The sequence below is a fragment of the Herbaspirillum frisingense genome (genome assembly GCF_047325095.1).
Classification (GTDB): domain Bacteria; phylum Pseudomonadota; class Gammaproteobacteria; order Burkholderiales; family Burkholderiaceae_D; genus Herbaspirillum; species Herbaspirillum frisingense.
Window position 1 is genome coordinate 510,676 of sequence record NZ_CP168558.1, and the last position, 56,497, is coordinate 567,172.

The 56,497-nt window shown below is 60.4% G+C and carries 52 protein-coding genes and 1 pseudogene (1 of these 53 cut by a window edge); 29 read left to right on the forward strand and 24 right to left on the reverse strand.

Annotated features, from left to right (window positions below; genetic code table 11):
• Both ACEOAC_RS02350 and ACEOAC_RS02355 read left to right on the forward strand, forming a co-directional pair.
• Positions 1-350: the 3' portion of an MFS transporter gene (locus ACEOAC_RS02350; RefSeq protein WP_413443227.1), read on the forward strand. 1,000 nt of this gene lie to the left of the window's left edge; only the last 350 of its 1,350 coding nucleotides appear in the window; the start codon falls outside the window, past its left edge; it ends in the stop codon at positions 348-350.
• A 20-nt stretch (positions 351-370) separates the two neighbouring features.
• Entirely contained in the window at positions 371-1,354 is a 984-nt protein-coding gene (locus ACEOAC_RS02355) for a M14 family metallopeptidase (protein WP_413443226.1), read from the forward strand.
• A 247-nt stretch (positions 1,355-1,601) separates the two neighbouring features.
• Here ACEOAC_RS02355 and ACEOAC_RS02360 read toward each other — a convergent pair whose 3' ends face one another.
• From ACEOAC_RS02360 to ACEOAC_RS02370, 3 genes are all read right to left on the reverse strand, one after another.
• Positions 1,602-2,081: a DUF1348 family protein gene (locus ACEOAC_RS02360; protein ID WP_006461249.1), complete on the reverse strand. Its 480-nt coding sequence runs from the start codon at positions 2,079-2,081 to the stop codon at positions 1,602-1,604.
• A gap of 9 nt (positions 2,082-2,090) precedes the next feature.
• Entirely contained in the window at positions 2,091-2,702 is a 612-nt protein-coding gene (locus ACEOAC_RS02365) for a TetR/AcrR family transcriptional regulator (protein WP_413443225.1), read from the reverse strand.
• A 211-nt stretch (positions 2,703-2,913) separates the two neighbouring features.
• Positions 2,914-3,807: a LysR family transcriptional regulator gene (locus ACEOAC_RS02370; RefSeq protein WP_413443236.1), complete on the reverse strand. Its 894-nt coding sequence runs from the start codon at positions 3,805-3,807 to the stop codon at positions 2,914-2,916.
• Positions 3,808-3,914: 107 nt separating this feature from the next.
• On the opposite strand from ACEOAC_RS02370, the gene ACEOAC_RS02375 reads away from it, so the two are divergent.
• From ACEOAC_RS02375 to ACEOAC_RS02410, 8 genes are all read left to right on the forward strand, one after another.
• The gene (locus ACEOAC_RS02375; protein WP_413443224.1) at positions 3,915-4,847 is read left to right on the forward strand and encodes an NAD-dependent epimerase/dehydratase family protein; all 933 of its coding nucleotides are present in this window, start codon (positions 3,915-3,917) and stop codon (positions 4,845-4,847) included.
• A 450-nt stretch (positions 4,848-5,297) separates the two neighbouring features.
• On the forward strand, positions 5,298-6,071 hold the full coding sequence (locus ACEOAC_RS02380; RefSeq protein ID WP_413443223.1) for an enoyl-CoA hydratase/isomerase family protein: 774 nt from the start codon (positions 5,298-5,300) through the stop codon (positions 6,069-6,071).
• A gap of 72 nt (positions 6,072-6,143) precedes the next feature.
• Positions 6,144-7,202, forward strand: coding sequence for an ABC transporter substrate-binding protein (locus tag ACEOAC_RS02385; RefSeq protein WP_006461254.1), 1,059 nt, complete (start codon positions 6,144-6,146; stop codon positions 7,200-7,202).
• Positions 7,203-7,354: 152 nt separating this feature from the next.
• Complete coding sequence (locus tag ACEOAC_RS02390) at positions 7,355-8,407, forward strand: ABC transporter ATP-binding protein (RefSeq protein WP_413443222.1); 1,053 nt, start codon at positions 7,355-7,357, stop codon at positions 8,405-8,407.
• Positions 8,408-8,419: 12 nt separating this feature from the next.
• Positions 8,420-10,135 carry an ABC transporter permease subunit gene (locus tag ACEOAC_RS02395; RefSeq protein WP_413443221.1) on the forward strand — a complete coding sequence of 572 codons (1,716 nt, stop codon included), beginning with the start codon at positions 8,420-8,422 and terminating at the stop codon, positions 10,133-10,135.
• A gap of 27 nt (positions 10,136-10,162) precedes the next feature.
• Positions 10,163-11,713, forward strand: coding sequence for an AMP-binding protein (locus ACEOAC_RS02400; RefSeq protein ID WP_413443220.1), 1,551 nt, complete (start codon positions 10,163-10,165; stop codon positions 11,711-11,713).
• Positions 11,714-11,783: 70 nt separating this feature from the next.
• On the forward strand, positions 11,784-12,587 hold the full coding sequence (locus ACEOAC_RS02405; RefSeq protein WP_413443219.1) for an IclR family transcriptional regulator: 804 nt from the start codon (positions 11,784-11,786) through the stop codon (positions 12,585-12,587).
• Between the two features lie 108 nt (positions 12,588-12,695).
• Positions 12,696-13,187 carry a DinB family protein gene (locus ACEOAC_RS02410; RefSeq protein ID WP_413443218.1) on the forward strand — a complete coding sequence of 164 codons (492 nt, stop codon included), beginning with the start codon at positions 12,696-12,698 and terminating at the stop codon, positions 13,185-13,187.
• Between the two features lie 58 nt (positions 13,188-13,245).
• Here the strand turns inward: ACEOAC_RS02410 and ACEOAC_RS02415 are convergent, their stop codons facing one another.
• The 3 genes from ACEOAC_RS02415 to ACEOAC_RS02425 all read right to left on the reverse strand — a co-directional run bounded on the left by ACEOAC_RS02415 (position 13,246) and on the right by ACEOAC_RS02425 (position 16,653).
• Positions 13,246-14,217, reverse strand: coding sequence for a PDR/VanB family oxidoreductase (locus tag ACEOAC_RS02415; protein WP_413443217.1), 972 nt, complete (start codon positions 14,215-14,217; stop codon positions 13,246-13,248).
• Between the two features lie 26 nt (positions 14,218-14,243).
• Positions 14,244-15,398, reverse strand: coding sequence for an aromatic ring-hydroxylating dioxygenase subunit alpha (locus ACEOAC_RS02420; RefSeq protein WP_006461261.1), 1,155 nt, complete (start codon positions 15,396-15,398; stop codon positions 14,244-14,246).
• A 133-nt stretch (positions 15,399-15,531) separates the two neighbouring features.
• Positions 15,532-16,653, reverse strand: a complete 1,122-nt coding sequence (locus tag ACEOAC_RS02425) for an FAD-dependent monooxygenase (RefSeq protein ID WP_413443216.1) — start codon at positions 16,651-16,653, stop codon at positions 15,532-15,534.
• Between the two features lie 272 nt (positions 16,654-16,925).
• Between ACEOAC_RS02425 and ACEOAC_RS02430 the strand changes: the two genes are divergently transcribed.
• The 4 genes from ACEOAC_RS02430 to ACEOAC_RS02445 are packed head-to-tail and all read left to right on the forward strand — an operon-like array spanning position 16,926 to position 19,989.
• Positions 16,926-18,089: an alpha/beta hydrolase family protein gene (locus ACEOAC_RS02430; RefSeq protein ID WP_413628670.1), complete on the forward strand. Its 1,164-nt coding sequence runs from the start codon at positions 16,926-16,928 to the stop codon at positions 18,087-18,089.
• A complete protein-coding gene (locus ACEOAC_RS02435) occupies positions 18,086-18,391 on the forward strand; it encodes a subunit of meta cleavage enzyme (RefSeq protein WP_006461264.1) in 306 nt (101 codons plus the stop codon). Before ACEOAC_RS02430 ends, ACEOAC_RS02435 begins: the two co-directional genes overlap by 4 nt.
• Positions 18,384-19,211 (forward strand): 2,3-dihydroxyphenylpropionate 1,2-dioxygenase, encoded by an 828-nt coding sequence (locus ACEOAC_RS02440; protein ID WP_006461265.1) that lies wholly within the window; start codon positions 18,384-18,386, stop codon positions 19,209-19,211. Before ACEOAC_RS02435 ends, ACEOAC_RS02440 begins: the two co-directional genes overlap by 8 nt.
• Position 19,212: 1 nt before the next feature.
• Positions 19,213-19,989, forward strand: coding sequence for an alpha/beta fold hydrolase (locus ACEOAC_RS02445; RefSeq protein ID WP_413443214.1), 777 nt, complete (start codon positions 19,213-19,215; stop codon positions 19,987-19,989).
• Positions 19,990-20,104: 115 nt separating this feature from the next.
• On the opposite strand, the gene ACEOAC_RS02450 is transcribed toward ACEOAC_RS02445, so the two are convergent.
• Positions 20,105-21,115 (reverse strand): helix-turn-helix domain-containing protein, encoded by a 1,011-nt coding sequence (locus tag ACEOAC_RS02450; protein ID WP_006461267.1) that lies wholly within the window; start codon positions 21,113-21,115, stop codon positions 20,105-20,107.
• Positions 21,116-21,438: 323 nt separating this feature from the next.
• Between ACEOAC_RS02450 and ACEOAC_RS02455 the strand changes: the two genes are divergently transcribed.
• Genes ACEOAC_RS02455 through ACEOAC_RS02465 form a run of 3 tightly spaced genes read left to right on the forward strand, consistent with a single transcriptional unit; the run spans position 21,439 to position 24,442 of the window.
• Entirely contained in the window at positions 21,439-22,551 is a 1,113-nt protein-coding gene (locus ACEOAC_RS02455) for a porin (protein WP_413443213.1), read from the forward strand.
• 41 nt (positions 22,552-22,592) lie between these two features.
• Positions 22,593-23,864, forward strand: coding sequence for an MFS transporter (locus ACEOAC_RS02460; protein ID WP_413443212.1), 1,272 nt, complete (start codon positions 22,593-22,595; stop codon positions 23,862-23,864).
• Positions 23,865-23,875: 11 nt separating this feature from the next.
• Positions 23,876-24,442, forward strand: coding sequence for a carboxymuconolactone decarboxylase family protein (locus ACEOAC_RS02465; protein WP_413443211.1), 567 nt, complete (start codon positions 23,876-23,878; stop codon positions 24,440-24,442).
• A 199-nt stretch (positions 24,443-24,641) separates the two neighbouring features.
• Here the strand turns inward: ACEOAC_RS02465 and ACEOAC_RS02470 are convergent.
• A pseudogene (locus tag ACEOAC_RS02470) lies at positions 24,642-25,571 on the reverse strand (HipA domain-containing protein); the annotation flags it as partial.
• A 116-nt stretch (positions 25,572-25,687) separates the two neighbouring features.
• Between ACEOAC_RS02470 and ACEOAC_RS02475 the strand changes: the two are divergent.
• Positions 25,688-26,092, forward strand: coding sequence for a helix-turn-helix domain-containing protein (locus ACEOAC_RS02475; RefSeq protein WP_413628901.1), 405 nt, complete (start codon positions 25,688-25,690; stop codon positions 26,090-26,092).
• 136 nt (positions 26,093-26,228) lie between these two features.
• Here the strand turns inward: ACEOAC_RS02475 and glmS are convergent, their stop codons facing one another.
• Complete coding sequence (glmS, locus tag ACEOAC_RS02480) at positions 26,229-28,046, reverse strand: glutamine--fructose-6-phosphate transaminase (isomerizing) (RefSeq protein WP_006461280.1); 1,818 nt, start codon at positions 28,044-28,046, stop codon at positions 26,229-26,231.
• A gap of 206 nt (positions 28,047-28,252) precedes the next feature.
• Between glmS and ACEOAC_RS02485 the strand changes: the two genes are divergently transcribed.
• Positions 28,253-28,723: an Lrp/AsnC family transcriptional regulator gene (locus tag ACEOAC_RS02485; protein ID WP_102662742.1), complete on the forward strand. Its 471-nt coding sequence runs from the start codon at positions 28,253-28,255 to the stop codon at positions 28,721-28,723.
• A gap of 95 nt (positions 28,724-28,818) precedes the next feature.
• On the opposite strand, the gene glmU is transcribed toward ACEOAC_RS02485, so the two are convergent.
• A complete protein-coding gene (glmU, locus tag ACEOAC_RS02490) occupies positions 28,819-30,177 on the reverse strand; it encodes a bifunctional UDP-N-acetylglucosamine diphosphorylase/glucosamine-1-phosphate N-acetyltransferase GlmU (RefSeq protein WP_413443209.1) in 1,359 nt (452 codons plus the stop codon).
• 46 nt (positions 30,178-30,223) lie between these two features.
• On the reverse strand, positions 30,224-31,627 hold the full coding sequence (locus tag ACEOAC_RS02495) for a hypothetical protein (protein ID WP_413443208.1): 1,404 nt from the start codon (positions 31,625-31,627) through the stop codon (positions 30,224-30,226).
• Between the two features lie 290 nt (positions 31,628-31,917).
• Between ACEOAC_RS02495 and rfbF the strand changes: the two genes are divergently transcribed.
• The 3 genes from rfbF to ACEOAC_RS02510 are packed head-to-tail and all read left to right on the forward strand — an operon-like array spanning position 31,918 to position 34,985.
• Positions 31,918-32,688 (forward strand): glucose-1-phosphate cytidylyltransferase, encoded by a 771-nt coding sequence (gene rfbF, locus ACEOAC_RS02500; RefSeq protein WP_413443207.1) that lies wholly within the window; start codon positions 31,918-31,920, stop codon positions 32,686-32,688.
• Between the two features lie 29 nt (positions 32,689-32,717).
• Positions 32,718-34,034, forward strand: coding sequence for a lipopolysaccharide biosynthesis protein RfbH (gene rfbH, locus ACEOAC_RS02505; RefSeq protein WP_413443235.1), 1,317 nt, complete (start codon positions 32,718-32,720; stop codon positions 34,032-34,034).
• A 15-nt stretch (positions 34,035-34,049) separates the two neighbouring features.
• Positions 34,050-34,985, forward strand: coding sequence for a methyltransferase domain-containing protein (locus tag ACEOAC_RS02510; RefSeq protein WP_413443206.1), 936 nt, complete (start codon positions 34,050-34,052; stop codon positions 34,983-34,985).
• Positions 34,986-35,009: 24 nt separating this feature from the next.
• Here ACEOAC_RS02510 and ACEOAC_RS02515 read toward each other — a convergent pair whose 3' ends face one another.
• The 9 genes from ACEOAC_RS02515 to ttcA all read right to left on the reverse strand — a co-directional run bounded on the left by ACEOAC_RS02515 (position 35,010) and on the right by ttcA (position 45,180).
• On the reverse strand, positions 35,010-35,546 hold the full coding sequence (locus ACEOAC_RS02515; RefSeq protein ID WP_413443205.1) for a GNAT family N-acetyltransferase: 537 nt from the start codon (positions 35,544-35,546) through the stop codon (positions 35,010-35,012).
• A gap of 5 nt (positions 35,547-35,551) precedes the next feature.
• Positions 35,552-36,628, reverse strand: coding sequence for an N-acetylneuraminate synthase family protein (locus tag ACEOAC_RS02520; RefSeq protein WP_413443204.1), 1,077 nt, complete (start codon positions 36,626-36,628; stop codon positions 35,552-35,554).
• Positions 36,625-37,518 (reverse strand): SDR family oxidoreductase, encoded by an 894-nt coding sequence (locus ACEOAC_RS02525; RefSeq protein WP_413443203.1) that lies wholly within the window; start codon positions 37,516-37,518, stop codon positions 36,625-36,627. Before ACEOAC_RS02525 ends, ACEOAC_RS02520 begins: the two co-directional genes overlap by 4 nt.
• A gap of 26 nt (positions 37,519-37,544) precedes the next feature.
• Positions 37,545-38,555 (reverse strand): UDP-N-acetylglucosamine 4,6-dehydratase (inverting), encoded by a 1,011-nt coding sequence (gene pseB / locus ACEOAC_RS02530; protein ID WP_413443202.1) that lies wholly within the window; start codon positions 38,553-38,555, stop codon positions 37,545-37,547.
• A 13-nt stretch (positions 38,556-38,568) separates the two neighbouring features.
• Complete coding sequence (locus tag ACEOAC_RS02535; protein WP_413443201.1) at positions 38,569-40,347, reverse strand: thiamine pyrophosphate-binding protein; 1,779 nt, start codon at positions 40,345-40,347, stop codon at positions 38,569-38,571.
• Positions 40,348-40,384: 37 nt separating this feature from the next.
• On the reverse strand, positions 40,385-41,452 hold the full coding sequence (locus ACEOAC_RS02540; protein ID WP_413443200.1) for an NAD-dependent epimerase/dehydratase family protein: 1,068 nt from the start codon (positions 41,450-41,452) through the stop codon (positions 40,385-40,387).
• A 188-nt stretch (positions 41,453-41,640) separates the two neighbouring features.
• Positions 41,641-42,651, reverse strand: coding sequence for a UDP-glucose 4-epimerase GalE (galE, locus tag ACEOAC_RS02545; RefSeq protein ID WP_413443199.1), 1,011 nt, complete (start codon positions 42,649-42,651; stop codon positions 41,641-41,643).
• Between the two features lie 34 nt (positions 42,652-42,685).
• Positions 42,686-43,762 carry a CDP-glucose 4,6-dehydratase gene (gene rfbG, locus ACEOAC_RS02550; protein ID WP_174616835.1) on the reverse strand — a complete coding sequence of 359 codons (1,077 nt, stop codon included), beginning with the start codon at positions 43,760-43,762 and terminating at the stop codon, positions 42,686-42,688.
• Between the two features lie 452 nt (positions 43,763-44,214).
• On the reverse strand, positions 44,215-45,180 hold the full coding sequence (ttcA, locus tag ACEOAC_RS02555; protein ID WP_413443198.1) for a tRNA 2-thiocytidine(32) synthetase TtcA: 966 nt from the start codon (positions 45,178-45,180) through the stop codon (positions 44,215-44,217).
• A 338-nt stretch (positions 45,181-45,518) separates the two neighbouring features.
• Here ttcA and ACEOAC_RS02560 point away from each other — a divergent pair, with 338 nt between their 5' ends.
• Both ACEOAC_RS02560 and ACEOAC_RS02565 read left to right on the forward strand, forming a co-directional pair.
• On the forward strand, positions 45,519-46,709 hold the full coding sequence (locus tag ACEOAC_RS02560; RefSeq protein WP_413443197.1) for an amino acid aminotransferase: 1,191 nt from the start codon (positions 45,519-45,521) through the stop codon (positions 46,707-46,709).
• A complete protein-coding gene (locus tag ACEOAC_RS02565; protein WP_413443196.1) occupies positions 46,702-47,334 on the forward strand; it encodes a YitT family protein in 633 nt (210 codons plus the stop codon). Before ACEOAC_RS02560 ends, ACEOAC_RS02565 begins: the two co-directional genes overlap by 8 nt.
• Before the next feature lie 69 nt (positions 47,335-47,403).
• Here ACEOAC_RS02565 and ACEOAC_RS02570 read toward each other — a convergent pair whose 3' ends face one another.
• Positions 47,404-47,799: a dihydroneopterin aldolase gene (locus ACEOAC_RS02570; protein WP_413443195.1), complete on the reverse strand. Its 396-nt coding sequence runs from the start codon at positions 47,797-47,799 to the stop codon at positions 47,404-47,406.
• 17 nt (positions 47,800-47,816) lie between these two features.
• Complete coding sequence (locus tag ACEOAC_RS02575) at positions 47,817-48,584, reverse strand: SDR family oxidoreductase (protein ID WP_006461310.1); 768 nt, start codon at positions 48,582-48,584, stop codon at positions 47,817-47,819.
• A 44-nt stretch (positions 48,585-48,628) separates the two neighbouring features.
• On the opposite strand from ACEOAC_RS02575, the gene ACEOAC_RS02580 reads away from it, so the two are divergent.
• The 5 genes from ACEOAC_RS02580 (at position 48,629) to ACEOAC_RS02600 (ending at position 53,664) form a co-directional block, all read left to right on the forward strand.
• Positions 48,629-49,789, forward strand: a complete 1,161-nt coding sequence (locus ACEOAC_RS02580) for a class I SAM-dependent methyltransferase (RefSeq protein ID WP_413443194.1) — start codon at positions 48,629-48,631, stop codon at positions 49,787-49,789.
• Positions 49,790-49,799: 10 nt separating this feature from the next.
• Positions 49,800-49,994 carry a DUF2905 domain-containing protein gene (locus tag ACEOAC_RS02585; protein ID WP_006461312.1) on the forward strand — a complete coding sequence of 65 codons (195 nt, stop codon included), beginning with the start codon at positions 49,800-49,802 and terminating at the stop codon, positions 49,992-49,994.
• A 21-nt stretch (positions 49,995-50,015) separates the two neighbouring features.
• Positions 50,016-50,672: a response regulator gene (locus ACEOAC_RS02590; RefSeq protein WP_241813686.1), complete on the forward strand. Its 657-nt coding sequence runs from the start codon at positions 50,016-50,018 to the stop codon at positions 50,670-50,672.
• On the forward strand, positions 50,669-52,012 hold the full coding sequence (locus ACEOAC_RS02595; RefSeq protein WP_077236260.1) for an ATP-binding protein: 1,344 nt from the start codon (positions 50,669-50,671) through the stop codon (positions 52,010-52,012). Before ACEOAC_RS02590 ends, ACEOAC_RS02595 begins: the two co-directional genes overlap by 4 nt.
• 167 nt (positions 52,013-52,179) lie before the next feature.
• A complete protein-coding gene (locus tag ACEOAC_RS02600; protein ID WP_006461315.1) occupies positions 52,180-53,664 on the forward strand; it encodes a DegQ family serine endoprotease in 1,485 nt (494 codons plus the stop codon).
• 162 nt (positions 53,665-53,826) lie between these two features.
• On the opposite strand, the gene kefC is transcribed toward ACEOAC_RS02600, so the two are convergent.
• Together kefC and ACEOAC_RS02610 are read right to left on the reverse strand one after the other, a co-directional pair.
• Positions 53,827-55,656: a glutathione-regulated potassium-efflux system protein KefC gene (kefC, locus tag ACEOAC_RS02605; protein ID WP_413445475.1), complete on the reverse strand. Its 1,830-nt coding sequence runs from the start codon at positions 55,654-55,656 to the stop codon at positions 53,827-53,829.
• A gap of 54 nt (positions 55,657-55,710) precedes the next feature.
• Positions 55,711-56,232 (reverse strand): NAD(P)H-dependent oxidoreductase, encoded by a 522-nt coding sequence (locus ACEOAC_RS02610; protein ID WP_102662763.1) that lies wholly within the window; start codon positions 56,230-56,232, stop codon positions 55,711-55,713.
• Between the last annotated feature and the right edge of the window lie 265 nt (positions 56,233-56,497).

The window sequence follows — 56,497 nt, forward strand, 5'->3', positions numbered from 1 at the left end:
CGGCGATCGGGCTGAGTTCCTATCCCCTGTTCATGTTGCTCAACACCTGGCCGACCATTTCCACCCTGATTGCGGTACAGGGCATCGTCGGCGTGTTGATCGCGGCCTGCCTGGGTCCGATCCCGGCCCTGCTGTCGGATATCTTCCCGACCCAGACCCGTGGCACGGGTCTTGCGTTGAGCTACAACTTTTCCGTGACCCTGTTCGGCGGCTTCTCCCCGCTCATCGTGACCTGGATGATCGCGGCCAGCGCCAACAACATGGCACCGAGCTTCTACGTCATGGCGACCGCACTGATCAGCCTGACGGCCGTCATCGTGCTGGGCCGCCGAACGGGACGCGCCCGATAAATCAAGCTGGAGCCTGTTGAATGAAAACCCTGGAACAAGTACGCGCCGCACTGAAGCAATATCCCGTCGAAGTGGCCTTTCCCGACATCGCCAAGTGGCAGCACGGCAACACCGGTGTCGACTACGTGCACAGTATCGACAGCGGCGTGGCCGGCCCGCACGTGATGATCCTGGCGCTGATGCATGGCAATGAGGTCAGCGGTGCGATCACCGTCGACCGCTTGCTGCAAGCCGGCCTGAAGCCGGTAAAGGGACGTATCACATTGGGCTTTGCCAACGTCGATGCCTATCGCCGCTTCGACGCCCGCGACCCGGATGCGACGCGCTATGTCGATGAAGACATGAACCGGGTCTGGTCGCCAGCGCGCCTGGATGGCGCCGACGACAGCGCGGAGCTGCGTCGTGCACGCCAGCTGCGCCCCGTCATCGACACGGTCGACTACATGCTCGACCTGCATTCCATGCACGAAGAGGCGGTACCGCTGATTGTGAGTGGTCCCCTGGACAAGGGCATCCGCTTCGCCGCGGAGGTCGGAGCGCCGGAACATGTGATCGTCGACGTCGGGCACCCCAATGGTGTGCGCATGCGCGACTACGGCGGCTTCGGCGATCCTGCCAGCGCGAAGAATGCGCTGTTGATCGAGACCGGCCAGCACTTCTCTGCGCGCAGCCGGGATGTGGCGATGGACTCGGCCTGCCGCTTCCTGATCGCGACCGGCGTGATGGAGAAGGCCGCTTTGATGGCCTTCATGTCAGCCGGCGAAACGGTAGCGCAGCGTGTCATCAAGGTGACCGAGCCGGTGGTGGCCACGTCCTATGACCTGGAATTTGCCGAAGACTATCGCGGCATGGAGATCATCGCCCAAGCCGGGACCGTCATCGCCCGCGAAGGTGAGCGGGAATTCGTCACGCCCTATGACAATTGCGTCATCGTCATGCCGTCCCTGCGCCAGCTCGGACCCGGGGTCACCGTGGCGCGGCTGGGGCAGGTGGTCACGAGTTGACCGACATTCCACTTTGCTTGCAATTTGACAATTGCCGTTCGATATTCTTCTCGAACAAGACTGCTCTCGTCCGCTGGCCAGTCCTGTCGACTCCCATCGGGCCCTGGCACCGGGCTGATGTTCCTCTCAGGTCTTCTGCTCATCGCATTCCGGATGACCGTGTTCATCCGCATCAAGGAAAACAAAGGTGTCGTCGCGCCGGACTTGCGTACGGCCGGGCCGAAGTAGGCGCGACGGCGAGACCAGCTCAGAGTCCCAGTTCGGACAGACCGGGATGATCGTCGGGGCGACGTCCGAGCGGCCAGCGGAACAGCCTTTCGCTTTCAGTGATGGGGCGGTCGTTGATGCAGGCGTAACGGTTCTGCATCAGTCCGTCTTCGTTGAATTCCCAGTTCTCGTTGCCGTAGGAGCGGAACCAGTTGCCGGAATCGTCGCGCCATTCATAGGCATAGCGCACGCCGATGCGGTTTCCGTTGAATGCCCACAGTTCCTTGATCAGGCGATATTCCAACTCTTTGGCCCACTTGCGCTCGAGGAAGGCACGTGCTTCGTCCCGGCCGTTGGCGAACTCGGCACGATTACGCCAGCGCGTATCCAGGCTGTAGGCAAGAGAGACTTTTGCTGCATCGCGGGTGTTCCACCCATCTTCGGCCAGGCGCACCTTCTGGATGGCGGACTCGTGGGTGAACGGCGGAAGGGGCGGACGAACTTCAGTATTGGATGACATGATATGACCTCAATGGTGACGTGAATGTTTAGGTGAAACGGACCCCGCCTGCTGCTGCAGGCTTGATAAAAGCAGAGCGGCCGCTCTACCAGCGCTATCGGCGGCGCCTGTATCGCCAGTGACCATGGCCACTGCAGTTGCGCCGTCGATAAGAATCAGAAAATAGTTCGCGATTTCGTCCGGATTGTTCAGGCCTGACGCATTGGTCAGCTCACGCAGATAGGAGAGCAAGCGTTGTTTGTGCAGCGCCGCTACCGCACCAATCTCGGGATTGACCCCGCCAAGCTCACCGGCGGCATTGATAAATGCGCAGCCGTGGAAATCCTCGGTTTCAAACCATTGGCGCAGCGCAGGAAAGATCGACGCAAGTCGCTCAAGCGGAGCACTGGTTTGCGAAGTCGCATCGATAAACCACGCCATCCACCGTTGGTCTCTCGCCAGCAGCGCGGCCGCGACCAAGGCTTCCTTGTTTGAGTAGAGCTGGTAGATACTGCGCCGCGCTACACCGGACGCCTTCACGATGGCATCCATCCCGGTGGCGTGAATGCCCCCTGAATAGATGAGTTTCTCGGTCGCGGCCAGTAGCCGGGCGGTGAGAGGGGAGTCGTCAGTAGTATCCATATGAACCAGGTGAGAATGATCGTTCTATGTATAGTAGAACGATCATTCCCAGTGGTCAACAACTTTCGTTGCGATGGGGAGAAAGAAACAACGGGCGTTGTGGTTGTTGATCAATTGCGAATGCGCAATGGATCGCTGTCCGGGCAGAGGGGAGGAATACCCGGCGCCCGAGAAAAACCGGCAGAAGCTGCCTGAACGCCCGACGCAGAGGTCAATTACGTATATAGGCGCCCAGACCCTTTACCAGGGCGGCAAATGTCACAGCGCAGCGCGGACTTGCTCGCAGGTCCTCATGCATGGCGACCCATGTTTCCATCTTGAGCGAGAATTGCCTGGGCAGCAGACGCACCAGTGCGTCGTCCCTCGCCGCCAATGCCACCTGGCAGATACCGATGCCGAAGCCGGCGCGGATGGCGGCCAGTTGTGCGAGGTCGCTATCGGTGCGGAACGCCAGGATGGCACGCGAAAGCCAGGGGAGCTCTTTCAATACCTTGCGCACATAGGCGCTTTCCTGGTCGAAGCCGATGAGCGCATGCTCGGCCAGCGCGTCGAGCGAGCGCGGTGTGCCGTGGGCCGCAAGATAGCGCTGGTGGGCATGTAGCCCCACTTCGATGCTGCCCAGCCGCCTGGCGATCAGCGCATCCTGCGACGGCTTGAACATGCGCACGGCGATATCGGCCTCTCGGTTCAGCAGGTCATCGGGCTTGTTCGACATGACCAGTTCGACGCGCAACTCCGGATGCTGACGTCTGAGTTCGGTCAGGATGGGCGGCAGCACTTCCACGCTGATGACTTCGCTGGCGGTCAGCCTGACGGTTCCGCGCACTTCCTTGCCCTGGCTGCTGGCGACCCGGCGCAATGCAGCGGAGGTGGCGGCAATCCCGGCTGCATAGGGTTTCAGTTCCAGTGCTGCGTCAGTGGGCGAAAAGCCGTCGAAGGAGCGAACGAAGAGTTTCAATCCCAGCGTCGATTCCAGCTGGTCGATATGGCGGCCCACGGTCGGCTGCGTCAGACCCATCTCGCGTCCGGCCGCTGACAGCGAGCCCGTCTCCAAGACCTTGAGGAAGGTTCGGTACCACTCCCAATTCGGTTCGATGTCGGCCATGGTATTCATTTATGTATAGATGCTAGGCTAATTTATGCAATTTTCACTGATGCGTCAATTTTGCATACTGGAGCTTCTTCCATCACACGCTACCCAAGGAGAAGTCCATGTCCAAGATTGCCCTGTTCGGTGCTGCCGGCGCCGTCGGTCGCAGCATCGCTGCCGCCATCAGCGCGCAAGGCCAGCATTACCGCGTTGTCGGCCGTAGCGAAGCGAGTTTGCGCAAGACCTTCGGGTCAGATCCGCTTGCCGAAATCGTCACCTGGTACCCCGATTCACCGGCATCGGTGGAATCGGCCGCGCATGGCGTCGATACGCTGATCTACCTGGTCGGCGTCAACTACACGCAGTTCGAGCTGCATCCAGAACTGATGCGCAAGACCCTGGCCGGCGCCATCCGCGCCGGTGTCAAGCGCATTCTCCTGATCGGCACGGTGTACCCGTATGGTGTTCCGCAGACCACACCGGTGCGTGAAGATCATCCACGCCAGCCGCATACCTTCAAGGGGCGCATGCGCAAGGCGCAGGAAGATCTGCTGATGCAGGCGCACGCCGAAGGGCGCATCCAGGCGGCGGTACTGCGCCTGCCGGACTTCTACGGTCCTGGCGTCGAAGCCAGCCTCTTGCACGGTGCGATCAAGGCAGCGGCGCAAGGCGGCAGGGCGGACATGATCGGCCCGCTGGATCGGCCGCACGAGTTTGTGTTCGTGCCGGACGTCGGTCCGGTCGTGGCCAGGCTGGTCAACACGCCTGCGGCCTTCGGCAGGATCTGGCACCTGGCGGGGGCGGGCGTGACGACGCAAAAAGCGCTGGTGGCGGAAATGGAGCGCCAGACCGGGCGTAAATTGAAGATCCGGGTGGCGGGCAAGACCCTGCTGCGGCTCATCGGAATGTTCAATCCCTTGATGCGCGAACTGGTGGAGATGCACTATCTGCAGACGCAGCCGCTGATCATGGACGATTCGGCGCTGCAGCAGTTGATCGGGCCGATAGAAAAGACTTCCTATGCGGAGGGTATCCGGCTGGCGCTGAAGGGCTAGCGCCGGTTCACATCCAATCACTCGTCGATTGAATGTAAACAGGCCCTGGATTTCTTGCGGTATCAACGCCGTAGCGCTCGGCGGTCCTACCGCTTCAGGCAGCCATCTGGTACGCCCAGTAGATCCACCGGGAAACGCCCGCGTCGCCGGACCGGGTGTCCATCCTCACTGAAACACGCTCTTCCCCTCCACCCTTTGCGCAGCACACTACACACACAGCACTGACCACCAGGCCGACTCCCGGCCGCGTTCCCACCATCCTCTTCCCTCAGGCCAGCCCTTCGCCTTCGCCCATTCATTGTGCGTAGCGCCAAATTTCAGGGATTCGGCTCGCTCCCAAAGATAGCTAATGGTGCATTTAGCGTCTATTGCATCGCATATAGACAGGCACATTTGTTGCTATATCATTTTATGGCACATTAAAACATTAGTTATTACATAGGAATAGTTATGGAAAAATACATCAAGACTTCACGGGACGGCAATGTCGCCATCATCACGCTGAACCGGCCCGAGAAACTCAATGCATGGCACACCGCCATGCGCAACGAGATCATCGCCGCACTTGCTGCTTTCAATACCGATACGGCGATCGGCGCCATCGTCATGACCGGTGCTGGTGACCGGGCCTTCTGCGCGGGTCAGGATCTGGAAGAAGCCCATGGTTTCGACCAGGCGCGCGCCGATGAATGGATGACCGAGTGGGAAAACTACTACCGCACCATCCGTACCCTGCAAAAGCCATTGCTCATCGCGCTCAACGGAACGGCAGCCGGCTCGGCCTTCCAGGTGGCGCTGTTGGCCGATATCCGTGTCGGCCACGCCGGCTCACGGATGGGGCAACCCGAGATCAATTCGGGTATCCCCAGCGTCACCGGTCCCTGGATCATGAAACAGATGCTGGGCATTTCCCGCACGATCGAACTGACGCTGACCGGTCGCATGATGGAAGCGGCTGAAGCGCATGCCCTGGGCCTGATTCACCACCTGGTGGAGCCACCAGAGGTGCTGCCCAAGGCGCTGGAAATTGCACGCGAACTGGCCGCCAAACCGTCGGTGGCAATGCGCCTGAACAAGCAGCGCTTCTGCGAAGTGTCCGAAGAAGGTTTCGTCAAGACCATCGCTGCAGGACGTCGTATCCAGATGGAAGCCTACGCCACTGGAGAGCCGGCACGCATGATGGAGGAGTTCTTCAAGAAGCGAGGCCACAGCATCACGAAGTAAGGCGCTACATCGTCGGTAACAGCAGCAGGGAATGCAGGTTTTGGATCAACTACTCTATTCAGGGAGCATGGTATGAAACAGCCCGTCAACAACAAGCGTCGTGGAGTGCTCAAGGCAGCAGGCGGCACGGCATTGGCAGTCGCAGCACCGATGGTCATCGCACAGAACAAGACACTGGTGGTGTCCGATCCGGGCGGCCCTTACACGACCGCGTATCGCAAGGCGTTCTACGATCCGTTCGAGAAGGAAACCGGTGTCAAGATCGTCAACGTGGCGCGCGAGTCCCAACCAGTGGCCCAGTTCACCGCGATGGTGAAGGCCAGAAACTTTGTCTGGGACGTCACAACGCTCACGCTGCAACAAGATATTCCCATCCTTGAAGAAGGTGGGCTGCTGGAGCCGCTGGGCCTGGTGCCAACTGACTTCAAGAACATGCTGGCCGGTACTGTCACCCCCAATTTCCTGGGGGTGGATGTCTACGCCACCATCCTGGCCTACCGCACCGACAAGTACGCCAACAATGGCCCCAAGACCTGGGCCGATTTCTGGAACGTCGAGAAATTCCCCGGCCGCCGCTCGTTGCGCCGCAATGCCATCGATACCCTGGAACAAGCCCTGATGGCTGACGGCGTCAGCCCCGACAAACTCTATCCGCTGGATCTGGATCGCGCCTTCAAGAGCCTGGACCGTATCAAGAAACACGTCGCGGTATGGTGGACCAGCGGTGCGCAATCGATGCAGCTGATCCAATCCGGCGAGGTCGACATGATCTCGATCTGGAATGCGCGCGCTCAAACGGCCATCGAAGGCGGCGCACCGGTGGCCATCAACTGGAACCAGGGTCTGTATTCGGTAGAAGGTTGGGGGGTGCCGAAGGGTACGCCGAAGGCGGCCATCGCCAGGGACTTCGTCAAGTTCTGTGCCGACGCCAAGCTGCAAAGCGCATTCACCGATACCTTGGCCTATGGTCCGACGGCGCTGGAGGCGTACAAGGACATCCCGCCCAAGCGCGCGGCGATCCTGCCGACCTCACCGGAAAACATCGGTCAGATGCGCCCGCCAAACGGCCCCTGGTGGCACAAGAACCGTCTCGCCGTGTCGGATCGTTTCAACGCCTGGCTGCTCAGCTAGGACCGCACTGCCGCACTGACGTAAAGCCGCGCCGCAGCGCCAACACCAACACCACATGGCGTCATGCGGCGCAGCCAGACCTGTTCCCCTCGCACCGTCGTCCGCGCGCTTGTCAACTGCGCCGCGCGGGTGCATGAACTGAATGACACATCATGACTGCACGATTGCAAACACTGGGTATCTGCAAACACTACGACAGCGTCACCGCGCTTTCGCCGACCGACCTGACGGTGCAAGATGGCGAGTTTCTCACCTTGCTCGGACCCTCTGGCTCGGGCAAGACCACACTGCTTCAGATCATCGCTGGTCTGGTCGAGCCCAGCGCAGGCCAACTTATCATCAGCGGCAAGGAAGCCACCCACAAGCCGGCCGGTGAACGCGGCATTGGCATGGTGTTTCAGAGTTATGCCCTGTTTCCGCATTTGTCAGTGTGGGAGAACATCGCCTATCCGCTGCGCATGCGCAAGATGGACAAGGCCGCGATCAATGCCGCCGTCCAGGATGCGCTGGATATGGTGCAAATGGGCGCCTATGTACACCGCCTGCCGCGCGAGCTATCAGGCGGACAACAACAGCGCATCGCGCTGGCGCGCTGTTTCGTCTACAAACCTTCGGTGATCCTGCTCGACGAGCCGCTGGGTGCGCTGGACAAGAAACTGCGCGAACACATGCAGGCCGAGATCCGCAAGCTGCACAAGGAGCTCGGCGCCACCTTCATCTACGTCACACACGATCAGGAAGAAGCGCTCAACCTCTCCGACCGTATCTGCCTGATGAACAATTCAAGGATCGAGCAACTGGGTACGCCAGAAGATCTCTACGATCGCCCGGCCACCGCCTTCTCGGCGCAGTTCATCGGTTATTCCAACCTGTTGCGGGGAACGGCACAACGCGGTGCCGGCGGCGTCAGCGTATTGCATCACGGCCGTCACATACTTCCCCTCGACATGGCGGCCGCGCGCGAAGGCGCGGCCCAAGCATTGGTGGTGCGACCCGAGCAGGCCACGCCGTGCGGTGCGACGGAAGCGCTGCTCAACGGCCAGGTCACCGAAGTGGTGTTTGCCGGCTCCGATTACCGCGTGCTGGTCGACGTCGGCGGTGACGAGCCTTTCCTCTTGCGCTGCAGTCGTCGTGATGCGCCAGAGGTCGGCGCCAACATCGGCCTGCGCTGGAATCCGGCCCACGCTGCAGTGGTCAATCTATAAGCGGAGCACATCATGCCTGCCTCATTCATGAAGACCCTGCGCGCACTGCTGCCAGCCGTGCCTTGTCTGTTGTTCCTGGCGATCTTCTTCTGTCTGCCGGTGGTGGAGATCCTGCAAACCAGCGTGCTTGATGCCGATGGTCATTTCACCACCGCGCAATATGCGCGCCTGGGTAGTGACTTCGTATTCTTCAAGGTGCTGTGGACGACCTTCTCGATCTCTGGGATGACCGCGCTGTTCTCTGTCCTGCTTGGTTTTCCGGTGGCCTATTTCCTTAGCCAGCTGGACGATCGGATACGCGAGCGCTGGATCATGTGGATCATGATCCCGTTCTGGACGAGCTATCTGGTCAAGACCTTTGCCTGGATCCTGGTGCTGTCCAAGACCGGGGTACTGTTTTCCCTGGCACACGCGCTGGGCATGGTCGATGACGGGCGCGCCCTGGTACCGTCCATGTTCGGTGTCATGATCGGCATGGTGCATGCCATGCTGCCATTGGCCGTCATCAACATGCTGCCCATCATGCGCAGCGTCAACATGCAATTGATGCATGCGGCCGAAACGCTGGGCGCCAGCCCGTCGGTATCATTCTTCTCGATCTTCCTCCCCATGGCAGGGCCGGGCGTGGCTGCTGCCGGCTTGCTGGTCTTCATCACCAGCCTCGGCTTCTTCATCCTGCCGGCCTTGCTCGGCGCACCCAGCGAGACCATGGTGGCGCAACTGGTGATCCAGGCCATCAACGAACTGTTCAACCTGCCCTACGCTGCGGCCCTTTCGGCGGTACTGCTGGTGGCGGCCATCCTGATCTTCATGCTCTACGACAAGCTGGTCGGTCTATCGTCCTTAAGTGGCGAAACGCGGACCCGGTCGTCCAGTGGCGGTACCTGGAGCAATACCCTGCTGATTGCCATCGGGCGCCTGTTCAGCGGGCTTCGCCGTGCCGCCGATGGGCGTCGTCCGATAATGAAGGTCTATGGCTTCGGCATCGTGGCATTGCTGTCCCTGCCGATCATCGTGGTGCTGCCCATTGCCTTCACCGATTCTCCCTTCCTGAGTTTCCCACCCAAGGGACTCAGCCTGCGCTGGTTCAACAGTTTCTTGTTCTCGGAAGTCTGGCAGACATCGTTCCTGCGTTCATTTGGCGTCGCCACCGTCACCGCGTTGGCCTCTACTGCATTTGGCATCGGCGCAGCGTTGGCGCTTACCCGCTTGCCTTCGCGCTGGACCAAGCCGTTCTTCGCCTTCTTGCTGGCCCCACTCATCGTGCCACGCATCGTGGTGGCAGTCGGTCTGTTCTATCTCTTCTCCCGGTTGAGCCTGGTCGGCACCGATATCGGCCTGGTCATCGGTCACACCGTACTGGCCATCCCCTATGTCGTGGTGACGATGGCGGCCGCACTCAAGCGCTTCGACTGGCGCCTGGACGACGCCGCGCGCATCCTCGGCGCGTCGGCCATGACGCGGCTGCGCACCATCCACTTGCCGATCATGATCGGCAGCATCGCAGCGGCGTTACAGATGGCATTCATCATTTCGTTTGACGAACTGACCATCGCCATCTTCGTCAGTGGTGGCCTCAAGAACACGCTGCCCAAGCAGATGTGGGACGACATGATCCTGCAGGTGAACCCGACGCTGGCCGCCGTATCGCTGGTGATGGTGGTGATCATTTCACTGCTGGTGGCGCTCCCGTCGCTGCACAAGAGATTACGCATGGCCCGTAGCTGACTCCATCCCTTTTGAATAAGAATCGACATGCACGTCTATCCACATTACTTTCCCGTTCGTGACGCCGCTGACAACCTCGATGTTGTGCCGCTGCTGCAATCCGGTTTTGCCGCCCATGCAGAGCGTGCGCAAAAGACGCTCATCGAGTTCAACGGTGTACCCACCTCCTATGGCGAGATGGCACAGCGTGTCGCACGCATGCGAACCTGGCTGGCGCACCAGGGTATCGGCCACGGCGACCGGGTTGCCCTGATGCTCGAAAATGGCCTCGAACACATGGCGCTGATCTATGCATTGATGCTGAGCGGAGCAGTCTGGGTGCCGGTCAATACGCGCCTCAAGGCGCCCGGTATCGACTATCTGCTCGGCCACTGCGAGCCCGATCTCTTCATTACGCAACCCAGCTTTGCCCAGGCTCTCGCCGGCCTGGAACAGGAACCCAAAAAACTGGTCTGGCTCAATGAGCTGGAACTGCCGGCCGCTGAAGCGCTGCCGCACATACCCATCGCATCGGACGACACGCTCTGCCTGATCTACACCTCCGGCACCACCGGCGCACCCAAGGGCGTCGTATTTACCCATCGTATGATGCGCATTGCCAGCGAGGGCACGGTGTTGGTCTCTGGTGTGAAGCCGGGCGACCGCATGTTCGTCTGGGAGCCGTTGTGCCACATCGGTGGCGCACAGCTGCTGCTGGTTCCCTTCCTGGCCGATGTCAGTCTGCAGGTGGTCGAACGTTTCTCGGCCAGCCGCTTCTGGCAGCAGGTAGAGCAGGCCCGCTCGACCCATTTGCATTACCTCGGCGGCATTCTCGATATCGTCTGCCAGCTGCCACCCGAATCCCAGCCAGCGCAGCACACGCTGCAGGTCGCCTGGGGCGCCGGCGTATCGACCAAATCGTGGGACAGCATCGTGCAACGCCTGGGGATTGCCTTGCGCGAATGTTATGGCATGACCGAGGTGTCGAGTTTCACCACCGTCAACTACAGCGGAAAACCAGGATCGATCGGCCGCGCCTTGCCCTGGCTGCGTGTTGAGCTGCTCGATGAAAACGACCAACCCGTACCCACCGGCGAGCTCGGCCAGATCGTGGTGTCCACCGATGTCGAGGGATGCTTCCTGCCCGCCTATCTGGACAACCCGAAAGCCACCAGCGAAGCCCGCCGCCACGGCAAGCTCTACACCGGCGACATGGCACGCTCGGACGACGAAGGCGATCTGTTCTTCGTCGGCCGCAAGACCGACAGCATGCGGGTACGTGGAGAAAATGTGTCGGCCTGGGAAATCGAACGCATCTTCGTCATGCACCCTGCCATCGCCGCCGTCGCCGCCATCGGCGTGGCCAGCGATGTCGGCGAACAGGAAATCATGCTGTTCGTGCAATTCAAGGAAGGGATGAAGCTCCCATTTGACGAACTGGCTGCCTGGGCCAGCTCGCGCCTGGCGAGCTATCAGCTGCCGCGTTACTACCAGCAGACGCAAGGATTCGAAACCACGCTGTCAGAACGCATCCGCAAGCATTTGCTGAGCCGTGATCTGTCGTTGGCCTGGGATCGTGCCAGTAGTGTGCTGAAGTAACGTGGGAAGCGGCGATAATAGTGTTTTTTGACAGATGCCCCGCCGCAATGCGGGGCCAATGAGCGAACGCATGGCCACAAAAAAAGACACCGCCCGCACAGGCAACGAACTGACGGGCGCAGACTCGCCGCTGTACGTGAACTCGGTCGAGAAGGCGATGAAGGTACTGATGGCCTTCGACGGCCAGCAGCGACAGTTGTCGCTGACGCAGATCGCCGCCCTCACCGGGTTCGATCTCAGTACCACGCAGCGTTTCACCTACACGCTGATGACGCTGGGCTACCTGAGCAAGGATGAGGCGGTGCGCAAGTACGAGCTGGCGCCACAGGTACTCAACTTCGCCTACCACTATCTGTCATCAAGCGACCTTGTGCTGCGCGCGACGCCCTACTTGCAGCAACTGAGCCGGGAAACCGAGGAGACCACCAATCTCACCATCCTCGATGGCACCGAGATTGTTTTCGTCCAGCGTATCGTCAGCAGCAACGTGCTCAATCCCACGGTAGTGACCGGCACGCGCTTGCCTGCTTTTTGCACCGCCAGCGGTCTTGCCATGATGGCGGCGCTCGATCCCCATGAGGTCGACGACATTCTCGCGCGCAGCGACTTGCGCATGTACACCCCCTACACCGTGGCCGACAAGGCTGCGATCAAGCAGCGGCTGATCCGTTTCCGCGAGCAGGGCTATGCACACAGTCGCGAAGAATATTTCCTGGGCGATATCTCGACGGCGGCGGTGGTGATGGATCACCGTCGCGGCCGCCCGGTAGGGGCGGTCAACCTGGCCATCGTCACAGCCCGTTGGGGCGGCGACGCCGACGAGCGCAGGCACGCCGATCTGGTGATGTCTGCTGCACGTGCCATTGCCAATTGATCATCTTATTTCCCTGTTCAGAAACGCCGCCTTCATCCAGCGTGACGCTGTCGAGTCGCACGCGTTTCCCGGATGAGGTATCGTGCAGCGCAGAGGAGGAGTCGGAAAATGGACTTGTTTAAAATCCTGGAATACAAGAGTTGGTCGGACCGACGCATTCTTGACGCGGTAGCGCAACTCACCCAAGCGGAACAGAGAAGCGCCCTGGATTTCGCACGGCAACAGCTGAACCACATGGTTCGCGTCGAGGAGTTGTTTCAAGCCAGATTGCGCGGAGTTGAAGACCCCCATGACTCCACCAATACCGAGCATCTGCCGGAATTGGCCGAGCTGGATTCCAGGCTGACGGCGGCAAACCAATGGTCGTTGGCCTATGCCAGGAGCCTGACGTCCAGTAGTGCGAAGGAGAGCATTTCTTTCACGTTTGTCGATGGAAAGCGCGGAAGACTCAGCCGCGAAGAAGCCCTGTTCCACCTCATCAATCATGGAACCTACCACCGAGGGGCGATTGGTCATGCTCTTGATCTGGCAGGTGGTCATCGTCCGGCCGATACCTACAACGTATTCATTCATGCTGCCGAGCCGGAGAGAAGGGGCTGATCCCATGCCCCGCCTCCCATCAGCAACCCTGGCAGGCCACGGCGCCCATGACGGGTAACTACAAATCCAGTTCAATCATCTGGCAAGCCGCTCTGGAACAGCATGGCGTGAATTGGTCATTGCGGCGCTTCTCTTCATCGCTGAGAATGAAATCGCGGTGGTCGATACTGCCGCTCAGGACGCGGGTGATGCATGTCCCGCATATCCCTTGCTCGCAGGAAGTAGGAATTTCGATGCCATTTTCTGCCAATACCTGAACGACTGACTTATCTTCAGGGATGTGGAAGACATCGCCGGTGCTTGCAATCCTGACGTCAAAGCTAGCGCCGCTTTTTTCCTCGACCGACGGTGGGGAGAAATACTCCTTGTGGAGCTGTTCTTTGTTCCAGCCCAGCCGTTCCGATTCGCTCAGGACGAAGTCCATGAAGCCGGTCGGCCCGCACACGTAGAGGTGGTCATCGGGTTGACGAGACCTGGCGAGGTCAGCCAGGTCGAGCTTCTGGCCTTCGTTATCGAAGTAGAACCGCACGTCCTTGGCAAAGGAGCGTTCGGCAAGACGCTGGCGAAACGCTGCGCGAGCGGGCGACCGGGCGCTGAAATGAAGTTCGAATGCCTTGGATTGAGCGTGCAACTCCTCTGCCATGGACAAAATGGGCGTGATGCCCACGCCACCGGCCACCAAGATCGACCGACCGGTGGTGGGTACCAGGTTGAAGTTGTTTCGGGGCGCACTGATACGGATCGATTGGCCGACTCCAATCGCATGCATGCCCCTGGAGCCGCCACGGGACGGCTCTGTCAGAAGCACGGCAATTTCGTATTCGTTCTCTTGTCCCGCCACGTTACACAGCGAATATTGGCGGACCAGGTTGGGAGCGACTTCGACATCTATGTGCGCACCGGCAGTGAAGCGGGGCAACGCCTCACCACTGGCCGCTCTGAACCTGAACGAATAGATTCCATCCGCTTCCAGGACCTTGGCAGATACGGTCATGGTCATCCACAAGTTACTGCCTGCATCGAGCTTCATATTCTCATTCCTGCTGACTTCCGGATTCAGGACTGCTGCATCATCACCACCTGGGGGAAGCCGGCACCGGTCGATGGCGGAGCGTTTTCCTTATCCTTGGCTTCCTGGTCGGCCCGTCCTTTGAGATAACGCCGCATGGCCACGCCGAGCGCATCGCTGGCGATGGAGATTTCGTAGAGGTCGTCCCCCTGTTCTGCGATCACTTCTTCGAGCAAGCTCAGGCCGACCACGTCTTCATCGAATGCCTTGAAGAAATTCGTGGCCATGAATTGCGTCGCTGCCTCGTCGGTCTGGGCAAAGTCACGGCCCAGATAGATGAAGTAGTGGGTGGTGTTGTGCGTGGCAGGTGTGGCCATGTGAGCGACCTTGATGAGGAACTCCGGACGTTCTCCTTCGGCAAGTGCCGAATCGTACAAGCGTGTGGTCACCTCGTAGAGCGCAGGCGTCAGGAATTCATTGCGAACGATGCGCGATGCGGTTGGCACGCCGTCCAGGCCAGTCGGCTTTCCCCAGACCGGTGGCAGCTTGGTCGGCGACACCGTGCGTACCAGGGCAAACCTGCCTTCACCCATTTCGGATTTGGTGGGGGCTTTCACATAGTCGGGTGAACCGATGGTGTTCGCATGCATGTAGCTCAGGTGCGAGGTGTCCAGCAGATTCTCGTGCAAGTAGACGTAACTGGACTTGAGGTCGTAGTAGCCCTTGGCGCCTGCCCATTCACTATCCATCATCCAGGGCAGCGCCGGAACCTTGGACTCATCAGCCAAGGCGGGGTCACCCATCCAGATCCAGATGACCGGGCCACGCTCCGCTAGCGGATAGGTACGTACGCCGATGTTCTTCGGGCATTTTGCAACTGCAGGGGCTTCGATGCAGTCACCGGATGCGTCATAGCGCAGGCCATGGTAGCCGCAGACGACGGTATCACCGTCCAGCTGACCCGCCGACAGAGGATAGGAACGGTGCACGCACCGGTCGTCCATGACGACCGGATTGCCAGCTTCGGTGCGGTAGAGGATCACGCGTTTGCCGAGCAGGGTGCGTTTGAGCAGAAAACGACCTACTTCATCGCTGAAGGCTGCGACGTACCACTCGTTGAAGATAAATGGCGTATTGCGGTCGGCGAGGCGGCTCATGGCGACTTGTGCGCCGCGGATGATGTCGTGAGATGGCTGTGTCATGGTGGTCTCCACTTTGTTCTAGGTACAAATTCCGATATTAGTCTTCTCGCCTGCAAGATTTTGTCTCTATGCGAAGCAGGACTTGCCCGATTTTGCCGTGCTCAGAAACGCCATGCTGCTCCAAGAGCCGGCGTCAGATCGGCTCTGCCAGGACCTTCAGGGATTGTTCGACAAGTACGGTTTGCTCGGCAATCGGCCGACCGGCCTGTTCGCGTCGCCCAATCTCCAGTGAGTTCTGGACCACCAGCAGGCAGCGCTCATAGCGCCGGGACATGTAGCGCATCAACGCACGGTCGATATCCTGGCCGTCGCCGAATTCTTCGGCCAATACCAAGGCATCTTCCGCCGCCAGACCCGCACCGGACGCCAATTGAGGCGTCGTCGGATGGGCGGCATCGCCGATGAGCAGGACTCGGCCCTTGAACCACGGACCCGGCAGTAGAAAGGCTTCCAACGGCCGATGGACGATGGTGTTCTCCGCGCTCAGAGATTTGCCGATTTCACGGATGATGCCGCCATAGGAGCGAGTCAGACGTTCCAGTTCTTCAGGAAGGGATTCTTCCGGGAGCCGACGTTTTTCCTTGGCGTTTTCCAGGAGAAACATGTACATCCGCTCCCTGGATACGGGTGTCAAACCGACTTTATACGGGCCGCCCAGGAAGAAATGGCGTCGGTCAATTTCAGGAGGGCGAGGCAGTTGTGCGCGCCAGGCGCTCTGCCCGGTGTACTCGGGAGTGGGGGCGTCCGGGAAGAGCAGGCTCCGGATACGCGAGAACAGTCCATCCGCGCCGATCACCAGGTCATAGCTGGACCGGGTGCCGTCGGTCAGTTCTACGTCGACCTGGTCATGACCTTGGTTGAACTTCTCAACCGAGAGTCCAAGACGTACATTCACGCCAGCCGCCAGGACTCTGGCCGACAGAATCTTGTGCAGTACCGGCCGCATGATGCCACCGCAGCCGGGAATGCCATCCTCTGGTCGTACGGGGGTAGGCAATACTGCCAGACGCGCACCGTCGGTAGAGCACACCTGAATGCCGGCGCCGGTGTAGGCCTGCGCTTCAATGTCCGGTAGCACGCCCAGCGCCTTGAACGCCCGCAGTGTAGGGCCGGTAATCGTGATGCCGGCGCCGTAGACACGCCATTCCGGGTCCAGGTCGATGAGCTCCACCTGGTGGCCGAACCTGGCCAGCGATATGGCGGCAGACATCCCGCCAACCCCACCGCCCACGATAAGAATCTTCTTCTGTTGCATCTACACAAGTCTCCAGTTACCGGACCCCGCACGACCGCAGTCGATACGAAAAGGCCAGGATGTTGTTCACACTGGCAGCGTAGCGGTATGCATGGATGAAATTTGCCTGAACTGGCCGTGCAATTTGTCTCGGAGCGAAGGAGGCAGACAGCGATGCTGCGCTGAGGGTCAAAAGGCGCAGCACAGGGGGCAAAGTAGCTGGCCTTCGCGCGCCTACGATATCAGTCCCGGGCCCACATCGATAAGGGCTTGCAACTGACAGAGGTGACGAATTGAGCGAGAACGTAGAGAATGCCGGCGCCGTGCAGGGCCGCCCCAAGACCCTGGCCGAAGCCAAGCAATGGATGCTGGGCAAGCTGGCCGCCAAGGTGCACCCGATGAATCTGGTGTCGAAGGAAGACGGTGAGCGTCTCATTGACTCCCTTCAGGGTCTGGATGGCGCATCGTGGGCGGCCGTCTGGGGCAAGGCCGGTGACGAAACACGCGCTCTGGCGGACCGCGCCCGTGACAGCGCCAACGACGCAGAAGCCGCCGCGCTCTACATGAAGGCAAGCGGCTTCTATTTCATGGGTCGATTCCCTTGCCCGAATCATCCTGACAAGGAGCGTTGTGCACGCGCAGAGCGCGAGACCTATGTCCTGGCGGGTTCGTATTGGGATAATCCGGTGCAGCGCGTCACCATTCCCTTCGAAGGCCGCAGCGGTGAAGGCAAGGAAATCGTGTTCCTGATCCGTCGTCCCAAAGGTGTGGAGCGCCCGCCTGTCGTTGTCATGTGGGGCGGGGTGGATGCATGGAAAGAACAGATGACCGCCGCATGCAATGCCTTCCTGGCGGCCGGCGTGGCGACCATCGCCATGGATAATGCAGGCACCGGCGAGTCACCGGTGAAGGGTGTTCAGGATGCAGAGCGCCAGTTCCTGCCCGTCTTCGAGTGGGCCAGTCGTCAGAGTGACCTGGACGGCGCAAAGGTCGGTATCCTGGGGCGCTCGTTCGGCGGCTACTGGGCGACCAAACTGGCGCACTTGCAGCCGGAACGCATTGCGGCCGCCGTGAACTGGGGCGGTGGTGCCCACTATATGTTCCAGCCAGAGTGGGTCGAATCCTCCCGTTACCCCGACAGCTACCTGATGGAGCTTGTCGAAACGCGTCAGCGCATGCTGGGCGTGACCACCGACCAGGAATACATTGACGGCTTCAAGCGCCTTTCCCTGGTCGACCAGGGGTTGCTTGACCAACCCAGCGCGCCGATGCTGCTGGTGAACGGCAAAGAAGACAAGCAGTGTCCCATCGCTGACCTGCATCTTCTGATCGAGCGTGGCACTCCCAAGGCCGTTCGCCTGTTCCCGGGCGGACACATGGGAAATACGCCGCAGACGCTGCCAACGATCGTCCAGTGGCTGTCCACCCATGTCAAAAACCAGGTGGGGGCCGCATGAGTGGAAACTGGGTCCAGCAGATTCCATCGCAATCTGCCTACTGGTTGAACAAGGTGCTGTTCGAGGTCCATCACAACGATGGGCAGCTCAAGCGCTATCTGGCATCTCCGGGCGAGTATCTGTCGACCGTACCGATGCCGGAAAATCTCCGGGAAGCGGTTCGTACCAATGATATTGGCGCCATGTATCTGGCGGGTGCCAATCCCTATCTGTTAAGGGCGCACTGCCTGGGATTGCGCATTTCGGAACAGGAATTCCTTGCATCACTCAAGGCCGTCGCTGGAGGACAAAAGAATGGCTGAACTCGTAGGAATCTATGCGGCGAGCCACACGCCCGTCATGCTGAATTTTCCGGATGCCATCCCCGGTGAAGACCGGGATGCGATTTTCGCGGCGTTCAAGGAGATGGGGCGGCGCATCGCCGAGTCGCGGCCCGATACCGTCATCGTCATTTCCGACGACCATGTCCACAACTTCTTTTTCAACAATTTCCCCGCGTTCTGCATCGGTGCCGCCGAAAGCTACCAGACGCCTGTGGAACACTGGCTGAAGGCTGAGAAGCAAGTCTTGCCGGGGAATGCGGCATTGGGCGCGCACCTCCTGGGTGAAGCGCTGCAAAACGGGTTTGACCCCTCCTTCTCGATCGAGCTGGTGCTTGACCACGGCTCGCTGACCCCGCTGTTGCTGGCCGGTCTGGTACCTCACGTACAAATCGTTCCATTGCTGGTGAACTGTGTCCAGCCACCCTTGCCCACGATGCGCCGATGCGTCGACTGGGGCAAGTTCCTTCGCAAGGCGATCGCCAGCTTTGACGCCAGCAAGCGCATCGCGATTCTTGCCACCGGTGGCATCAGCCACGATATCGCCACGCCGCGAATGGGCATGGTCAACGAGGAATTTGACCGCCAGTTCCTGGCCAACCTGGGCAGCGGCCATACGGATACGATTGTTGAGCACGCGACAAACCATGTCGCTGCTGCCGGAAATGGTGCGGAAGAAATCCGCAACTGGTTGATTGGCCATGGTGCGGCAGACGGTGCCCAGTTCGAGTCGCTCTACTACAAGGCAGTCTCCAAATGGTACACAGGGATTGGTCTGGCCCAGTGGAAGGTGAAAGGCTGAGATGAACGCTGAAATTGTTCCACTTGCAGCCGAGTCACTCGGCAAGGATGACAGTCACGCGGTCGTCTTGCTGCACCCCATTTGTGTGAATCGCGATATCTGGCGTCTGCAACTGCCCGTCTGGTCAAAGTCGTTCCGGCTGGTGCTGGTTGACCTGCCTGGACATGGCTTCAGCAAGCCGCTCGGGGGGACGCCAACACTCACGGACTTCGCCCGGCAACTGGCTGTGACTCTGACGAGGGCGGGGGTTGACCAGGTATCACTGGTCGGCGTGTCGCTTGGCGCAATGCTTGCACAGGCTTTTGCACTGGAATTTCCGGAGCGAATCCGAAAGCTCGTCCTTGCCAACGCGGGAGCGGTCACTCCTGAACCCGTGGTGGCGCTCTGGAATGAGCGTCAGAGGAGTTACCGCGAGTTCGGCGCCGAGCAGCATGTACGTTCGACGATAGAACGCTGGTTCGATGATGACTATCGCGCCCGTGCGCCGCTGACCGTGAAATGGATTGAATCCCTTGTACGAGGTACGACCCAGGCGGGGTATTTTGAGGCAGTCGATGCCATCAAGCGAATGAACCACGTAGCGCGGCTGCAGGAGATATCAGTACCCACGCTGGTCGTCGCCGGTGAGAAGGATGCCGCCGTGAAGCCGGAGATTTGTGCAAAGGTCGCCGAGGCCATTACGGGCGCCAGATTTGTGGTGCTGCCGTCGGGTCATATCAGCAATGTTGAAGCCGCTGCCGAATTCACGGAAGTTGTCGGGCAATTCCTGCTGAGCTGAGTCAGGAATCAGGAATCAGGAGTCAGGAGTCAGGCAGCTCCTGACGGCCGAGGCCCCAATCTGTTGACTGCGGATTGGGGCCTTGCCACATGGCCCTGCCACATCCATGCAGGGCTTAGCCGTGCACCTTCCTGTACTCCCGAGGGGTCATGTCGAACTTCTCCTTGAAGGCACGACTGAAGTGGGCAACATCGCTGAAGCCCCACCCATAAGCCACCTCCCCGATGGGCCGGTTCGATAGTTGACGCGATACCAGGTCTTCACGGCATCGCTCAAGACGCTCGGACCACACCCACTTCATCAGCGATGTCTGTTCTGCGGTAAAGAGCTGATAGATGTGCCGCGTCGACAGGTTGACCGCCTGCGAAATCATCTCCGCATCCAGCGAGGAATCGTGCAGGTTGTCACGAACAAACGCACGGATGCGCTCAAGGTGAAAAACATGCAGCTTGGAGGGCAGGGCCGTCATTTCCTTGTCGCAGAGGGACAGCGCAACCGCAAGCGTGTAGGGAAGGGCTTGCGCAATACGGGCGGCCGTATTTTCATCGAGATCCGATGCCATGCCGAACATCTCGTCATTCATTGCCCGGAAGATTGCCCCCGGCCCACCGGCCGTCTCGATTCGCCTGGCCGTGCGTAGATGCGCATCCGGAACCACCCTGCGCAACAGCTCCGAATCCACATAGGTCGAGTGCGTCACCATATGCCCGGTTTCGATGTGGAAGGGGGATGCCAGGTCGATCAGCACCATGTCTCCAGGTCGTACACGGGCGCTGCGCCCTCCTTGGGAAACATGCGCCTCGCCCTCCTTCTGGACAGTCACCAGCCACCGGCGGGTGTCTTTATGTGTCGCCGGTGCGGACGTCTCATGGGGAGAAAAGCGGATGGATGCAAATTGCAGGCTTCTGCCGCAATAGGCTTGCATCTGGGTGCTCAAGGGCTCGTCTTTTCCGGAGTCCAGTGACAGGCCGATCGAAAAAAGGCTGGCCATCTGCCTTTCGAACAATCGCGCGCCCTCACGGGACGGACTCTCGGCGGTAGAGAAGGTGCGGATAAAAATGGCTGTCTCCTTGGTCGTTGCGGCGCTCTTTTTGTTTTCATCTGGTGGGCGAAATGCGTTCGCCATTGATGTCGCCTTATTAGTCAAATTCTAGCGCGGACTGAAGCAAGATGGGGAATCGTAAAGGAATAGATTAACGCTACTCCCACCGGGAAATGGGAGACGGAAATAGTTTGCTCGCATCAACATAAAAAGCTGCTCATGAATGTGGCTCATTAATGTAGCTCCTAAACGCAGCTCATCGGAGACCTTTACCCACTTCACCACGCGGCGCTCAGCGCCAGATGCATCGTCGTCTTTGACGACGAGCTACAACCATAACAACGAAACCGAATGTCGCACTTGGCCGATAGGGCGTCGTGCGTCCTTCTGAAAGAGGAAAGAGAGACATGCAAAAAATCAAATGGAAATTCGGCGCAATTGCTGCCCTTGCTACGCTGCCCGTCGCCTCCTGGGCTCAAAGCAGCGTCACCATCTCGGGCATCATGGATGCCGGGGTTTCATACGTCAGCAATCAATCCGGAAAAAGCAATCTGCGGGCCGATAACGGCATCGGTGTCCCGAACATCCTGTTCATCAAGGGACAAGAAGACCTGGGTGGAGGAACTGCCGCCATCTTCCAGCTTGAGAGCCAGTTCAATCTCAGCACCGGCGCATCCTTGCCCGGAAACAATCTCATCTTCGGCCGCCAATCGCTGGTGGGTCTGAGGGATAACAAATGGGGCACACTCACCGCCGGTAACCAGTACGAATTCATGCACGACTCGCTGTTATTCGGCGGCTTTGATTCCGCGCTGACCTATGGCGGGTACTACACATTCCGCCAGGGACCGTTCAATGCCCTGGCGGTGCCGAACAACCCAACCGGCGCCTCGGACTTCGACCGCCTGGCCGGCCTGGCTCGTGTCGCCAATTCCGTCAAGTATCTGAGTCCGGATTTCAATGGCGTGACGTTCGGTGGGATGTATGGCCTCGGCGAGGTAGCAGGAGACACCTCGGCATCGCGCACCATCAGCCTCGGCACCAACTATGCCAGCGGTGCATTCGGCCTCGCAGCCGCATATACCGATGCGCGCTACTCCACCATGAGCAACGGCCACGACGGTATCCGCAACTGGGGTTTGGGCGCGCGATACCGGATCGGCGACTACAAGCTCAATCTGCTCTACACCAACACCCGCAATACCCTGACCAAGGGCGAGGTGAACGTCTATCAAGCCGGCGTCAACTGGCAGATGGATGTCGCCTGGAACCTGGGCGTCTCCTATGAGTACATGAAGGGGAACGCGCAATTGGCGCACAATTACGCCCATCAGGGGAATGCGACGCTGCAGTATTGGCTCTCGAAGCGAACCGATATCTACCTGCAGACCGTGTATCAGAAGGCAGGCGGCGACAACGCCAATACCCAGGCCTGGATCAACGGCCTGTACGGCCCGGGGTCTGCTTCCAGCACAGGTAGCCAAGCCATCTTCCGGATCGGCATGGCAACCCGTTTCTGAGCAGCCTGAGCCCTGAATCAAAAGAACAGAACGGAGATAGTATGAATATGTTGTCCAGTGGGACTGCCGCCGCTGCGGTCGGAGAAGAGTCCTGGCGGTATCGCGGGTGGGTGGTGGTCCTTGCGTCGATGATTGCCTTGATGTTCGGGCCCAGTACCGTGGCGGTGCTCAGTCTGGGGCTTTTCATCAAGCCCCTGGAAGCCGATTTTGGCTGGAGTCGCACCCAGATCGCGCTCGCCAGCTCTATCGTGTCTTACACGGTGATGTTCATTTCCCCGATTCAGGGCTACCTGACGGACCGCTTCGGCGCGCGGGCCATCATCATTCCGTGCATCCCCTTGTTCTGCGTCGCCATAGGTCTGATGTACTTCATGCCGCCGGTGCCGTGGATCTACTACGCTGCGTGGGTTGCTCTGCCTGCTATCGGTATTGGTATCTTCCCACTCTCGTATCTGCGCGTAGTCAGTTCCTGGTTCGACAAGCGCCTGGGGCTGGCGATCGGCATCGCCAACGCGGGTATTGGCATCGGTGGCGCAGTGATTCCGCTCGTGATCGGAACGGTGATCGTTCAGCAAGGCTGGCGTGCCGGATTCGTGGGCCTGGCCGTGTTGGTCGCACTGACGCTGCCCATTGCGTTCTTCTTCATCCGGGAAAAGCCCGGTACCGAGCCTAGAAAGGGGAAAGCGCAGAGCGTTCCCGGTGTTGATTTCAAGGAGGCCGCGTGCAGCAGGCAATTCAAACTGCTGGTCGGCATCTTCATGCTGTTGGGTATCATCAATACCGCATTGATTGTTCACCAGATCCCGATGTTGATTGATGCAGGCGTGACCCCACAGCGCGCTGCGGTGGTACAGGCGACCTTCGGCATCTTCGTCATCGTGGGCCGCCTGCTCACCGGCCTGCTTATCGACTACATCTCTGCCGCTTTGGTCATGTGTGTCCTCGCATTGGGAGGCACGATTGCCTGTGTGCTCTACGCGTACGGCGTCACCGGCGACGTGGTGTTCCTGTGTGCCGCATTGCTGGGAATGGTGCTGGGGGCGGAGTTCGATGTGCTCAGCTACCTTTTGAAGCGCTATTTCGGTATGCGCTCATTCGGCAAGCTCTATGGCGTGATCTTCGCAGTATTCCAGTTCGGTGCTGGTGCCGGCGCCGCATTTCTTCCCATCATGCGCCAAGCCTCGGGAAGTTATCGCACCGGTCTGTTAAGCTTTTCAGCCGCCACCCTGGTTTGCGCATTGCTGCTCGTCATGCTCCACCTCTGCGGTCGTATCGGGCAACCTCAAGCACACCCCCATCATTCGAGTATCTGACAAGGAAGTCTATGGAACAAAAAGCAGGCGAACCTCGGCTGCCAGTCGTCGATGTTGCAACAGCCTCGCCAGAACAGAAGCGCGTTCTGGATGACATCTTGAACGGACCGCGCGGTAACCTGGCCGGCCCGTTCCTCTCGTGGATTCACAGCCCTGAGCTGGCACAGCATGCACAGAAGCTTGGCGCATTCTGCCGCTATCACACGAAGTTGTCGTTACGGCTCTCCGAGCTGGCGATCCTCTGTACGGCTTCGAAGTGGCGAGCTCAGGCCGAGTGGCAGATTCACTATCCTATTGGCATCGATGCCGGACTGGATGAGCGGAATATCGAACTGATTCGCCTGGGCAAGGAGCCGAAATTCGCGCTTCGTGAAGAACAGTTGATTTGGGAGCTGGTGGAGGAACTCTATGAAACGAAGCGAGTTTCAGAGCCGCTCTACAAAGAGGCAGAGCAGTACTTTGGTATCGAGGTACTGGTGAATCTTGTTGGGCTGCTGGGTTACTACGCGTTGGTTGCCATGACGCTGAATGTTTTTCAGGTGCGCCATGGAGATGGACAGCTTCCGTTTGAAGGGTAGTTGTCTCTGATACTGATTCTGGCTTGGCCATACGGGGGGCAGGCAATGGTGGCGGTAGTCGCTAACTAAGAGGAATCGGACCCACTGGACCGGAGGCCCCGTTATTCGGGGCTTCTGCTTTTGGTTATGCCACCACTACTTCAGGCAGAGAAGCTCAGTGCTTCTTACCTTTCTATTCGTAGGAAAGGTATGCCCTGATTCAGGTGGCCGGCATTGCTTCCAGAGCTTTCGCGGTGGCGAGAAGCCCTCCGAGAACCTTATCGGCGACCCTTTCAGAGAAGCCTTCAGGTAGGTCGTTGCGCACCTTTTCTACAATTTCTGGTGTGCGGGCGATGAAGTCGGTCAGCAGCGGCTCTGCATCCGCGCCGAAGCCGACGGCCTTGGCGGTGCTGTTAAAGTGTCGACGCAGGATAGTGTGCGCGAGATAGTGCTTATTGGCGCCTTGTAGGGCCATCGCCATCTTTAGCCTGCGCTCATCCCATTGGTTCGGACCTGGGCCGATGACGGGGTACGCGGACATCACGTCATAAATAGGGGTTAGCCTGAAGCGCCCGCCGCCAGGCAGTAGTTGGATACTGAAATTTTTCGCATGGCCATCTGGGGCAAGTAGCATCCAGAAGAGGAGCTGTGAAGCCATAACGGTGCGCATATCCTCTACGGCCCGCTCTGATTGCTGCAACAGGGTGAACATCGCGTTCAAGCCTGGCCCGCCTTCATTCTCATATTTCCTGTGCGGAGAAGTGCCAGTAGCCTGGCAAAAGTCTTCCTGGACACGCCGGAACAGCCTCTTGCCGTCGCTTGATACTGCGCGGTCGAAACGCTCTACGACGAGCACTCTTTGTTTGCCGAACCTTGCAATTTCGGCGTTTGCCGTGTGGAGGCCGAATTCCTTGAAGAGGCGCAGGCATAGCCACTCGTTGTCGACCGACGTGGTGAAGTCCGCCTTCTTTCCACCCACCATCCCGATGGGGAGTTTGAATATGTGTGTTGTCGGCGTGGCTCCTCGCGGCTTCATCCATTTCCCGTCCCACCATAGGAAAGCGTCCTTCTCTTGCGCCCCGGCCAGAGAAATCCGGAAGTCATCGTCGGGGTCTTCTGGGGCGCCATGCCGGTCTATGTTGACCACTTCATGTTGATTTGCATTGAAAACTGACCCACTTTCCCAGGAAATTTGCATCCAAAGTTGACCCATGTTTAGACCACAATCCTGCTCATGACAGCGAGCGGGAGAACGGAGTGATAGACGTGGCCCTACTTGGAATTATTCGACGCTGGTACATCAGAGACCGCATCTCAATTCGGGAAATCGCTCGCAGGCTCGACATTTCCCGCAACACAGTTCGCCGCTACATCCGATCCGATGTCAGCGAACCCGCTTATCCAGCAAGGCGTTCGCCAAGCTCGCTCGATGAATTCACCGCCAGGCTCTCTGCTTGGCTCAGCGCAGAGGCGGTCAAATCTCGGAAGCAAAGAAGGACCCTGAAACAGATGTTCCTGGACTTAAGAGAACTGGGATACGAGGGGTCGTATGACCGGGTGGCTGCCTTCAGCAGGCAATGGAAGGTGGGTCAAATGGAGAGGGTCAAATCTGCGAGCAAATCAACAGTTAGCCCATTTTTATTACTACTGAGCACGGCTATTAATTTTTAGCTAATGTCATGAAAGAAAGCCGCCTGTATAGGCGGCTTTTGACCTTTTGAACAGGGAATGGCGGCATCAATCTCCGACCAACTTTATTCGGGCCCGACCAACTTTATTCATTGTAGTCACAGAACCCCCATCCCCCTCACTCCACCGTCACCGACTTCGCCAAATTCCGCGGCTTGTCCACATCCGTCCCCCTTGCCAATGCCGTGTGATACGACAGCAACTGCAACGGCACCACATGCAGGATAGGCGAGAGCACGCCGTAATGTTCCGGCATGCGGATCACGTGCACGCCTTCGGCCGAGGTGATGCGTGAGTCGCCGTCGGCGAAGACATACAACTGTCCGCCGCGTGCGCGTACTTCCTGCATGTTGGACTTGAGCTTTTCCACCAGTGCGTCGTTGGGTGCGATCGTCACCACCGGCATCTGGTCGGTGACCAGGGCCAGCGGGCCGTGCTTGAGTTCGCCAGCGGCGTAGGCTTCGGCGTGGATATAGGTGATTTCCTTGAGCTTGAGTGCGCCTTCCAGTGCGATCGGGTAGTGCAGGCCGCGACCCAGGAAGAGGGCGTTTTCGCGTCGTGCGAAGGCCTCGGACCAGGCCACGATGCTGGGCTCCAGTGCCAGCACGCTTTGCAAGGCCGCGGGCAGGTGGCGCATGGCCTTGAGGTGGGCTTCTTCTTCCTCGTCAGTCAGCAGGCCACGGGTCTGTGCCAGTGCCAGGGTGAGCAGGAACAATGCCGCCAGCTGCGTGGTGAAGGCCTTGGTCGAGGCAACGCCCACTTCCACACCGGCGCGGGTGATGTAGGCCAGTTCGCATTCGCGCACCATGGCGCTGGTGGCCACATTGCAGATGGTCAGGGTATGCGGCATGCCGAGGCTGCGGGCATGCTTCAGTGCGGCCAGGGTGTCGGCGGTCTCGCCGCTTTGCGAGATGGTGACCACCAGTGACTTCGGGTTGGGGACGCTGTCGCGGTAGCGGTATTCACTGGCGATTTCCACATTGACGGGGATGCGGGCTATCGATTCCAGCCAGTATTTGGCGGTCAGGCCGGCGTAGTAGCTGGTGCCGCATGCCAGGATCAGGATCGAGTCGACCTCCTTGAAGACCTTGTAGGCCTTGTCGCCAAAGAGTTCCGGCATGATGCGCACCACGCCCTCCAGGGTGTCGGCGATGGCACGCGGTTGCTCGAAGATCTCCTTCTGCATGTAGTGCTGGTAAGGGCCCAGTTCCACCGCGCTGGTGTAGGCCTGCACCGTGCGTACTTCGCGCTCGGCTGGTCGGCCGTTGCTGTCGACGATCCAGACCTTTTGCAGTTGCAGGTCGACGACGTCGCCTTCTTCCAGGTAGATGATCTGGTCGGTCGTGCCGGCCAGGGCCATGGCGTCGGAGGCGACGAAGTTCTGCCCCTCGCCCACGCCCACGATCAGGGGCGATCCCTGGCGTGCGGCAACCACGCGGTGCGGTTCGTCGGCGCAGAAGACGGCGATGGCATAGGCGCCGGTCAGGCGGTGCACGGCTTGCTGTACGGTGTGGAAGAGGTCGCCGTCATACATGTGGTCGACCAGGTGGGCGATCACTTCGGTGTCGGTCTGGCTCTCGAAGGTATAGCCGGCTGCCTGCAGTTCGGCACGCAGTTCGTCGTGGTTCTCGATGATGCCGTTGTGGACCAGTGCGATGCGGTCGCGCGAGAAGTGCGGGTGGGCATTGTGCGTGGCAGGGGCGCCGTGGGTGGCCCAGCGGGTGTGGGCGATGCCAGTGAAGCCGGCCAGGCCGGTCTGGGCAATCTGCTGCTGCAGGTCGGCCACGCGCGAGGTGCTGCGCGAACGCTGCAGCTTGCCATCCACATGCAGCGCCACCCCGCAGGAGTCGTAGCCGCGATATTCGAGGCGCTTCAGGCCTTCAAGCAGGATGGGAGTGACGTTTTGTTGCGCTACTGCGCCGACGATGCCGCACATGGAATGCCTCTTGGGAAAAGATGTGCATGCATGGTAGGGCAGGCAATTTGAAATATGATTTCTAAAATTAGCATTAAATGAATTAATATTGCCTTATCACTGCATGTAGAAATATTTGGAAAGAAAATTCAAACTAATGAATTTATATTTCAATATGCGCCGTTCAATCTTTTCCGATCCATGACTGGCCCCCTGATTCAACGCTGATGAAACTCGACCTGGACGACCTTGACCGCAGAATTCTGCAGGCTTTGCAGACCGATGCCAGCCAGACCAACCAGGAGCTGGCTGCCCGGGTGCATGCCTCTCCGCCCACGTGTCTGCGGCGGGTCAAGCGGCTGGTCGAGGCCGGCGTGATTGCGCGTCAGGTGGCCTTGCTGGATCCGGTGCGCCTGTCGTCGACGCTGACTGCGGTGGTCGAGATCACGCTTGACCGGCAGGGGGAGGAAGAGCAGCAGGCCTTCGAGGTGCTGGTGGCGACCGAGCCTGCAGTGCAGCAGTGCTATCGCGTCTCGCCGGGGCCGGATTTCGTGCTGGTGGTGCTGGTGAGGGACATGCCGGCCTATCACGCGCTGGCGCATCGCCTGTTCGCTTCGCAGCGTAACGTGCGCAATGTGCGCAGCTATTTCTCCATCCATCGCAGCAAGTTCGAAACGGCAGTGCCCATCGAGACCTGATGCGATGAGAGCGTCGCTGAAAAGCAATCGGCCGGCGCACAATGTGGCCGGCCGATTTTTTTTGCTGTGGATAAGTCAGATTCGCGCCTGGGCACTCACTTCTTTATCTTTACCGGGCGCTGCCATCCCGCCAGCGACAGCTGCTTGGCGCGCGAGAGGGTCAGTTGTCCGGCCGGCGCGTCCTTGGTCAGCGTCGTGCCGGCACCGATGGTGGCACCCTTGCCCACGCGCACCGGTGCGACCAGCTGGCTGTCGCTGCCGATGAAGGCATCGTCCTCGATGACGGTGCGGAATTTGTTGGCACCGTCGTAATTGCAGGTGATGACACCGGCGCCGACGTTGACTCCGCTGCCGATGTCGGCGTCACCCACGTAGGCCAGGTGATTGGCCTTGCTGCCGAGGCCGACGATGCTGTTCTTGACCTCGACGAAGTTGCCGATATGTACGTCGGCCGCCAGTTCGGTACCGGGGCGCAGGCGGGCATAGGGGCCGATCTGGGCCTTGGCGCCGACCACCGCGTCTTCGATGTGGGTGAAGGGCTTGATGTTCGCACCGGCAGCGATACGGGCGTTGCGGATGACGCAGTGGGCGCCGATGGTGGCGCCTTCGCCGATGCTGACCTCGCCTTCGAAGACGCAGTTGACGTCGATGCTGACGTCGCGCGCGCAGTTGAGCACGCCGCGTACGTCGATGCGTGCCGGGTCGGCCAATGTCACGCCGGACTCCAGCAGGGCACGGGCGATGCGCAGTTGGTGTATCCGTTCCAGTTCAGCCAACTGCACCTTGCTGTTGACCCCCAGGGTTTCGGCCACATCGTCGGGCTGGGCCGAGACCACCTCGACGCCATCGGCCACGGCTGCGGCGATCACGTCGGTGAGGTAATACTCGCCCTGTGCGTTCTTGTTGGACAGCCTGGACAGCCAGTCACGCAGACGCGCAGTGGGCGCGACGATGATGCCGGTATTGACTTCCTTGATGGCGAGTTCGGCCGCGCTGGCATCCTTCTGTTCGACGATGCGGGTGATCTTGCCGCCTTCACGCACGATGCGCCCGTAACCGGTGGGGTTGTCCAGCTCGACGGTCAGCACCCCCAGCTTGTCCTGGCCGGCCGCTTGCAACAGGCGCTGCAGCGTCGCGGTGCTGGTCAGGGGGACGTCGCCGTACAGCACCAGGGTGGAGGCGTTGTCGTCCAGATGGGGCAAGGCCTGCATGACGGCGTGGCCGGTGCCGAGCTGGGGTTCCTGCAGGGCGAACGACAGGCCCTGGTCGGCGAAGGCCTTGGGTACGGCGTCGCCGCCGTGGCCGTAGATGACACACAGTTGTGAGGGGGCCAGCGAGCGGCCGAGGTCGACCACATGGCCCAGCAGGGGCTTGCCGGCCAGGGGATGCAAGACCTTGGGCAGGGCGGATTGCATGCGCTTGCCCATGCCGGCGGCGAGGATGACGATGTTCATCGGGACTGGATTGTTTGAATCAAAGGGTCGGTTCAGGAAAAGGCGATCACTCGTTATCGATGCCGTCGAGGATATCGTTGACGATGAATTGTGCACTGCCCTCTTCGTGGGGAATGAGCTGCTTGATGATTTCCTCGCGCTTCTCCCTGAGCGGGTCATTCTTCTCGACACACAGCTGTTCCAAGTAGTGTACCGCCTGCTCAAAGTTCTCCGCTCGGTACATGCCCTCTTGGAGCAGTTGGCCGATTTCGTTGAGGGGGAAGTGCCCCGGGTTTTCCGTCCAGATTAGGGGTTTGCCGGTCACCATGTATTCCGCGAAGAAGCCCACGCCGTCGGTAATCATGAGGTCCGAGGCCCAGAACAGGGGGATGTAGTTGCCGCCAGTGACGATGGCGGTATTGGGAAGCGCGATGAATTCTTCCATGTAGGCCCGCAGCTCGGCCGGTGTCATCACCCCATAGGCGATGACCTTGTCAAAAAGGGTCGGATGAGGCTTCAGGACAATCTGCAGGTGGGGACATTCGCGTGCCAATTGCAGGAAATGTTTGTAGTTGGTCGGAAAAGTAGAGAAATAAAGCCAGTCCGAAGTCATGCTGTGATGCGGCGCCCAGATGATACGCACGGTATTGGGTTCCACAGGCAATGGCCAGCTCATGTCATCACGCATCTGCAAGATACGGTCCAGCTTGGGGGAGCCGGAGGTGATCAGGTTCGATTCGAACGAAAACTTGCCAGCCCGTCCCACGTTGAACTCGGTCTCAGCATATACCCTCCAGCAACTGCGGGTGAAATAATGATTGTAGTGCTCATCCTCCATGGCGACAGAGCCGAAGCCATAGGGCACGATGCAGATCTTGGCGAAGTCGATCTCGTGATAATGGAATTCCGGCTGGATGCTGATGTCCCATGGCGATTGGCGAAAGATGACGTCCGGATTCATCAGCTTGAGCATCTCCAATTCATGTACCGGGCTGTCGCTATTGAAGCGGATCGGGTTGATGCCAAGCTGTGCGAGTCCATTGAAATTGATATCTTCTTGGCCGAATTTTTGCGAATTGAGGAAGTCGCGTTTCATCGATACCACTACCGGCTCGAAGCGTTCGTGACGCAGCATGATCTGATAAATCTCGTGCAAGGCATCCCAGGTCTCTACGTTATGCACCATAAACACGACACGTATGACGCGCTTGTCGCGCCGCAAAGCGTTTCGCGATATCAGGTTGGCGGTGGATTTGAGTTTCGAGAGCGTTACATGCACCGGGTGGAACAGCTGTTGCATTGATCTTTCGATGTGTTGCTGAGTTCTCGCTTGGCCATCAGCTAGCGCTCGGCTGGTGGCGAGCAGCTGTTTCAGATTGTTCTCCAGACTTTCCATGCGCAGTTCCATGCGTTGCAGGCGCTCTTCGAGTGCCTGGGGGGCCGGAAAATTCTTACTGTCGTGCTGGCTCATTGATGCTCCGGTGGTATGAAGTGAGGGGAAGCGCTACGGCCCAGGCCATTCGTTATGGCAACACCCGAACCGTTTTTAGTCGGGATCGCGGCGCGGGCGCTAGGGCAAATACTTGCATGACGGGAAGCGACGCTTGTTTGTTTGCTCATTTTTCTCTCTGCTTACGGCGGCACGATGCCTTGGATTGGAGGCTGAAATACCGTTTTAATCGTCCGATAAGGCCATTCACGGATGTGATTTAATACGCCAATTCTCGTGGATTATCTCATCAGAGTGATACAAAGGCGTCTATGAAAGTTGTGATCCTTGCCGGCGGTCTGGGCACCCGGCTCAGCGAAGAAACAGCACTGCGTCCCAAACCGATGGTGGAAATCGGCGGCAAGCCGATCCTTTGGCATATCATGAAAATCTATGCCAGCCACGGGATAAACGATTTCATCGTATGTTGCGGCTATCGTGGCTACATGATCAAGGAGTACTTCGCCAATTATTTCCTGCACATGTCGGACGTGACCTTCGATCTGACCAGCAACAAGGTCGAGGTGCATCACAAGCATGCCGAACCATGGCGGGTCACCCTGATCGATACTGGTGAACATACCCAGACAGGCGGCCGTCTCAAGCGGGTGAGTCAGTACATCGGCGACGAGGACTTCTGCTTTACCTACGGTGATGGGGTGGGCGACGTGGACATTACCGCTGCGATCGCCTTCCATCGTGGTCATGGGCGTCTGGCGACGGTGACCGGGGCCCAGCCGTTAGGACGTTTCGGTGCGCTCAACGTGGATGGTGACCGGGTACTGAGCTTCAAGGAAAAGCCGCCCGAGGAAAGCGGGTGGATCAACGCCGGCTTCTTCGTACTGTCGCCCAAGGTACTGGACTACATCGAAGACGATAGTACCCTGTGGGAGACCCATCCCATCGAACGGCTTGCCAAGGAAGGCCAGCTCCATGTGCACTATCACAATGGCTTCTGGCAGCCAATGGATACCCTACGCGACAAGAATCACCTGGAAGAGCTCTGGCGCACGGGTCGCGCGCCATGGAAGCGTTGGGAATGACACGCGTAATACATATCAGGCAAGCAGACATGGATAAAGATCAGTTGAGACAGGAAATGGTGGCGCTGGCAGCAAAGTATGCTGAACTTGCGCACCAGCCGGCCGGTTTCGTTCCCGGCAAGACCCCGATACCGCCTGCGGGCAAGGTCATCGGCGGAAGGGAAATGGAATTGATGGTCGAGTCGGTGCTGGATGGCTGGCTCACCACCGGACGCTTCAACGACGCCTTCGAGCAGAAGCTGGCGCGTTATCTGGGGGTTCAGTACCTGATTACGGTCAATTCCGGTTCGTCGGCCAACCTGGTGGCGTTTTCGACGCTGACCTCGCCTAGTCTGGGCGATCGTGCGATCAAGCCGGGCGACGAGGTCATCGGCGTGGCGGCGGGTTTTCCGACGACCGTCAATCCTATCCTGCAGTTTGGTGCGGTGCCGGTGTTCGTGGACGTCGATATCCCGACCTACAATATCGATCCGGCGCGCATTGAGGCCGCCATTTCCAGCAAGACCAAGGCCATCATGCTGGCCCATACCCTGGGCAATCCCTACAATATCGATGTGGTAGTTGGTTTGTGCAAGAAGTATGGCCTCTGGCTCATCGAGGATTGCTGCGATGCCCTCGGGTCGACCTACCGCAACCAACTGGTCGGTACCTTCGGCGATATAGGTACGCTGAGTTTCTATCCGGCGCACCACATCACCATGGGTGAGGGTGGTGCCGTCTTCACCAACAATCCGGAACTCAAGCGTATCGCGGAGTCGTTCCGTGACTGGGGACGGGATTGTTATTGTCCTCCCGGCAAGGACAACACCTGCAACAAGCGCTTCTGCTGGAAGTTGGGCAATTTGCCGGAAGGCTACGATCACAAGTACACGTATTCCCATCTCGGCTACAACCTAAAGATCACCGATATGCAAGCTGCCTGCGGTCTGGCGCAACTGGACCGCCTGCAGGACTTCATCGGTGCCCGCAAGCTTAACTTCGCTTATCTGAAGAATCGCCTGCGTGATTGCGAGGAATTCCTGGTCCTGCCGGAGGCGACCGAACACTCCGATCCCTCCTGGTTCGGATTCCCGGTGACATTGCGTCCCAACGCGCCTGTATCCCGCGTGGATCTGCTTACCTATCTGGATCAGAATCGCATTGGTACGCGCCTGTTGTTCGCCGGCAACCTGACGCGCCAGCCTTACATGATCGGGCGCAATTATCGCGTCAGCGGTAGCCTTGATAACAGCGATGTGATCATGAACGATACTTTCTGGCTGGGCGTGTATCCCGGCTTGAACGAAGAGCATCTAGAATTCGTGGCGTCGCGCATCGAGAGTTATCTCGGCGTGGCCTTTGAATAATAAGGCGGCCTGCACATGGATGAGACGCAGCAAATGAATGTGGCGCAGAACATGGCGGTGAATTTTCCACAAAGAATGGTACGAGAGCGCGTGGCGCGGCACTGCCCATGTTGCGGTAGCAGCGAGATCATACCTTCACCTGCTGTGTTGATGCCATTCGTCGCGCATCGTGTATTCGGCTGGACTCCTGTCGTCATTGATGCAAGCTGGGGACTCAATACCATTCCCGCTGGTCATGCTTACAGCGTGTGCAATACGCTCACCTGCGAGGATTGCGGTTTCCTATTTCTGGACATCCGCTTCAGTGATGCCGAGCTCGATGCCCTATATGCCGGGTATCGCAATGAAGCCTACACCAGCCTGCGGGAACATTACGAACCGGGCTATCGGCAACGCAATGCCGCGCTGAAGCAGGGTACCGTCGACATCTCATACAAGGAGAGCTTCCTGCGCCCGTTGTTGGCGCTGCCCTGCCGCATCCTGGACTGGGGCGGCGACACCGGCAAGAACACTCCGTTCAAATCGGACAATCGTTGTCTACACATCCACGATATCAGCAATGAGCCTGTGATACCCGGTGCTCAACGAGTGCGACGCGAGGAGCTTGAGCGGGGGGCACATGAGCTTATCATCAACAGCCATGTGATCGAGCACGTTCCCTACCCTGCCGACATGCTTCTGGAGATCCGGGCGTTGATGGACGAACACTCCTTGTTTTATCTGGAAGTGCCGCTGGAGGAAGTGGTTCGCCTGAACGCCAGTACCGAGGCACGTCGTACCGGGAAACGGCACTGGCATGAGCACATCAATTTTTTTACCCGGCAAGCGTTGCTTAGCCTGATCAGGGCCTGCGACCTGGAGCTGGTCGCCTTCGAGGAGCGCAACATCGGCAGCGAGGAACGGCCAGCCTGGATTTTTCAGGTAGCCTGCAAGCTGGCGTACCAGCGCTGAATGGTAGCGCGTCGGCGGGCGCGGTCAGCCCGCCGCAGCTGCATCGGTCGCGAGCAGACCAAAGAACAGTGAATCATGCCAGGCGCCTTCGGCCCAATGGGTTTGCCGGTGACGCCCGTCAAGCTGGAATCCTAGCGTCTTGAAGAAAGCCTTCTTCGGTTCGTCAAAGTCGTAGATCTCCGACCATAGGCGGTGCAAAGCCAGTTCATCGTAGGCGTAACGGATCATGACCCGGGCCGCGTCAATGGCCAGCACTTCGTCGATATACAATTCGTCGGCGCCCAGATAGATGGAGAAATCGGCAGAGCGGTTTACCCAGTCGATGTAGCATAGACCACAAGCCCCCAATAGCCGTCCGCTGCCTAGTTCGACGATGGAAAACATGCGTGTGCCCGGGTCATTGTTGACCTTGCTGTTGAACCACAGCTGCTGTTGATGGTGGTTCAGTTCGCGGTACTCGCGGAAATAGCGTCGCAGTTCGGGACGGTTACGCCATGCCAGCAACTGGTCCAGGTCCTGTTCTTCGATGGCCCGCAGGCCGACTTTATGTCCATTCAACATGGTAGTCAGGCCAGGTGTGCGGAAGTCAAATGACTGCCGGCCTTGCCGGCCGTAGCCAGCCTGCGTCCGAGTGCATTTTCGAGTTCATGGGGGCGCAAGGCATCCACCGGTGCCGGCCGCAGGATTTCCAGATCATCCACCGTCAGCAGTGCACCCGCATCGAGGTCACGCGTAAAACGGATGCAGCGCTGTTGTAGCACTACCGTTTGGCGTTCGTTGTCTTCGACGCGTTTGATGCCATCGCCCAGAGCCGCTTCCAGTTCGCGCGTACGCTGGACCATCTCCGACCAGGTGGCAGGGCTCATGGAAAAACCGTGATCGGGCCCGACGCGGGAGCAGTCGTCGGTGAAGTGCTTCTCTACGACCCGCGCCCCCAGCGCCACGGCTCCCAGCACCGTAGCATGGCCCGGCGAATGGTCGGAGAGACCCAGAATCATGCCGGGATACCGTGCGGAATAGGTCTTGAGGACATTCAGGTTGATGAAGCGGAAATTCTCCAACGAGCCGGTGTAATTGGTATTGCACTGCATGAGCACGATCTGCGCATTGTGGCGCAAGGTGGCCTGCACTGCGCGCTCGACATCTTCCATGGAGGATGCGCCGGAAGCGATCATAATCGGTTTGCCGCGCTTGGCCACATACTCGATGAACTGCGGCCAGGTGATGTCACCCGAGCCGATCTTGTAGGCCGGCAGGAAGGCATCCAGCGTATCTACCGCCTCCACGTCATAGGGCGTGGTCATGAAGGTGATGCCGGCCTTCTTGGCGGTGTCGATCAGCTCGCTGTTCCATTCACGCCGGAATTCATAGTCACGGTAGACCTCGAAGACCGATTTGCCCCAGCTTGCCTGATGGCTCTGTTGAGACCCCAGGTTGCGGAAACCGGCATCGCTGACGATCTTGTCGGCCTTGAAATGCTGGAACTTCGCTGCATCGGCGCCAGCTTCCTTGGCTTTCCAGATCAGGTCCTTGGCACGTTCGAGGTCGCCATCATGGTTGGCGGCAATATCGGCCACGAAATAGACGGGATGCGCCAGCCCGATGCGGGCGCCGTTGATGGTGATGTCGGTTTGGTAGTTCATGTGGTTTCCCTGATGCGCGCCACTATGCGCGTAAGCACTTCCTCGGTGGTGGGTAGGGCCCGCTGCAAGAGACGCTCGGCTCGCGCCACGTCGAGCCCCAGGCTTTCGGCACGAGGGGCGCCGGCCAGCGAGCGTACGCTGCCGGAGTGGGCGTTGTCGAGCGACAGTTGCAGGCGGCGGGCCAGGCCGGTGATGAATTCCGCCTTGCTGGCGGTATCGCGTGCGGCGACGTTGAGCAGTCCACTGGTCCCTGTGGTGATGAGGGCCAAGAGGATATCTGCAAAAGAGTCCACATCAATGCTGGAGGTATGGAAGTCCTCGAACAAGGTCATCGGAGCTCGCTCACGCAGGGCGTTCAGCGCCCATTCGACAAAAGTTGGCTGGCCCGGCCAGCCACGCAGCCCGACCAGATTGGTTCGGACTATCAATGTGCCGGTCGCCTGTTGCGCGAAGATCTCGCCTGCGAACTTGGTGCGGGCATATTCATTGAGCAGATGCACGCGGGCGCCTTCATCGTGCAGCGCGCGACCGTCACCGGTAAAAAACTGGTCGGTGGATATCTGCACCAGGCGTGCGCCGCTGGCAGCGCAATAGGTCGCCAGGTCCGCCGCCAGCTTTGCATTGATCAGGTAGGCCGCGCCCGGATCCCTCTCGCAGGCATCCAGGCTGGTCTGTGCCGCAGCGTTGATGATGACCCCCGGGGCCAGTTTTTCCAGCAGGGCAAACAAGGCCTGCCTGTCGGTGACATCACAGCAATGGGTAGCGCGCCGACGTGCGATACCTTCCATTGCCAGTCCATGGCGGCTAGCGGCGGCCAGCAGCGCCTGCCCCAGCATGCCTGTGCTGCCTATCAGTGCCAGTGGCGGCGGTGTCGAGTCGGACGCGGACACGTCGTTTCCCCTTGGAGCGCGGCGCCTCAGACCTTGAGGTAATTGTCGATTACGCCCTTGAGCTGGTCTGCAGAGAGCCATTCCGCATTGTTGTCGCTGCTGTAGGTGAAACCCTCCGGCAAGGTCATGCCGAACTTCAGCGCATGACGATTGCTGTCGAGGTGCTCGAACTCGGGCACGATGACGAAGTGGCTGCCCAGGTCGCGCGTGTGGCGGCCCTCGTCTTCGCTGATGAGGGATTCGTGCAGCTTTTCACCGGGACGAATGCCGACAGTGCGCAGGGTGGTCGGTTCCGGGAAGGATTGCCCAATGTCGCTGATCAGGGCCGATGGGATTTTCGGAATGAAGATATCGCCGGCATCGCCTTCCTCGATCGCACGGAACACCAGTTCCACGCCCTGTTCGAGATTGATCAAGAAGCGGGTCATGCGTGGATCGGTGATCGGGAATTCACGGTGGCCTTGCAGATACATGTCACGCCACAGAGGAATTACGCTGCCACGGCTGCCCAATACATTGCCATAACGGACCAGGCAGAACTTGATGTCACGGTACCGGGTGTAGTTGTTGGCGGCCACCAGCAGCTTCTCCATGGCCAGCTTGGTCGCGCCGTACAGGTTGCTTGGGCTCACCGCCTTGTCGGTGGATACGCCGATGACGCGCTGCACGTCGCAGTCCAGCGCCGCTTCGATTATGTTCTGAGCGCCGATGACGTTGGTCTTGACGGCCTCCAGCGGGTTGTTTTCCAGCGCCGGGACCTGCTTGAGCGCGGCCGCATGGACGAGCACGTCGACACCGACGAAGGCGCGCATCAGGCGTTCGCGATCGCGGATGTCACCGAGATAGTAGCGGATCGGATACTTGCTGGTAGGCCAGCGTTTGGCCATTTCGGATTGTTTGAATTCGTCGCGACTGAAGATGATCAGCTCGCGCGGCTGGTAGCGTTCCATCAGCATTTCCGTAAATGCCATGCCGAACGAGCCGGTGCCGCCAGTGACCAGGATTCGTTTGTTGTTCAGGAAAGACGTGGAGTTCATTGGCGATCCCTAGTTAATCTTGATTAGAAAAGCGATTCATGTTGACCTGGATTTCTTCAGGCGGGAGGAAGGGGAACATGTTCTGCAGGCTGGCCGATTCCATCTTTCCATCTTCGCGCTTGCGCGACATTACCCGGGGGCTGCGGGACTGATGATAGGACAGCTTGAGTTCGCACAGCACCGGCCCGTCATTCTGCATGATGGTACCCAGTTCGCGCTCCAGTTGCTCGTGATTAGCAATGCAGAAGTAGCGCAGTCCGTTGGCGCGCGCCAGTAGTTCGAAGTCCGGATTGGCGACGCCGGAGGAGGCATCTGCCCCCACCAGGTGGCCGCCAAAATGGTTGTTCTGTGTGGCGCGGATCGATTCGTAGCCGCCATTGTTGAGCACGAAGACAAACGTATTCAACTTATTGAAGCCCAGGGTCAGCAATTCCTGGACGTTCATCTGCACGCTGCCGTCACCGGTCATAAGGATGGTACGCTTGCCCCGTTGCGCCACAGCTCCCCCCACGCAGGCCGGCAGATCCCAGCCCATGGCGCCAAAGTTGATGTTGGTGAAGGCGCGCTGCCCCTTTTTGACCTTAAGACACTGGTAGAGCGACCACGCATCCAGTCCGTTACCGGTGAGGATCAGATCGTCGGCATGCAAATGAGCCGAGAGGCGATCCACAAATACGTAACTGTCGACATGCTGGGTGTCGAGGCGATAATCAGGTACGGTCGGATAACGGCCCTTCCACTCCTGGATGGTGGGCAGCCAGCGCGGATCCATGGCGGTGTCCCAGGTCTGCGCCAGCATGGCCTCGATGAAGCACTTGCAATCGGCCTGAATCGCCAGATCGGGGACGGGACGCATCTTCTCTATCTCGCCAGGATCGCTGTTGACGATGATCTTTATCGAATCGGGGGAGAAGGTGTCGGTGCTGAAGCCGATATTGCTGACCGACATGCTGGAACCGATGCTGAGCAGAAAGTCGCTGGTCTGCACGGCGAAATTGGCGTGCCGGTGGCCGAGAGGTCCGAACCGTCCCGCGTTGAGGGGATCGTTTTCATCCAGCAGATCCAACCCACCCCAGGCTAGCACGGCTGGAATGCCGAGCTGGTCCTTGAGACGGCCGATCAGGTCGTGGCCACCGGCGAGGTGAATGCCATTGCCCAGTACCAGCAGCGGACGCGTGGCCTTGCTCAGGAGGGTCTTGAGCTGCTGCATGTTCTGCGCTTCAGGCTCCATCCGATCAGGGCCTTGTGGTTCTGCCGGTGGCAGGTCGATCTGCGCGCTCTGGATATCCAGTGGCAGGTTCAGCCAGACCGGCCCTGGCCGGCCTGACTGCGCAATGCGGAAGGCTTTTTCCAGTTCGTCCTTGATGGTGGAGGCGTCTGTAATGGTGGCGGCGTACTTGGTGACCGGCTTGACCATGTCCAGGATGTTGATTTCCTGCGGGCCCATCTGACGCACACGAGAATAGTCGGCGATCAGATCGGTGCGGACCTGACCCGAGATCACGACTACCGGCACCGAATCCACCCAGGCTCCGGCAATCGAGGACAGGGCGTTGGTGCTACCAGGGCCGGTGGTCACGAGGCAGACGCCGACCCGATGGCGTGCTCGCGCGTAGGCTTCGGCGGCAATGGCGCAGGCCTGCTCGTGGTAATTGCAGAGATAGCCGATCTTATCCTGGCGCTTTCCCAGCGAATCGGTCAGGTGCATGATGCCGCCGCCGCTGACGGTGAAGACGGTATCGACGCCGCTATCGATCAGATAGTCGACGACATAATCAGAGAGCTTTGTCATTCCACAACATCCTGTGTCTAACTTAGTATCCGGTCCACTAAACCGCTAACCCAGACCTTGCCCACAGAGCGGTCTGGCCAATGGCGTGAGCCAGGCTGAATTGCTGTACCAATCCCAGGTCGACGCGGGCCAGGCCGACATCGGGAACATACATTTCGACTGGCGCGCCGGCGACAGGGGAGCGTGCGATTTGGACATCGAAGCGGCTCGCGCCGCAGACGATCTCGCCGATGCTGCGCGCCAGCTCTGCGATGGAAATGGGGGTAGCGGCTCCAACGTTGTAAATATTGCCATGACGACCCTTGACCAGCATGGTCCAGAGCCATCTGCTGAGATCAGCACCGTATTGATATGATCGGAGCGCCGTGCCATCGCCATGGATGCGCAGAGGGTTGCCCTCTATTGCATCACGTATAAAGTTACCAAATGCAAACCCCGATCGAAGGGGGGAATAAGGGCCGGAAAATGCAAAACAGCGGGCACTGATGGCTTCGAATCCGCGCTCCAGTCCCATTTCCCGGCACAGGAATTCAGCCGTGCGCTTGCCTTCTCCATAGGCGGTGGCCGGCAGGAAGGGAGCGCTTTCTGAAATCGGTGTCGTATAGCCCTTGCCATAGACGGCACCTGAACTGATATATAGGAAGCGACTGCAGAGACTGCGTCCTGCCAGTTCCAGCACGCTGCGGGTACCGAAGAGGCAGCTGTCGAAGATCTTCATGGCTGAGGGATGATCGAGCGAGACATTGGTCTCGCCGGCTGCGTGGATCACGTGTGACCACTGCCCCTTCAATCGATCAAGCTGATAGATATCGGCAGTGATGAGCTTGAGTGCAGGGTCACCAGCGCTATGCGGTAGGCGGGCTTGCAGCACTTCCGGGCGTCGCGCCAGCACATGCAGTGTGAGTCCCAGCCCCAGACGGCGGTTTGCGGCCAGCGCCAGTTCGATCAACCAGCAGCCCACATAACCTGTGCCGCCGGTCAGCAAGATGTTGGCCTGGCGAAGATCCTCCCAGACGGGAAGGGAAATGTCGATGGCGCGATCCAGGTCACTGCCCAAGTAGGTAGGGGTATCCATTGTTTGATTGCAATCGGAAGAGGTCAGCATTCGGTCGCCTGCTCGTGGGCGAGGCAGACTATCCCCGAATTTGACCACAAACGGGATAACGTCGATTCGCCGATGAAGGGGGCGGATTGAAGGTTATTTCCATGTGGCAATCATATGATTCATCCCGCACCTTGTTACGAGCAGCTCGGTGGTCCCGCGACGCATACCGTCGGAAGTCCCCGGCTCTGCTAACCGACGAAGCCGTTGGGATTCTTCTGCTGCCAGCGCCACGAATCCGCGCACATGGCGTCCAGACCGAGGCGGGCCTCCCAGCCGAGCTTTTCCCTGGCCTGGGCCGGATCGGCGTAGCAGGAGGCGATGTCGCCAGGACGGCGATCGGCGATGGTATAGGGCAAGGTCTTGCCGCAGGCTTTTTCGTAGGCCTTGACCACGTCCAGCACGCTGTAGCCGATGCCGGTGCCGAGGTTGACCGAGAAGCATTGCGGCGTGGTCAGTGCCTGCAGGGCAGCGACGTGGCCATGGGCCAGGTCCACGACGTGGATGAAGTCGCGCACGCCCGTGCCATCGGGTGTGGCATAGTCGCCACCCCAGATATTGAGTTTCTCGCGGCGGCCGATGGCGACCTGCGCCACGAAGGGCATCAGGTTGTTGGGAATGCCGTTGGGGTCTTCACCGATCAGGCCACTCTCGTGTGCGCCAACCGGATTGAAATAGCGCAGCAGCGCGATCTTCCAGTCGGGATGGGCGCGGTAATAGTCGCGCAGCATATCCTCGATGACGATCTTGCTGCGGCCGTAGGGGTTGCTGGCCGACAGCGGATGGGCTTCATCCAGCGGCAGGTATTGCGGGTCACCGTAGACCGTGGCCGAGGAGGAGAAGACGATGGTCTTCACGCCGGTCGCTTCCATCGCTTCCAGCAGGCGCACTGTGCCGACCACGTTGTTGTCGTAGTACATCAGCGGCTTTTCCACCGATTCGCCCACCGCCTTCAGGCCAGCGAAGTGGATGACCGCATCACACTTGAATTCGCGCAGCACGCTCTCGAGCTGGTCGCGATTGCGGATGTCGCCCTTGACCAGGGAGACCTGCCTGCCGCTGATCTGCTGTACCCGCTTGACCGATTCCGGGCTGCTGTTGCAGAAGTTGTCGAAGACGATGACTTCGTGGCCTGCATTGAGCAGTTCCACGCAGGTGTGCGAGCCGATATAACCGGCGCCGCCGGTGACGAGGATGTTCATGAGCTGACAGTTCTCCGGGTGCGTAACCCGGAGATTATGTCAGACTCTGGTAGAAGGCGATCTGATTCTCGCTCAGGCTGCGCAGATCCTCGTTGTTGAGGTAGCCGGCATACCATTGCGCAGTCAGCTCCAGCGCGGTGTAGAGCTCCATCTTGGGAATCCAGTCCAGGCGCTGGCGGGCCTTGGAAATGTCCAGCCGCAGCGTGCCGGCCTCATGCGGGCCCTGCGGTTGCGGCTCCAGTCTTACCTCCACCGGCATCACGTCATTCTTCTGCAAGGAATGATTGAAGGTGGCGCAGAGCTGGCTGACGGTCTGCATATCGGTGTCGGCCGGGCCGAAGTTCCAGGCCTCGCCATACTTGCCGCCGTGCTCATAGAGCAACTGGGCGATCTGCAGATAGCCCGACAGTGGCTCCAGGACGAACTGCCAGGGGCGTACCGCATGCGGGTTGCGGATGCTCACGGCCTCGTTTCTTTCCAATGCACGGACGAAATCGGGCACCAGCCGGTCGGCTGCGAAGTCGCCGCCGCCGATGACATTGCCGGCGCGCACGCTGGCGATGCCGACCGGGTTCTCCGGGTCCTTGGCGAAGAAGGAACGGCGATAGGCCGAGGTCACCAGTTCGGCCGCGCCCTTGCTGCTGCTGTAGGGGTCGTGGCCGCCCATCGGGTCGTCCTCGCGATAGCCCCACAGCCATTCACGGTTTTCATAGCATTTGTCGCTGGTGACCACCACCACCGAGCGCACGCACGGAGTGTGGCGCACTGCTTCCAGCAGGTGTGCGGTCCCCATCACGTTGGTGGCGTAGGTATCGAGGGGCGTGCTGTAGGAGTCGCGTACCAGCGGCTGGGCGGCCAGGTGGAAGACGATGTCCGGCTGCACCGCCGCCAGCGTTTCGGCCAGGTGCTTGGGATCGCGCACGTCACCGGTGGTGGTCTGCACGCAATTGTGCAGCCGCGCCAGGTGGAACAGGCTGGGATTGGTCGGCGCCGGCAGCGAATAGCCGCTGACCTTGGCGCCCATCAGGTGCAGCCAAAGAGTCAGCCAGCTTCCCTTGAAGCCGGTGTGACCGGTGATGAAAACGCGCTTGTCGCGCCAAAAATGAGCCATCAGGCAGCCTCTTACACGTAGGGCGGAGAGTCGTTCGGGTGCAGAGGCGTGGGTGCGATGTTTCACGCGGCGGCCGGCACGTCGGTGGCGGCTCGGCCTCCCGGTATTTTCCGTGTCGGGATCACGTTTTCCCTGCGAAACCACGACTGCATGGTTGTCTTTATTCTGACCTGGCAGCGAGCCCTCGCGGCAGCTCACTACGATGGGTCAGATTAGAACATGCGGTTTTTTGCCTTCAAGCGTGGAAGAGGAGGGTATTTGTCGTCCAATCCCCGACTATAGCCGGATGACAACAAAAATTTACTTTTTTGGGTTTGGCTGGCGCCCGCGCTGGCCGCAGAAGCCGCTTTGCAGGCGGGCTTCCGGGCAATGAGGTGATACGCGGTGTCTCGTCATCCTAAGTCTTGCAGCGGGTGTGGCAAGCGTGAGAACGACGCCAGTCGGGCTGGGAATCAGAGCAGACTGACCACCGATTGCCCCTGGTCGAGCTGGTCGTCGCGATCGAACAGGGTGTCGCCTGCGGCCTGCTTGCCTGCAACCGGCTGGAAGCTGCCGAAGTCGAACAGGCTACGGTCCAGCATATGCGATGGCGTGATGTTGGCCATGGCCGTGAACATGCTCTTGATCCACAAGGGATTGGCCTTTTCCCACTCATTGAGCATTTCGCGCATGGCCTGGCGCTGCAGGTTGGGCTGCGATCCGCACAGGTTGCAGGGGATGATGGGGAATTCCATGGCGGCCGCGTACTTCTTGATATCCGGCTCGCGCACATAGGCCAGCGGACGGATTACCACGTTCTCGCCATCGTCGGCGATCAGCTTGGGCGGCATGGTCTTGATCTTGCCACCATAGAACATGTTGAGCATGAAGGTATGCAGGATATCGTCGCGGTGATGGCCCAGGGCGATCTTGGTGGCGCCCAGTTCCTTGGCCACGCGGTACAGGATGCCGCGGCGCAGGCGCGAGCACAGGGAGCAGGTGGTCTTGCCGGGGGCGATCTTGTCCTTGACGATGCTGTAGGTGTCTTCCTCGACAATGCGGTAGCGCACGCCGATGCGCTCGAAATACGCGGGCAGGATGTGCTCGGGGAAACCCGGCTGCTTCTGGTCCAGGTTCACGGCGATGATCTCGAACTTCACCGGTGCCACCGTCTGCAGGTAACGCAGGGTCTCTAGCATGGTGTAGCTGTCGGCGCCGCCGGACATGCAGGCCATGATGACGTCGCCGTCGCGGATCATGTCGAAGTCGGCGATGGCACGGCCGGTCATGCGGCGGATGCCCTTTTCCAGGATCTCGAAGCGGCGCGAACCGCGTGCCGTCACTTCCGCATGCGCGCCGGCAGCCGGCGTGGACGGCTCATCCAGCCCGGGCAGCTGGGTCAGGTCGGACAGTTGCACTGCGGCCGCAATGTCGTTCATGGGGGAATTCCTTCAATCGGTAGGCTGTTGCTGCCGCGCCAACGCAAAGTCTGCCGGTTGACAAACAGGCAAGATGGCTGGGCACGGGCGGAGGACCGGCATTTTCTCATGCAGCGCCGGTTCGTGCCATGGGCGGGGCGCGTTCGGGCAGTGCGCCTTGCGCAAAACGTGGCATTCAGGCCGCATCTTCTGCTACCCGTGCCTGAAGAAAGTCCTGTGAACCGGCGATCAACCCAACCCAAAGCAGGAAATTTTCCCCGCGCCGCGCTACCATGGCGGTTTTGCCGGTAAAGCTCGGCTGCACCGGCATCGGCGTTTCTCAATCTGACGAGGTCCTCATGTTTTCGCATCTCCCGCCGTATGCCGGCGATCCCATCCTGAGCCTGATGGAACAGTTCCAGCGCGACGAGCGCAGCAACAAGGTCAACCTTTCCATCGGCATCTATACCGATGGCCGTGGCGTGGTGCCGGTGCTGCCCTCGGTGCGCACCGCTGCCGCGGCGGTGGCCGAAGCCGGCGCGCCCTACGTCTATCTGCCCATGGAAGGCCATGCCGCCTATCGCCAGGCGGTGGCCAAGCTGCTCTTCGGTGCGGATCTGCCCTCGGCGGAACATCTGGCCATCGTGCAGACCCTGGGCGGCTCGGGTGCGTTGAAGGTGGGTGCCGACCTGATCGCGCGTTTCTTCCCGCAGCCCACCATCTGGCTGCCGGACCCGACCTGGGACAACCACGTCGGCATCTTCGAAGGCGCCGGCTTCAAGACCGAGCGTTACCCCTACTACGATGCGCAGACCAAGGGCCTGAACTTCGAGGGCATGCTGGCCAAGCTGGATTCCCTGCCCAAGGGCGCGGTGGTGCTGCTGCACCCCTGCTGCCACAATCCGACCGGCGTCGATCCGACCCGCGCGCAGTGGGAACAGATCGTCGATGTGCTCGAAAAGCGCGGTCTGCTGCCCTTCTTCGACCTGGCCTACCAGGGCTTCGCCGAGAGTCTGGACCAAGACATCTGGCCGGTGCGCGAGGCGGTGCGTCGCCAGATTCCGTTCTTCCTCTCCAATTCCTTCTCCAAGATCTTCTCGCTCTACAGCGAGCGCATCGGTGCGTTGTCGGTGTTCTGCCCGCAGGCAGGCCAGGCGGCCAATGTGCTGGGCCAACTGAAGCTGACCGTGCGTCGCAACTACTCCAGCCCGGCGCGCAATGGTGCGCTGCTGGTGGCGCATGTACTGGGCGACGACAAGCTGGCCACGCAATGGCGCGCCGAAGTCGAGGAGATGCGGGTACGGGTGCGCGACATGCGCGTCAAGCTGGCCTCGCAACTCAAGAGCGCGGTTCCGGATCAGGACTTTTCCTTCCTGCTGCGCCAGAACGGCATGTTCGGTTACACTGGCCTGACGTCCACCCAGGTGGACCGTCTGCGCGAAGAGTTCGGTGTCTACGCTGTCGGCACGGGCCGAATCTGCGTGGCCGGCCTCAACGACAGCAACGTTGCACGCGTGGCCGAGACCATGGCCGAGGTGCTGCGTGGCTGAAGTGGCAGGCAAGGCCGCAGTGGTTGCGGCCGATATCCGCCACAAGAGCTATGAAGACGTACTGGCGCTGGTGGCCGGCACGCTCTTCGTCTCGCTGGCGGTAAACATGTACAGCCAGGTGGGCCTGTTGACCGGCAGCACCGCCGGCCTGGCCTTCCTGACGCATTATCTGACGGGCCTGCCGTTTGGCGTGGTGTTCTTCGTCATCAACATTCCGTTCTACTACTTCGCGTTTCGTCGGATGGGCCGGCGCTTCACCGGCAAGACCTTCTGCGCGGTGGCGCTGGTCTCCGGCTTTTCGTTGATGCATCCGCACTTCATCAGCTACGGCAAGCTGGACCTGTTCTACAGCGCGGTGCTGGGTGGCCTGTTGATGGCGGTGGGATTCGTGATGCTGTTCCGCCATGGCGCCAGCCTTGGCGGGATCAACGTAGTCACGTTGTTCCTGCAGGACCGTTACGGCCTGCGTGCCGGCAAGCTGCAGATGGGCGTGGACGTGGTGATCGTGCTGTGTTCGCTGTTGGTGGTAATGCCCCGGGTCTTGCTGGCATCCATCCTGGGTGCGGTCACTGCCAATCTGGTGATTGCCTTGAACCACCGGGCGGGCAGGTATATGGGAATGTAGTGTTGCGCCGCATGAAACAGACAGGCGTCCCTTGGCGGGGACGCCTGTTTTTGTTTCTGAAAGCCAGAATCAGCCCCCGGTCTTGATACGGAATGTCTCGACGCCCACCGAATCGCAATCCGGATAGACGTCAGGCTTTTCGGTGGAGACGCGGACCGCCCGCACCTTTGGGTGGGCCAGCATGGCCGTCATCACGTCGTCGCACAGGGTTTCCTGCAGGTGGATGTGGCCGCGTGCCATGCGCTGGGCGATGGTGGAGCGGATGAAGTCATAGTCGACCACTTCGTCGAGATGGTCGGCGGTGGGGGTGGTATCGGCCAGCGGGACGTAGAGGTCGACGTTGATCAGGATGCGCTGCTCACCCTTCTTTTCGAACTCGTGCACGCCGATGTTGATGAACACCTCGTAGTTGCGCAGGAACACGCGGCGGCAATCTTGCAGGGAAGGATGGGACAGGAAGAGCATGATCAGAAATGTAAAGGTTATTTCGCCACGAACATGACGTCGCGCGAAAGGGGAAGCAAATGCTGGCCGCCATCGACCAGCAGGGTGGTACCCGTCACGGCCCGCGCCGAGGCCACGTAGCAGACGGCAGCGGCGATGTCCTCGGGGGTGCTGCCACGGCCCAGGGGCGTGACGGTGTGCGCCCGGTCGAACTGTTGCTCGGTCTGGTCGCCCGAGACCATGGTCAGGCCGGGCGCCACGCCCACCACCCGGACCTTGGGCGCCAGTGCCTGCGCCAGCAGGGTGGTGGCGCTGTGCAGGGCAGCCTTGGACAGGGTGTAGGACAGGAAGTCGGGATTGGGATTGTACAGTTTCTGGTCCAGCAGGTTGACCACGACGGCTTGTTCGCCCTCCGCCGTGGCCTCGTACAAGGCCTGCGCCAGCAACACCGGGGCGCCGACATTGGCACTCATGTGGCGCAGCAGGCGTTCGTTGCCGAAGCTGGCGGCGTCATCGAAATCGAACAGCGAGGCGTTGTTGACCACACAACGGATGCGTCCCAGCGGTGCAGCCTGGGCCAGCAGGCTGCTCACCTGGGCCTGGTCGCCCAGCTCGGCATGCACGGCCAGTGACCGGCGCCCCAGGGCTTCGATCTCGCGCACCAGGGTGTCGGCCTCTTCGCGCGAACGGTTGTAGTGAACGGCCACGTCCCAGCCGGCCCGCGCCAGTGCCAGGGCGATATGCCTGCCGATGCGCCGCGCCGCGCCAGTGACCAGCGCAACGCCGGCTGAAGTGGATGAGCTCATGCTCCAGGTCTCCAATAGTCCGATACTCCAATACAATACGGCCCATGCAACTGCAACTACCCGAACCAGGCGCCGACGCACAGTCGGCCTCGCACACCCTCCAGCAACTGATCGCCGGCGAGATCGCCGCCGCCGGTGGCTGGATTTCCTTCGAACGTTACATGGATCTGGCCCTGTATGCGCCCCAGGTGGGCTATTACAGCGGTGGTTCGGCCAAGCTGGGCAAAGAGGGGGATTTTACAACCGCGCCGGAAATCTCGCCCCTGTATGGCGCCACGCTGGCCCACCTGGCCGCCGAGGTGATCGCCGCCAGTCCCGAGGTGGACAACGTGCTGCTGGAATTCGGCGCCGGTACCGGCAAGCTGGCGCGGGACATCCTCAGCGAATTGCAGTTGCGGGAGGCCTTGCCGCGAAAATATTTCATCGTGGAAATCTCGGCGCAGTTGCGCGCACAGCAACAGGCAACGCTGGCCGCTTTCACGTCAGTGGTGGAATGGCTCGATGCCTTGCCGGAAAGCTTTTCCGGTGTGGTGGTGGGCAATGAGGTGCTGGACGCCATGCCGGTGCGGCTGGCCGCGAAGGCGGCCGAGGGCTGGCTGGAGCGCGGCGTGGCATGTGATGCCCAGGGGCGCCTGCGCTTCGAGGACCGTGCCGTGGCCGATCTGCCGGTGGCGCAGATTCCCGATGCGGATGAATTGCCGCAGGGTTATCTCACCGAACTGGCGCCAGTGGCCATCGGTTTCATGCATACGCTGGGCCGCATGCTGGCCCGGGGCGCAGGTGGCCTGGCGATCCTGCCGGATTACGGATTCCCGGCTGCGGAATACTATCTGCAGGATCGTGACCAGGGGACGCTGATGTGTCACTACCGCCATCATGCCCACCCTGATCCGTTCTACTGGCCGGGCCTGCAGGACATCACGGCCCACGTCGATTTCACCGCGATGGCGGTGGCCGCGGTGGAAGAGGGCGTCGAAGTGCTGGCCTATACCAGCCAGGGCGCCTTCCTGCTCAATGCCGGCATCGGCGAGCTGCTGCTGCGCACGTCGCCCGAGGATAGCCTGCGTTACCTGCCGCTGGCCAACGGCATGCAGAAACTGATTTCCCCGGCCGAGATGGGCGAGCTGTTCAAGGTGCTGGCCATCGGCAAGAACGTCGAATGGCCGGCCCGCATGCTGCGTCACGACCGCACCCACCGACTCTGAGGAGAAGCGCTTGATACGCTGGATCGTCGTCATCTTTCTCTCGGTCATCGTGTTCTCGACCTTGCTGCCCTGGCTGGAGAAGCTGGGCATCGGCCGCTTGCCGGGGGACTTGCGCTTCCGTCTGTTCGGCCGCATCTTTTCGCTGCCCTTTGCCTCGACCATCCTGATCTCGGTGGTGGTGTTCCTGCTGGCGAAGCTACTCTGAATCCGACAAGGAGCCTGCGACATGCGCGTATTGCTGGTGGAAGACGATCCCATGGTGGGCGAAGCCGTGCGCAAGGGTTTGCGCCAGGACGGTTTTGCCATCGACTGGGTGCAGGACGGCAAGTCGGCCGATGTCGCCCTGCGGACCGAGGATTACGCCATGATGCTGCTGGATCTGGGCCTGCCGCAAAAGGATGGCCTGGCGGTGCTGCGCACGCTGCGCGAGCGCGGCAACGGCATCCCGGTACTCATCACCACGGCGCGTGACGCGGTGGCCGACCGCGTGGCCGGGCTTGATGCTGGGGCAGACGATTACCTGATCAAGCCGTTCGACCTGGAAGAACTGTCGGCCCGCATGCGCGCCCTTTCGCGTCGTCAGGCGGGGCGGGCAGAGAGTCTGGTGCAGGTGCGCGAGGTGGTACTGAATCCGGCCACCCACGAGGTCACCGTGGGCGGCAAGCCGGTCAACCTGTCGGCGCGTGAATTCACGCTGCTGCAGGCCTTCATGGATCGTCCCGGCGTGGTGCTGTCGCGGGCGCAGCTGGAAGAAAAACTCTACGGCTGGGACGACAGCATCGAGAGCAATGCCGTCGAGGTGCATATCCACGCGCTGCGCAAGAAGGTCGGCAGCGACTTCATCAAGAACGTGCGCGGCGTGGGTTACCTGGTGCCGGCATGAAATCGATCCGCAACAAGCTGTTGCTGTGGCTGGGACTGGGCCTGTTCTCCATCATCGTGCTGGCCGGTGTGGCGCTGTACTTCCAGGCGCGTGGCGAGGCCAACCAGATCTTTGATTACCAGATGCGCCAGATCGCGGCCTCGCTGCCGCGCCAGGCCTTCTCGCCGATCTCGCCGGGGCAGCAGTTCCCTGAGCTGGAGGACGAGATCATGATGCAGATCTGGGACAGTCGTGGCTCCGTCATCTACCACTCGCATGCCCGTGGCGCCATGCCGCGCCAGGCCGAACTGGGCTTTGCCAATGTGCGCGGGCCCAATGGCATGTGGCGCGTCTACAGCGCGCAGATCGGCAGTACCGTGGTGCAGGTGGCGCAGCCGCAGAGCGCACGCGACGAGATCGCCGCGCAGATGGCGGTCAAGACGGTGGTGCCTTTGCTCTTGCTGTTCCCCCTCATCGGGGTGTTGTCGTGGGTGGCGGTCAGTCGTGGGCTGGCGCCGGTGCGCAAGGCCGCCGCCGAAGTGGCCGCGCGCGACATGAATTCGCTGCAGCCCTTGTCGGACGTGGGCATGCCGCAGGAAATCCAGCCGCTCACGCATGCCTTGAATGACTTGCTGGCGCGCCTGAAGCATTCCACCGAAACCCAGCGCGCCTTCGTCGCCGACGCCGCCCATGAATTGCGCACGCCGCTGACCGCCCTGCGTCTGCAGGCGCAACTGGCCGAGCGTGCCAGCGATGAGGAGGAGCGCCGGGCTGCTTTCGCGGACCTCAAGAGCGGCCTGGAGCGGACCTCCCACCTGGTGCACCAGTTGCTTACCCTGGCGCGCCAGGAACCCGATGCCATGGGCTTTGCGATGGTCGATCTGCGCGCGCTGCTGGCCACCGTGGTAGGTGACCTGTCGTCGGTGGCCGAGCATGGCGGCATCGATCTGGGGCTATCGGATACAGGTGATGATGGCCGGCCGCTGCAGGTGCAAGGCAATGCCGATGCCCTGCGCATTCTCTTCAACAATCTGGTGGATAACGCCTTGCGCTACACGCCCGCGGGCGGCGTGGTCGATGTCGGCGTCGATCTGTCCGTTGCCGGTCGTTGCACGGTCGTCATCCAGGACAGCGGACCGGGTATCGCCGAGAGCGAATTGCCGCGTGTCTTCGATCGTTTCTATCGCGCCCAGCGGCCACACGGTGCGCAGGATGCCAGCAGCAATCGTGCCGCCTTCGGTAGCGGCCTGGGACTGGCCATCGTGCGCCAGATCGCCGACCTGCACCGCGTACCGGTGACCCTGGTCAATACCGGCAAGGGCTTGCAGGCCAGGGTCGACTTCGTCCTGCTGCCTGCCTAGGCGACGCCAGGCAGGCCACCTGCGAGGCAGGATGCTTCTTTTTTCTGCCTTAAGTCTGCCTTAATTTTCACTGCTTAATCTTCACTCCAACGGTTGAGGCAAGTGGGTCCCACAAGTGTGGTGAACCGGCCCGACCATCGATATCGCGTTCGATCAAGGAGAAGAAGATGAGCCGTCGCATTGTTTTTGTTCGTAACACTTTGGCCGTCATGATTGCCGCAGTGGTCGGCGGCAGCTATGTCTATTTTCGTGGCGCCGACCTGCCATCGGCGCAGGCGGCCGCGGTCAGTGCCCCGCTGGTGGCGGCCAGCCCCGCGTCCGCTGCCCCGGCCGGACCGGTGGTCGCGGCGGCCACCGATTTCTCGGGCATCGTGCAGCGCTACGGCCCGGCCGTGGTCAACATCAGCGTGACCGGCAAGGCACGCAAGGTGTCCGACGATGACGACAACGGTGTGGACCCCAATGACCCATTCTCCGAATTCTTCAAGCGTTTCGGGCCGCAGCTGCAGATGCCGCAGCAACCGCGGGTGATGCATGGACTTGGTTCGGGTTTCATCATTTCGCCTGATGGTCTGATCCTGACCAATGCCCACGTGGTCGATGGTGCCCAGGAGGTGGTGGTCAAGCTGACCGACCGCCGCGAGTTCAAGGCCAAGGTGCTGGGCATCGACAAGCAGAGCGATATCGCTGTCATCCGCATCGATGCGAAGAACCTGCCGACGGTGCAGATCGGCGACCCGTCGCGGGTCAAGGTTGGACAACCGGTGCTGGCTATCGGCTCGCCCTACGGCTTCGACAATACCGCCACCGCCGGCATCATCAGCGCCAAGTCGCGCAGCCTGCCGGACGACAATTATGTTCCCTTCATCCAGACCGACGTCGCGGTCAACCCGGGTAACTCGGGTGGCCCGCTGTTCGATCTGAATGGTCAGGTGATCGGCATCAATTCGCAGATCTACAGCCAGACCGGTGGCTTCCAGGGCCTGTCGTTCTCGATCCCGATCGATGTGGCGATGAAGGTGGAGCAGCAGCTGGTCACGCATGGCAAGGTGACACGCGGCCGCCTCGGGGTGTCCGTGCAGGACCTGAACCAGGCGCTGTCGGATTCCTTCGGTCTGAAGAAGTCCGAGGGTGCCCTGATCAGCTCGGTGGAGAAGGGTAGTCCGGCCGACAAGGCGGGTCTGCAACCGGGCGACGTGATCCTGAGTTTCGATGGTCATGCCATTGATCACTCGGTGGATCTGCCCACGCTGGTGGCCGACGCCGCCCCGGGCAGCAGCAAGCCGATGGAAGTGATGCGGGCCGGCAAGGTGCGCACCCTCAATGTGACGGTGGGCGAGATGAAGCAGGCCAAGAACGATGCCAAGCCGGGCAAGAGCGATGACCAGGGGCGCCTGGGGCTGGCGGTGCGTCCGCTGGACAAGGATGAGCAGGCTCAACTCGGCGGTCAGAAGGGCTTGCTGGTGGAAGACGCCAGCGGACCTGCGGCCGTGGCCGGCATCCAGAGTGGAGATGTGATCCTGGCGCTCAATGGCACCCCGGTCACGAGCGTGCCCCAGTTGCGCAAGCTGGCTACCGAAGCCGGCAAGAATGTGGCGCTGCTGGTGGAGCGCGGCGACGAGAAGATCTTCGTGCCGCTGGCGCTGAATTGATATAAATGATTTGACGTTTTAGCAGTGGGTAGTACCGGTGAGCAGTCAGTAGTACGCAGTGAGTAGTTGTGAGTAGTGAGCAGTAGGTAGTCTTGTAGTAAGTGGTAAGCAGTAAGCAGTGAGGGATTTGGCCGGATGTGCGCAAGCGTGTCCGGCCCTTTTTTATGGCGTGGGCGGTGCGGGCGGTTCCTGGCGCCACTGGTCGTGCGAGTGATCGCGCTCCAGCGCCTCGCGGTCGCCGGCGAACATGGCCTGCAGTTCCTCTCTTGCCTGTGCGGCCATCGATACCATCTGCGCCTGGTTCTTGTAGTGCGGATAGAGCGCTTCCAGGGTCTTGAGATTATGGGCACGGAATTTCATGGCCGCCTCGCGGGCGCGATAGGCGCCGAAGTCCAGCTGCTGCAACACCTGCCGGCCCATGTGCAGGGCGCTCTCGAAGGTTTCGCGCTCCAGGACGGTCACGCCGCGATCCATCAGGTCGTAGAGATGGGTGACGTTGCGGGCGCGGGCCGCGATCTGCAGGTGCGGGAATTCTTCGCGGACCTTGTCCACCATCTCCAGCGCGGCTTGCGCATCGTCGATGGCGATCACCAGTACGCGCGCCTTGTCGGCACCGGCGGTACGCAACAGGTCGATGCGGGTGGCATCGCCATAGAACACCTTAAAGCCGAACTTGCGCAGGAAATCGATCTGGTCCGGGTCATGGTCCAGCACGGTGGCGCCGATGCCATTGGCGGCCAGCAGGCGGCCGACGATCTGGCCGAAGCGGCCGAAGCCGGCGATGATGACCTGATGGTCCTGCGGATCGATCTTGTCTTCCGGACGGCGCTTGCCGCCTTCCAGCCAGCGCACCAGCAGGCGGTCGTGCACCAGGAGCATGAGCGGCGTGATCAGCATCGACAAGGCCACTACCACCACCAGCATGGAAGAGATCTCGGGCGTGAGCACCTTGGCGGTGACCGCCGCGCCGAAGACGATGAAGGCGAATTCCCCACCCTGGGAGAGCAGGAAGGCGAAGAACAATTGCTGTCCGCGGGGAATACCGAAGCAGCGGCCGAGGACCCACATCACACTGGTCTTGATGGCCAGAAAGCCGAGCACCATGCCGATGATGCGCCAGGGCTGCGCGAGGAACACGCCGAAGTCCACCGACATGCCCACGGCGATGAAGAACAGGCCCAGCAGCAGGCCCTTGAAGGGTTCCAGGTCGCTTTCGAGCGCATGACGATATTCGGAATCGGCCAGCAGCACGCCGGCCAGGAAGGTCCCCAGCGCCATCGACATGCCCACCGACTGCATCAGCAGGCAGGTGGCGATCACCAGCAGCAGGGCGAAGGCGGTGAAGATTTCGCGCATGTCGGTCTTGGCGATGATGCGCAGGATGGGGCGGATCAGCACGCGCCCACCGAAGATCAGCAGGCCGATCACCAGGGCCACCTGGCCAGCGTGCAACCAGCCCTGGCCACTGCCCTGGCTGGCCGCCACGCCCAGGAGGGGAACGGCGGCCATCATCGGGATGGCGGCGATGTCCTGGAACAGCAGGATGGAAAAGCCGGCGGCGCCGGCCGGGGTGGCGGTGAGCTTGCGTTCGCCCAGCGTGGCCAGGGCGATGGCGGTGGAAGAGAGCGACATCCCCAGTGCGGCGATCAGGGCGATGCGCCAGGGTACGCCGGCTGCCAGGGCCGCTGCGAAGAGGGCCAGCGAGACACTGGCGACCTGCACGCTGCCCCAGCCGAAGATGGAGCGGCGCAAGGCCCACAGGCGCTTGGGATCGAGTTCCAGGCCGATCAGGAACAGCAGCAGCACCACGCCGAACTCGGAAAATTCGAGGATGTGCTTGACCTCGGTGATCAGTCCCAGCCCCCAGGGGCCGATGACGATGCCGGCCAGCAGGTAGCCCAGCACGGCGCCCAGGCCCAGGCGCTTGGCGATGGGCACGGCGGCCACCGCGGCGAGCAGATAAACCAGGGCGATGAGCAGTTGTTCATCCATGGGAGCGTCCAGTTTTCAGAAATGGGGTCGGGTGTGGAGGGAGGGGGCTGCGCATCATGCCTGCAGGCCCTCCAGATAGCGTTCTACGTGGTGCTGGAATTGCACCGGTGGGATATGGTGGGCGCCGTGCAGGATCAGCGGTTCCACCCATTGCATGCCGCACAGGCGGGCGGTCTGCTGGTAAGGCGGGAGGAAGTCCTCGAAGCGGTGGCCGTGGCGGCCGTCACTGCTGTAGGAGGCGGTCTCGCCGCCGGTGGAGGCCACCAGCCAGAATCGCTTGCCCTGCAGCGCGTGGCCGTCGTGGCCGAAGGCCCAGCCTCGGGCGAGCACGCGGTCCAGCCATTCCTTCTGCAGCGCCGGCATGCTGTACCAGTGGATGGGATGCTGCATCACGATCAGTTCGGCCTCGCTCAACAGTTGCTGTTCGTGCGCGATGTCGATGTGGAAATCCGGGTAATGCTCATAGAGATCGTGGACCCGCACCTCGGGCAGCCGGGCAGCGGCTTCCAGCATGAGGTGGTTGGTGCGCGAAAGCTCGGCAGCGGGATGGGCGTAGAGGATCAGGACCTTGGACATGGTGGCGGAGCTGGACGGTTGATCTGGCCGGGCCTGGCAGATCCGGTGAAATTGGCCGGAACATGCACGGCCTTTGTGTTGTCTGCCAGTACGAGGGAAAGGAGTGTGCCATGAAAGCAGGAGCGGCGGCTTGTATGAAACTGCTTGCCGGCACCGGCTGCCGCGGGCACAGCCGCCTTGCCGGGCGACAGGTGTCCAAAGCCGGGCAATGCGCTTATACTCAGCCACTCCCCGGGTCCTCTGTCGTAGATTGTCGCCAGGCGCG

Bases quoted from the DNA above. Each gene is read 5' to 3' on its own strand.
- ACEOAC_RS02355 (WP_413443226.1), top strand. From the start codon at position 371: ATGAAAACCCTGGAACAAGTACGCGCCGCACTGAAGCAATATCCCGTC.
- ACEOAC_RS02360 (WP_006461249.1), bottom strand. From the start codon at position 2,081: ATGTCATCCAATACTGAAGTTCGTCCGCCCCTTCCGCCGTTCACCCAC.
- ACEOAC_RS02365 (WP_413443225.1), bottom strand. From the start codon at position 2,702: ATGGATACTACTGACGACTCCCCTCTCACCGCCCGGCTACTGGCCGCG.
- ACEOAC_RS02370 (WP_413443236.1), bottom strand. From the start codon at position 3,807: ATGGCCGACATCGAACCGAATTGGGAGTGGTACCGAACCTTCCTCAAG.
- ACEOAC_RS02375 (WP_413443224.1), top strand. From the start codon at position 3,915: ATGTCCAAGATTGCCCTGTTCGGTGCTGCCGGCGCCGTCGGTCGCAGC.
- ACEOAC_RS02380 (WP_413443223.1), top strand. From the start codon at position 5,298: ATGGAAAAATACATCAAGACTTCACGGGACGGCAATGTCGCCATCATC.
- ACEOAC_RS02385 (WP_006461254.1), top strand. From the start codon at position 6,144: ATGAAACAGCCCGTCAACAACAAGCGTCGTGGAGTGCTCAAGGCAGCA.
- ACEOAC_RS02390 (WP_413443222.1), top strand. From the start codon at position 7,355: ATGACTGCACGATTGCAAACACTGGGTATCTGCAAACACTACGACAGC.
- ACEOAC_RS02395 (WP_413443221.1), top strand. From the start codon at position 8,420: ATGCCTGCCTCATTCATGAAGACCCTGCGCGCACTGCTGCCAGCCGTG.
- ACEOAC_RS02400 (WP_413443220.1), top strand. From the start codon at position 10,163: ATGCACGTCTATCCACATTACTTTCCCGTTCGTGACGCCGCTGACAAC.
- ACEOAC_RS02405 (WP_413443219.1), top strand. From the start codon at position 11,784: ATGGCCACAAAAAAAGACACCGCCCGCACAGGCAACGAACTGACGGGC.
- ACEOAC_RS02410 (WP_413443218.1), top strand. From the start codon at position 12,696: ATGGACTTGTTTAAAATCCTGGAATACAAGAGTTGGTCGGACCGACGC.
- ACEOAC_RS02415 (WP_413443217.1), bottom strand. From the start codon at position 14,217: ATGAAGCTCGATGCAGGCAGTAACTTGTGGATGACCATGACCGTATCT.
- ACEOAC_RS02420 (WP_006461261.1), bottom strand. From the start codon at position 15,398: ATGACACAGCCATCTCACGACATCATCCGCGGCGCACAAGTCGCCATG.
- ACEOAC_RS02425 (WP_413443216.1), bottom strand. From the start codon at position 16,653: ATGCAACAGAAGAAGATTCTTATCGTGGGCGGTGGGGTTGGCGGGATG.
- ACEOAC_RS02435 (WP_006461264.1), top strand. From the start codon at position 18,086: ATGAGTGGAAACTGGGTCCAGCAGATTCCATCGCAATCTGCCTACTGG.
- ACEOAC_RS02440 (WP_006461265.1), top strand. From the start codon at position 18,384: ATGGCTGAACTCGTAGGAATCTATGCGGCGAGCCACACGCCCGTCATG.
- ACEOAC_RS02445 (WP_413443214.1), top strand. From the start codon at position 19,213: ATGAACGCTGAAATTGTTCCACTTGCAGCCGAGTCACTCGGCAAGGAT.
- ACEOAC_RS02450 (WP_006461267.1), bottom strand. From the start codon at position 21,115: ATGGCGAACGCATTTCGCCCACCAGATGAAAACAAAAAGAGCGCCGCA.
- ACEOAC_RS02455 (WP_413443213.1), top strand. From the start codon at position 21,439: ATGCAAAAAATCAAATGGAAATTCGGCGCAATTGCTGCCCTTGCTACG.
- ACEOAC_RS02460 (WP_413443212.1), top strand. From the start codon at position 22,593: ATGAATATGTTGTCCAGTGGGACTGCCGCCGCTGCGGTCGGAGAAGAG.
- ACEOAC_RS02465 (WP_413443211.1), top strand. From the start codon at position 23,876: ATGGAACAAAAAGCAGGCGAACCTCGGCTGCCAGTCGTCGATGTTGCA.
- glmS (WP_006461280.1), bottom strand. From the start codon at position 28,046: ATGTGCGGCATCGTCGGCGCAGTAGCGCAACAAAACGTCACTCCCATC.
- ACEOAC_RS02485 (WP_102662742.1), top strand. From the start codon at position 28,253: ATGAAACTCGACCTGGACGACCTTGACCGCAGAATTCTGCAGGCTTTG.
- glmU (WP_413443209.1), bottom strand. From the start codon at position 30,177: ATGAACATCGTCATCCTCGCCGCCGGCATGGGCAAGCGCATGCAATCC.
- ACEOAC_RS02495 (WP_413443208.1), bottom strand. From the start codon at position 31,627: ATGAGCCAGCACGACAGTAAGAATTTTCCGGCCCCCCAGGCACTCGAA.
- rfbF (WP_413443207.1), top strand. From the start codon at position 31,918: ATGAAAGTTGTGATCCTTGCCGGCGGTCTGGGCACCCGGCTCAGCGAA.
- rfbH (WP_413443235.1), top strand. From the start codon at position 32,718: ATGGATAAAGATCAGTTGAGACAGGAAATGGTGGCGCTGGCAGCAAAG.
- ACEOAC_RS02510 (WP_413443206.1), top strand. From the start codon at position 34,050: ATGGATGAGACGCAGCAAATGAATGTGGCGCAGAACATGGCGGTGAAT.
- ACEOAC_RS02515 (WP_413443205.1), bottom strand. From the start codon at position 35,546: ATGTTGAATGGACATAAAGTCGGCCTGCGGGCCATCGAAGAACAGGAC.
- ACEOAC_RS02520 (WP_413443204.1), bottom strand. From the start codon at position 36,628: ATGAACTACCAAACCGACATCACCATCAACGGCGCCCGCATCGGGCTG.
- pseB (WP_413443202.1), bottom strand. From the start codon at position 38,555: ATGAACTCCACGTCTTTCCTGAACAACAAACGAATCCTGGTCACTGGC.
- ACEOAC_RS02535 (WP_413443201.1), bottom strand. From the start codon at position 40,347: ATGACAAAGCTCTCTGATTATGTCGTCGACTATCTGATCGATAGCGGC.
- ACEOAC_RS02540 (WP_413443200.1), bottom strand. From the start codon at position 41,452: ATGCTGACCTCTTCCGATTGCAATCAAACAATGGATACCCCTACCTAC.
- galE (WP_413443199.1), bottom strand. From the start codon at position 42,651: ATGAACATCCTCGTCACCGGCGGCGCCGGTTATATCGGCTCGCACACC.
- rfbG (WP_174616835.1), bottom strand. From the start codon at position 43,762: ATGGCTCATTTTTGGCGCGACAAGCGCGTTTTCATCACCGGTCACACC.
- ttcA (WP_413443198.1), bottom strand. From the start codon at position 45,180: ATGAACGACATTGCGGCCGCAGTGCAACTGTCCGACCTGACCCAGCTG.
- ACEOAC_RS02560 (WP_413443197.1), top strand. From the start codon at position 45,519: ATGTTTTCGCATCTCCCGCCGTATGCCGGCGATCCCATCCTGAGCCTG.
- ACEOAC_RS02570 (WP_413443195.1), bottom strand. From the start codon at position 47,799: ATGCTCTTCCTGTCCCATCCTTCCCTGCAAGATTGCCGCCGCGTGTTC.
- ACEOAC_RS02575 (WP_006461310.1), bottom strand. From the start codon at position 48,584: ATGAGCTCATCCACTTCAGCCGGCGTTGCGCTGGTCACTGGCGCGGCG.
- ACEOAC_RS02580 (WP_413443194.1), top strand. From the start codon at position 48,629: ATGCAACTGCAACTACCCGAACCAGGCGCCGACGCACAGTCGGCCTCG.
- ACEOAC_RS02590 (WP_241813686.1), top strand. From the start codon at position 50,016: ATGCGCGTATTGCTGGTGGAAGACGATCCCATGGTGGGCGAAGCCGTG.
- ACEOAC_RS02595 (WP_077236260.1), top strand. From the start codon at position 50,669: ATGAAATCGATCCGCAACAAGCTGTTGCTGTGGCTGGGACTGGGCCTG.
- ACEOAC_RS02600 (WP_006461315.1), top strand. From the start codon at position 52,180: ATGAGCCGTCGCATTGTTTTTGTTCGTAACACTTTGGCCGTCATGATT.
- kefC (WP_413445475.1), bottom strand. From the start codon at position 55,656: ATGGATGAACAACTGCTCATCGCCCTGGTTTATCTGCTCGCCGCGGTG.
- ACEOAC_RS02610 (WP_102662763.1), bottom strand. From the start codon at position 56,232: ATGTCCAAGGTCCTGATCCTCTACGCCCATCCCGCTGCCGAGCTTTCG.